Source organism: Jiella avicenniae (assembly GCF_021390325.1).
GTDB classification, from domain to species: Bacteria; Pseudomonadota; Alphaproteobacteria; order Rhizobiales; family Rhizobiaceae; genus Jiella; species Jiella avicenniae.
On sequence record NZ_JAJUWU010000020.1, the window covers coordinates 57,466 to 114,830 of the forward strand.

Sequence of the window (57,365 nt, forward strand, 5' to 3'; positions counted from 1 at the left end):
GGCCCGGCATCGTCTATGGCAGCAATTACAGCGCCTGGGCCGCGCCGCAGATCGAGGCGATCGCGCCGTTCGAAGCGTTCGAGCTGTTCGTCCCCGGTGAGCCGCCTTTGGACAAGATCGCGGCGATGACGCTGGCGCTCGCCGGGGATTTCGGTATCGCGGGGCACGGCCGCGCGGTGGTGGCCCGGGCGCGGGCGGAGCTTGCCGCCCGCCGAACGCAGCTTGCCGGGATCGACACCCGCGACGTCCTCCTCGTCGACGTCGGCGACGCCAGCCACGTTCGCGTCTACGGCGCCGATTCGCTGTTCGGCGAGACGCTGGCGCGGCTCGGCCTCGCCAACGCCTGGATCGGGGGCACCCGCTACAGCGCCACCGCCCCGGTCGGCATCGAGGCGCTGGCCGCCCATCCGCAGGCGTTTCTGATCGTCGTCGGCCCGGTGCCGCCGGATGCGCGAGCCGAAATGCGCCAGGGCGCGCTGTGGCGGGCGCTTCCCCCGGTGGCGGCGGGGCGCTTCGCCGTCGTCGATCCCTGCAACGCCTTCGGCGCCCTGCCGGCGGCGCTGCGCCTCGCCCGTCTGGTGACCGCCGCGCTCCTTTCCGCAAAAGGCCGTTCGCCCGCATGACGCGGTCGCCGAACGATGGGACTGCGGGCCGATTGACCGTCCGAGCGCCCGGAGCGGTCGCCGCCGGCCTCTGGCTGCTGCTGTTCCTGGCGGGGCTCGCGGTCTTCGCCTTCGCGGCCCGGCAGTCGCTGGTCGGCCTCGCTCCGAGCTTTGCAGGCGACTATCTCGCCTATGGTCTTTCGCCGCGCGCCGCCTTCGCGCTTCTCGGTGGTGCAGCGCTGGGGCTTGCCGGGGCGCTGCTGCAGCGGACTTTGCGCAATCCCGCCGCCGATGCCTCGACGCTCGGCGTCGGGGCCGGCGCGCAGCTCGCCCTCGGCGCCGCGACGCTCTTCGCCCCGTCGCTGATCGCCGAGGCACGCAGCCTCGTCGCCTTCGGCGGCGGCGGGGGTGCGCTCGCGCTCGTCCTCTACCTCGCCCGCAGCCGCAACTACGACCCGGTCACGATGATCCTGTGCGGCCTCGTCGTCTCGCTGGTCTGTGGGGCCCTGTCGGCGACGCTGATCCTCGCCGGCGGCGATTACATGCTGTCGCTCTATCTGTGGGGCGGCGGCACGCTCGCCCAGACCGGTTGGCGCAACGACGCCGTGCTGGCGAGCCTCCTGATCTCCGCCGGCCTCGCCGCCTTTCTGCTGCGCCGACCGCTGGCGCTGCTCGGCCTGTCCGACGAGACGGCGAAGAGCCTAGGCGTCTCGACCGCGGCGATCCGCCTGGCCGTGGTGCTCGTCGCGACGGTGCTTGCCACCACCGTCACGGCCTTTGCCGGCATCATCGGCTTCGTCGGGCTCATGGCCGCCAATCTCGCCCGGCTTTCCGGCGCCCGGACGCCCGGCGCCCAGCTCCTCGCCGCACCGCTCGTCGGCGCCGTGCTCCTGTTTGCGACCGATGCCGCCGTCCTGGCGATCGAAGCTGTCTTCGGCACGGGCGTCGCCACCGGCGCGGTGACGGCGCTCATCGGCGGCCCGCTGCTGCTCTGGCTGCTGCCGCGCCTGCCACAACGCGCCACGGCGCCCATGGCGACGGCGTTCCGGCGGCTCGCCGCGCCTCGGGCCGTGCTCCTCTGCCTGGCGGCTCTGACGGTCGTCGCCGCCCTCGTTTCGCTGTTGCTGAAGCCCGACGCCACCGGCTTTTTCCGGGAACAGGCCGACATCGCGGCGCTCCTGCCGCTGCGCTGGCCGCGGCTCCTCGCGGGAGCTTCGGCAAGCGCGATGCTCGCCGTCGCCGGCGTCGTCCTGCAGCGCTTCACCGCCAATCCGATCGCCAGCCCGGAAGTCCTCGGCATCAGCTCCGGTGCCGGGCTCGGCCTCGCGGCGCTGCTGCTTGTCGCGCCTTTCGCCGGCACCGGCGCCATGCTCGTCGCCACCGGTGCCGGATCGCTCGCCGCGCTCGCCGCGATCCTGATCTTCGCCCGCGCCGCGCGGCTCGGCCCGGAGCGGCTGCTCCTCGGCGGCATCGCCGTGGCATCGCTGGCCGGCGCCGGCGTCACGCTGGTGATGGCGCGGGGCGGGCCGGAAGCCTCGCGGCTGCTCGACTGGATGAGCGGCTCGACGCTGCGGGTGACGTCCGGCCTGGCCCTCGCCGAAGCCGTGCTGGCAGTCCTGCTCCTGCCGCTCGCTTGCCTCGCCCATCGCTGGCTCGCCGTCCTCGGTCTCGGGGCCGTCACCTCCCGCAGCCTCGGCCTTTCGCCGTCGCGGGCGGGCGGGCTCCTCGTCACGCTCGCCGCGATCCTGACGGCGGCTGCGACTCTCGCCGTCGGACCGCTGTCCTTCGTCGGGCTGATGGCGCCCCATCTCGCCCGCAGCATGGGCTTTGCCCGGCCGCGGGAGCAGCTCGTCGGCGCGGCGCTTCTCGGTGCGCTGATCATGATCGCGACGGATACGGCGGCGCGCAGCCTCGCCTTTCCCTATCAACTGCCGACCGGCCTCTTCGCCGCTCTCGTCGGCGGGCCCTATCTCGTGGCGATGCTGCTGCGCAGAGCCCGCTGAGCCGCGTCCATCCCCGCCGGCTCTTCTTTGAAGGGCCACCGGAGACTACTGATCGTCCCGTCCGATGCCGTTTTGTTGTGCGGCTGCAACGTCTGCGTCGAAATGCGGCAATTCGGCGCTTGCGGCAGGCCGCGGGATCGGCATGATCGGTTCGACCGGCCTCTTTGTCACAGGGCCGGTTAACGCGTCGTTAACCCTTGCGGCGCAGCATCGATCTGTCGCCTCCACTTGCCAGAGAGCCCGTCTCGCAAGTGCCGAGCGGACGGACCTAAGCGTCGGCCACTCGCCGGCCGCCGCTCTTCGAAGAGGTGTGCCGATGACGAGAAGAACCGCCGACGCTTCGTTCTGCCGCATGCTTGAGGGATACAGCCTCACGTCTGCAGAAGTGCTTTACCGCATGCCGGATCATCCGTCCCTGTTGCAGACGTTCTTGTGGCAGTTCGAGGATCTGGCGCCGGATTATCCGCGCCTCAAGCGGTTTCTCGACCATTGGGAGCGGGAGATCGAGGCGATCATCCACTCCGTCCGCGTCATGCATCAGGGCCTGATCACGCCGCGCGAGATCCGCCTCGTGAAGGACGGCGGGCAACTGCACTGACGACAGGCGGCGATGCAAGGCGCCGCCGCTGGCTCAGATCAGCCGCAGCCCCTTCAGGCTGGCATGGCCGTTCTTGCCGATAATGATGTGGTCGTGGACGGCGATGCCGAGGGGTTTCGCGGTGTCGACGATCGTCCGGGTCATTTCGATGTCGGCGCGCGACGGCGTCGGATCGCCGGACGGGTGGTTGTGGACGAGGATGATCGCCGTGGCGTTCAGCTCCAGCGCCCGGCGCACGACCTCGCGGGGATAGACCGGCGTATGGTCGACGGTGCCCGTTCCCTGCACTTCGTCGGCGATGAGGGTGTTCTTCTTGTCGAGGAACAGGATGCGGAACTGTTCGCGCGCCTCGTGGGCCATCGCGGCGCTGCAATAGTCGAGCACCGCGGTCCAGGAGGAGAGCACCTCGCGCTGGCGCACCGCCGAGCGCATCGCCCGGCGATTGAGGGCGGCGACGATCTTCAGGTCGAGGGCGACCGCGTCCTTGACGCCCGCGACCTCGGTCAGGCGCTTGGGCGGGGCGCCGAGCACCTCGGCCAGCGAACCGAAGCGGGCGATCAGCGCCTTGGCGATCGGTTTGACGTCCCTGCGCGGGATGGTCCGGAAGAGGATGAGTTCGAGCAGCTCGTAGTCCGCAAGCGCGTCCTCGCCGGCGGTGGAAAAGCGCTCGCGCAGCCGGTCGCGGTGGCCGTCATGATGGGAGGTGGTCTTCGCCGTGCCGCCGCCGGGGGAAATCCGCGGCGAAGCGCCCTGGCGCTCTTCGAGGCCGGCCAGACCGTCCTCGCCGGAACCGTAGAGCCCTTCGTCGTCGCTCCGCTCCCCCGCCGGTGCCATGGCCGGCTCTATTCGGCCGCGGCGGGTTCGCGCTCGAAGGCGATGCCCGGCGTATCGAGGCCGCCGGGAGAATGGGTGAAGACCTCGCAGCCCTCCTCGGTGACGCCGAGCGTGTGCTCGTACTGGGCGGAGAGGGTCCGGTCGCGGGTCACCGCCGTCCAGCCGTCGTTGAGGATCTTCACATGCGGGCGGCCGAGATTGATCATCGGCTCGATGGTGAAGATCATCCCCGGCTTCATCTCGGGGCCTTCGCCGCGGCGGCCGTAATGCAGGATGTTCGGCGCGTCGTGAAACAGCTTGCCGACGCCGTGGCCGCAGAAATCGCGCACCACCGAGCATCGCTCGCTCTCGGCATAGGACTGGATCGCTTCGCCGATGTCACCGATGTGGCCGCCGGGCCTGACTGCCTCGATGCCGAGGAGGAGGGAGCGATAGGTCACCTCGCAGAGCCGCTCGGCGGCGCGTTTCAGCTTGCCCACCGGATACATTCGCGAGGAATCGCCGTGCCACCCGTCGACGATCAGCGTCACGTCGATATTGACGATGTCGCCTTCCTTCAGCGGCTTGTCGTTCGGCACGCCGTGGCAGACCACGTGGTTGATCGAGGTGCAGACGCTCTTGGTATAGCCGCGATAGTTCAGCGTGGCGGGGACGGCGTCGTTGGCCAGCGCGAAATCATAGACGAAATCGTCCAGCGCCTGGGTCGTCACGCCGGGAACGACGAGTTCGGCGAGGCCGTCGAGGCAGCGGGCGGTCAGCCCGCAGGCGCGGCGCATGCCCTCGAAGGCCTCCGGCCCGTAGAGGCGGATGGCGCCGGTGTTGCGGATCGGGTTCGCCTCTGCCTCAAGATAGGTGGTCATGGTCGCTCGACGATCGGAATGGTGCAGGCGGGAGTGATGCCGTTTACCGTGATGTCGCACCGAACGGCGTAGGCTTCAACCCCATCCCGTCGTGCCGCGGCAAAGCCTTCTGCATAGGCCGGGTCGAGATCGGCGGCAAAGGCGAGACGGTCGCAGTCCGTCCGCTGCACCACATAGAGCATCACCGCGCGGGCGCCGGCGCGGATCTCGGCGGCGAGATCGAGGAGGTGCTTGGCGCCCCGCGTCGTCACGCAGTCGGGAAATTCGGCGAGCCCGGCCTGCCGCATCAGATGGACGTTCTTCACCTCGACATAGACCGGGCGCCCGTCCACATCCTCGTAGAGCAGATCCACCCGCGAGTTCGCCTGGTAGCGCACCTCGCGCCGCGCCGGCCCGAGCCCGGCAAGCGCAGGGACGAGCCCGGCGGCGACGGCTTCCTCGGCCAGCCGGTTGGGCAGGCCGGTATTGATGCCCACCAGCGTCTCGTCCGCCTCGACGATCTCCAGCGTCAGCGGCAGTTTCCGCTTGAGGTTCGCCGAGCGCGACAGGAAGACCCGCGAGCCCGGCGCCTTCAGCCCCATCATCGCACCCGGATTGGGACAGTGGACGGTGACCGGGGCATCCTCGCAGTCGATCGCGACGTCGGCGAGGAAACGCTTGTAGCGCTCGATCAGGCGGCCGGGGATCAGCGGAGCGGGGAACTGCATGGCCGGCGGGTAGCTTTTCGCCCCCGCCGGGTCAACTCGGTCATTTCCCGGCCTGGACGCTACCAGGCGAGTTCCACATGCGGCCGACCGTCCGAGGTCTTCTCGCGGCTGCGGCCGGTGTCGTCGACGACGCAGTTCACCCGGTGCCGAAAGGCCGAGAAACTGTCGAAGGTGACGACGTCGACCGGCTCGTCGAATTTGAGCGTCAGGCGGATGCGGGTCGGATCGTTCTCGAACACGCCCGCCGCGATCACCTCGCCGGCGAAGCGTTGGCCGAGATAGGTGCCGGCCACCCGCGCGCCGATCGTGTAGGGCGAAAGCCGCGGCCGGTTGCCGAGCCGGGCATGCAGCGTGTTCCAGTCGCGAAAGCCGTGTTGATGGGCAACGAGTTCGAGGGCCCGGCAGTGGGAGATCGGTTGGCCGATGGCCTCCAGCGAGGCGCGAAGGCGCCGCGCCTGATCCTTCAGGACGGGCAGGGAAGGGAGTGGGGTGTAAGATTGCGTCATGGCGGAAGCTCTTTCCGGCATCGCATGACGGCCAAGGGCGGGAGTCCGCATTGCCACCGGCCAGCGATGCCCGTTTCGAGCGTTCGACCCGTGTCGTTCCGGAAGCTTCACCACGGCCAAAGGCCTGCGGACGGCGGGTGCTCCGAACCCATGCCGCCGCCTATAGCGCCTCCGCGCGATCGGGGCAATCGAATCACGAGTCGATGAAGGCATTTGCGATTGTACCGATGAGTGGTACAAAGGAACGAGCAGGGAGTTTCTTCTTGATCGCTGGCTTCAGGGACGAGTGGCTCGGTGCGTTCTACATCGAGGATGTCCGCGCCAAGCAGATTCCCGCGGATATCGAGGATCGTCTGTTCCGCAAGCTGCAAATGGTCGACGACGCCACGAGCGAACGGGATCTCCGATCTCCACCGAGCAATCACTTCGAAAAATTGCGCGGCCGGTTGGCGGGCCGTCATTCGATCCGGGTCAACAAGCGGTGGCGGATCGTATTTCGCTGGAACGAAGCTTCGGGGGAGGCTTCTGATCTTTATCTGGACGATCATTCCTATCGATGAGGTGTCGGGTGCTGACGACGAAGCGCAAGCCGGCGACGGTCGGGGAGATTTTGACGGAAGAGTTCATGCAGCCTCTCGGCCTGACGCAGACGGCGCTGGCCGAAGCCATGGGTGTGCCGCGCAAGCATGTGAACGAACTCTGCAGAGACCGGCGTGGCGTGACCGCGGCGACCGCCCTGATCCTCGCGCGGGTCTTCGGCAACACGCCGGATTTCTGGCTGAACCTGCAGCGCCGAAACGACCTGTGGCTGGCCATGAACTCGCCGGAACAGCGGGCCCGCATCGAGCGAGCCAGACCCGTGTCCTCGGCTGCCTAAGTCGCGGCCCGACCGCTCCGGCTCCAACCGAAAGAAATCCGCTGTCATTGGGTGCGTATGAAGCGGTCGGTTCGTCGTTACGACTTCACCGTCACATACCGCCCCGGCGCATCCTCGATCGCCTTCAGCGTCTTGCCCCCGGGCTTTCGCGCCTCGACCCGTTCGCCGAGTTGCGGCGTCAGCCATTCCAGCCAGTGGCCCCACCAGGAGCCGGGCGTCTGGCTGGCGGCGAGCAGCCAGTCCTCGTAGGAGCCGACGTCCTTCGGGGCGGGGCCGGTCCAGAACTGGTACTTGTTCTTCGCCGGCGGATTGACGACGCCGGCGATGTGGCCCGAGCCGGTCAGGACGAAGTCGACCTTGGAGCCGAAGGCGCGGCAGCCGGTGAAGACCGAGCGCGCCGGGGCGATGTGATCCTCCTTGGTGGCGAGGTTGTAGATCGGCATCGTCACCTTGGAGAGGTCGAGCCGGATCCCGCCGATTTCCATGCGGCCGCGCGAAAGCCGGTTCTCGTGATAGCAGTTGCGCAGATAGAACAGGTGGTTGGCCTTCGGCATGCGGGTCGAATCGGCGTTCCAGTAGAGCAGGTCGAAGGGCAGGGGCTCCTTGCCGCGCAGGTAGTTGTTGACGAAATACGGCCAGATCAGATCGCCGGAGCGCAAAAGGTTGAAGGCCGTCGCCATCTGCGAGCCTTCGAGATACCCCTTCTGGTCCATCGCCTTTTCGAGCGACTTCAGCTGCGTCTCGTCGACGAAGACCTTCAGGTCGCCGGCATGGGTGAAGTCGATCTGGGTGGTGAGGAAGGTTGTCGACCTGATGCGCTCGTCGCCCTTGGCCTTCAGATAGGCGAGCGAGGCGCCGAGCAGCGTGCCGCCAACGCAATAGCCGACGGCATTGACCTCCTTCTCCCCGGTCGCCTTCTCGACGGTGTCGAGGCCGAAGCGGATCCCTTCTTCGATGTAGGACTGCCAGTCCTTGCCCGCGTGGCGTTCGTCCGGATTGACCCAGGAGACCACGAAGACCGTCACGCCCTGCTGCACCAGCCAGCCGATCAGCGATTTTTCCGGGTTGAGGTCGAGGATGTAGAACTTGTTGATCCAGGGCGGCACGATCATCAGCGGCCGCCGGAACACCGTCTCGGTCTGCGGCGCATACTGGATGATCTGGCAGAGTTCGTTCTCGGCGACGACCTTTCCCGGTGTCACCGCCATGTCGCGGCCGACCTGATATTTCGTGTAGTCGGCCTGGCGCAGTTTCAGATTGCCATGGCCGGCGGCCATGTCCTCGGCGAACATCCGCATGCCCTTCACGAGGTTCTCGCCGTTCGAGGCGACGGTCTCCCGGTAGAGTTCGGGATTGGTCATGACGAAGTTCGAGGGCGCCAGCGCATTGGAAATCTGCCGGACGTAGAAGGCCGCCTTCTGCCGCGTATGCGGATCGAGCCCCTCGGCCCGTTCGACGAGGTCGTCGGCCCAGCGGGTGGTCAGGAGATAGGTCTGCTTGACGAAGTCGAAGAACAGGTTCTCGTTCCAGTCCGCGTCGGCGAAGCGCTTGTCGCCCTTCGACGCCTCCACCGGGTGGTCGGGCATCTCTCCCGCCAGCCGGCGGATCGAGTTGTTCCAGATCGTCATGTAGCTGGCGAAGAGGTTCGTCTGGGCCTCCATCGCCCGCGCCGGGTCGGTCATCCAGTATTCCGAGACGCGCGACAGGGTCTGCACGACCTCGGAGATCTGTACCGGCCCACCGTCGACGAAATCGCCCTTTTCACGAGGCGCCACCCAGGCCGCGGCGGCCTTGCCGATCTGTTCCAGCATGCGGGCCATGTTGAGCCCGAAGGCTTCGGGATCCTTGACCACGAATTCGTCGGTCTTCGCCTCGAAGGGTCCGGTTCCCGGCTCTCCGGCTTTGCTGGCCATCGTCGTTTCTCCTCCCTCGGGTCCCCGGTCGGCGTGGCGTCGTTCTATGCGGCGCTGCGGCAGTCCGATCGCATCCGATTTAAGCGCTTTTCTTGCAACGGCGCCATGAAACCGGCGCCGTCTTCTTTGTAATTGACCGATCGGTGGGATATGACACACGCGTCGCGGATTTGAAGCGGGTCGTCCGGATGGCCGCTTCGTCGAGAGGGCATAACGGAATGATCGGTCAGAGGGCGATTCGGGCACTGGCGGCAGCGGCACTGGCTGCCTTCGTTTCCGGCTGCCAGTCGGCCGATGACGCGCCGATGTCGGCCCAGAACGTCGCCTATCGGCCGGTGGCGCCGGACGGCAGCTCCGGCCAGCGTCTGGGTGCCGACGGCTATCCGCTGCTCGGCGCCTATCCGAACGCCGCCGCGCCGCAGATCGACGATGCCTCCGTCGCCGCTCAGGAAGGGCGCGCCAGGGCGCTTGCGGCAAGGCGCAAGGGCGGCGTCTCGACGCGCGGCTACGAGGCCGAGATCGCCCGCATGAAGCGGATCAAGCGTCAGCAGGCGCAGGAGGTCGAGACGGCGCTCGCGAAGAGGCCGGAGCGGAACGCCGTCTCCGTCGGGACCGGCGTGAAGCCGAGCCGCTCGCCGGAGGACGTGCTGCGCGAGATCCAGTCGGCCGAATAGACGCCGCCGATAGTCTCGCACATTCTATTTTTCGTAGCCTGATTTCCCGGCATGGCGCCGGAGGACGAGAGACATGGAAGAATTTCACAAAGTCCGGCGTCTGCCGCCTTACGTCTTCGAGGAAGTCAATCGGCTGAAGGCGACCGCCCGGGCGCGCGGCGCCGACATCATCGATCTCGGCATGGGCAATCCCGATCTGCCGACGCCGCAATTCGTCGTCGACAAGATGTGCGAAGTCATCCAGGACCAGCGCACGCACCGCTATTCCGCCTCGAAGGGCATTGCCGGCCTCAGGCGCGCCCAGGCGGGCTATTACAAGCGCCGATTCGGGGTCACCCTCGATCCGGCGACCGAGGTGGTGGCGACGCTCGGCTCCAAGGAAGGCTTCGCCAACATGGCCCAGGCGATCACCGCGCCGGGCGACGTCGTCCTCTGCCCGAACCCGACCTATCCGATCCACGCTTTCGGCTTCCTGATGGCCGGCGGGACGATCCGCGCGATCCCGGCCAAGCCCGATCGGGACTTCTTTGCCGCCATCGACCGGGCGGTGCGCCACTCGATCCCGAAGCCGATCGCCATCATTCTGAATTATCCCTCCAATCCGACGGCCTATGTCGCCGATCTCGACTTCTACCGGGAGGTCGTCGACTTCGCGAAGAAGAACGAGATCATCGTTCTGTCAGACCTCGCCTATGCCGAGATCTATTTCGACGACGTGCCGCCGCCCTCGATCCTTCAGGTCGACGGCGCGATGGACGTCGCCGTCGAATTCACCTCGATGTCGAAGACCTTCTCGATGCCCGGCTGGCGCATCGGCTTTGCCGTCGGCAACAAGCGCCTCATCGCCGCGCTCGCAAGGGTGAAGTCCTATCTCGACTACGGCGCCTTCACGCCCATCCAGGTGGCGGCCACGGCGGCGTTGAACGGCGGCGATGCGGCAATCGAAGAGGTCCGCACGATCTATCGCCGGCGCCGCGACGTTCTGGTCGAATCCTTCGGCCGGGCGGGCTGGGACGTGCCGCCGCCGGCCTCGACCATGTTCGCCTGGGCGCCGATCCCGCCGGCCTATCGTCATCTCGGATCGCTGGAATTCTCCAAGCTCCTGATCGAAGAGGCGGAAGTCGCCGTTGCGCCGGGCATCGGCTTCGGCGAACATGGCGACGATCACGTGCGCATCGCGCTCGTCGAGAACGAGCATCGCATCCGCCAGGCCGCCCGCAACATCCGCCGGTTTCTTGCGTCGGGCGCCGAAGCCGGGCAGAACGTCGTCTCGCTGCGCGCCCGCTCGTAGCCGCCGTTTCGCGCGGGCGTCGGGCCAGGTCGTCCCGTCCGAAGGGCCGGCCGGGCACGCCAGCGATCGATACGCCGCATGACTGGCGTCCGGATCGTCCCTTGAGGGTCCGGACCAACCGCCTCGAGATGAGTTTGGCATGAAAAGCGAATTGCGGCTCGGCATCGCCGGGCTGGGCACCGTCGGCGCCAACGTGGCGCAACTGATCGAACGAAAGGCCGAGCTTCTCGCCGAGCGGGTCGGCCGGTCGATCCGTATCACCGCGATCTCGGCCCGCGACAGGAGCCGCTCGCGCGGCTTCGACGCCGACGGCATGGCCTGGTTCGACGATCCCGTCGAAATGGCCGAGACAGGCGAGATCGACGCCTTCGTCGAACTCGTCGGCGGATCGGACGGGGTTGCTCGGCAGGCTGTCGAGGCGGCGCTGCGGCGCGGCATCCCTGTGGTCACCGCCAACAAGGCGCTGCTCGCCCATCACGGGGTGGCGCTCGCCCGGCTCGCCGCGGAGAACGGCACCGAAATCCTCTTCGAAGCGGCCGTCGCCGGCGGCATTCCGGTCATCAAGACCATGCGCGAGGCGCTCTCGGCCAACGAGGTCTCCCGCGTCTACGGCATCCTCAACGGTACCTGCAACTACATCCTCACGCGGATGGAGAAGGAGGGCATCGGCTTCGACGCCTGCCTGAAGGACGCCCAGGCGCTCGGCTACGCGGAGGCCGACCCGACCTTCGACATCGGCGGCTTCGACGCGGCCCATAAGCTCGCGATCCTCACCTCGCTCGCCTTCGGAACGGAGATCTCGCTGGAGAGCATCTTCATCGAGGGCATTTCGAAGATCACTATCGCGGACATCGCCGCGGCCGCCGAACTCGGCTACCGGATCAAGCTGCTCGCCGTGGCGCTGAGGACTGACAGCGGCATCGAGCAGCGGGTTCATCCGGCGATGATCCCGGCGCGCTCGTCGCTGGCCCAGGTCGACGGCGTCACCAACGCGGTGGCGATCGATTCCGATCTTCTCGGCTCGATCCTGCTCGCCGGGCCCGGCGCCGGCGGCGCGGCGACGGCCTCGGCCGTCCTGTCCGACATCATGGACGTCGCCGGAGGCTTCGTGCCGCCGACGCTCGGCCTGCCGCCGTCGCGGCTACAGCCCTATCACCGGGCCCGCATGCGCGCCCATGAGGGCGGCTACTACATCCGCCTCGCCGTGTTCGACCGGGTCGGCGCCTTCGCCTCGATCGCCAGCCGCATGGCCGAGAACGGCATTTCGCTGGAATCGATCGTCCAGCGCAAGGCGGATCGTCAAGCCGGCGAAGGCACCGCCCCGGTGATCCTCGTCACCCACGATACCACCGAGGCGGCGATCAGAGCCGCGCTCGACGGCTTGTCGCGGGACGGGCACCTGTCTGGCGAGCCCCAGATGATCCGCATCGAGGACCTCGACTGAGAGGTCTCGGTCGAGAGATCCGAGTGCGGTCGGCGGTTGCGTCCGGATCGACGGCCCCGCTTGACGCAGCCGCTTGAGGCGCGGCCCGGCGATTGCGCTCGCGTGGCTCTCGTCGACCTCGACCGCGCCGCCGGACATACGTCTGATCGGCGCGGCGCCGCCGGCCCCCGATCGCTCGTCCCCGATGTCACGGTCGGCGGAACCCACCCCGAACCACCCGCCGTCGGCGACATCGCGCCGACACGCGACGGGCGCATATGAGCAGCCGCCTGCCAACCGTGGCGGGCAGTGCCACTTTCGGGCTATGCTCTGCAAATGGTCGGCTCGGCGACGAGATCGACGTCGTATCGCCCGAAGAGCCGGTGTAACTCGTGACGATGCCGCGCTGGAGCGGAGGGCGAATCAGATGATCGGAGCCATGGTGGAATTTGGCGGAGAATTGAACCGCGTCCTTTCCCTGGAACTGGCGCGCGTCACCGAACGGGCGGCCATCGCCGCGGCCCGATTGCGCGGACGCGGGGACGAGAAGGCCGCCGATCAGGCGGCAGTCGACGCGATGCGCCAGGCGCTCAACCAGATCGACATCGCCGGCACCGTGGTGATCGGCGAGGGCGAGCGCGACGAGGCGCCGATGCTCTACATCGGCGAGAAGGTGGGGCGAGGCGGCGTGGCCGTCGACATCGCCCTCGACCCGCTCGAGGGAACCACCGTCTGCGCCAAGAACCTGCCGAACTCGCTGGCCGTCGTCGCCATGGCCGAGAGCGGCAGTCTGTTGAACGCGCCCGACGTCTACATGGAAAAGATCGCCGTCGGACCGGGCTATCCGAAAGGCGTGGTGGATCTGTCCCGGTCGCCGGAGGAGAATCTCGAGGCCTTGGCCGAAGCCAAGGGCGTCCGCGTCGCCGATCTCACCGCCTGCATCCTCGACCGGCCGCGGCACGCCCAGCTCATCGCGGCGGTGCGCGAGGCGGGTGCCGCCATCCGGCTGATCGGGGATGGCGACGTGGCCGGGGTCATCCACACGACCGACCCGGAGGAAACCGGCATCGACATCTACATGGGCATCGGCGGCGCGCCAGAAGGCGTGCTGGCGGCGGCCGCTCTGCGCTGCACCGGCGGCCAGATGCAGGGCCGGCTGCAGCTCAACACCATCGAGAAGCGAGCCCGCGCCGAGCGGATGGGCGTCGGCGATCCGGCGAAGATCTACACGGCCGAGGAAATGGCGGCCGGAAACGTCATCTTCGCCGCGACCGGCGTGACCGACGGCAACCTCCTTGACGGCGTGCGCTTCTATCGCGACCGCGTCACCACCCACACGCTGCTGATGCGCTCTTTCACGCGCACCATCCGCGAGATTCGCGCCCACCATCACGTCAGCGACCTTGCGGAGGGCGTCACGCGTTCTCGCTGAACCGGAGGTGACGGCCGGCCGGACGGCATTCCCAGCAAGGGGCGGATTTGTCATAAGCGGGTGCGGACCCGCGACCGCACAAACCACACCGATGCCTCGAGACGAAATGCCTCCTGCGACTGCAAATTCTTTTCTCGGCGTCGAGAACTCCATCTCCGGGCGGCGCTGGGTCAGCGCCCTCGACGTCCGGAGCGAGGCGGCCGCTCTTGCCATGTCGCAAAAGCTCGGCCTGCCCGACGTCGTCGCCCGGGTTCTGGCGGCGCGGGGAGTCGAGACGGATCTTGCCGCGCGTTTCCTCGATCCGAAGCTGCGTCACGAGATGCCCGATCCCTCCGTCCTCACCGACATGGACGCGGCGGCCGCGCGTCTCGCGAGCGCCATCCTGCGGCGCGAACGGGTGGCGATCTTCGGCGATTACGATGTCGACGGCGCTGCCTCCTCGGCGCTGCTTTCGCGCTTCCTCCGTCATTACGGGCTGGATGCGATCGTGCGCATACCGGACCGTATCACCGAGGGGTACGGCCCGAACCGACCGGCGATCGACGAGCTCGCCGAGGCCGGCGCGACTCTCCTCGTCTCGGTCGACTGCGGCACGTCGAGCTTCGAGACCTTCGATCATGCCCGCAGCCAAGGTCTCGACGTCGTCGTCCTCGATCATCATCAGGCCGGCAGCGAAATTCCGCGCGTCGTCGCTTTGGTCAATCCGAACCGCCAGGACGATCTGTCGGGCCTCGGCTATCTCGCGGCGGCGGGCGTCGTCTTCATGACGATCGTCGCGACCCAGCGGCTGCTTCGGGGTCGGTCTTCGCAGGCCCCGCTCGATCTGATGGGGCTTCTCGATCTCGTTGCCCTCGCGACGGTCTGCGACGTCGTTCCGTTGAAGGGGCTGAACCGGGCGATCGTGGTGCAGGGCCTCACCGTCATGCGTCGCCAGGACAATCCCGGTTTGAAGGCGCTGTGCCGCATCGCCAGACTGTCCGGCCCGGTGCGTTCCGGACATTTGGGGTTCCTGCTCGGGCCGCGGATCAACGCCGGCGGCCGGATCGGCGACGCGGCCCTCGGCAGCCGGCTGCTGTGCCTCGACGACGAAGCCGCCGCCGATGCCATTGCCGAGCAGCTCGACCTGCTGAATCAGGAGCGGCAGACGATGGAGGCGCGGATGCTGGCGGAAGCGGATGCCGAAGTCGCCGCCGAGATCGGATCCGGCGAAGGGCCGCCGGTGGTCGTCGCAGCATCGAAGGACTGGCATCCCGGCATCGTCGGTCTGCTCGCCGCCCGCCTGAAGGAGCGCTACCGCCGCCCGGCATTCGCGATCGCCTTCGATCAGAACGGCAAGGGAGCCGGCTCCGGACGCTCGGTGGCGGGCGTCGACCTCGGCCGTATCGTCCGTCGGGCGGTGGACCGGGGGATCATCGAGAAGGGCGGCGGCCACGCGATGGCCGCAGGGCTGACGGTGCGGCGGGAGCGGCTCGGCGAGCTACGGGAATTCCTGGAAGCATCGGCGCAGGCGGACGTCGCGGCTGCGAGGGCGAGCGATGCGCTGCGAATCGACGGAGCGGTCAGTGCCGCCGGGCTGACCATGCCGCTCTACGAAATGCTGGAAAAGGCGGGGCCCTTCGGCTCGGGGCACGAGGCACCGCTCCTCGCCGTGCCGCGGCACAGGGTCGTCGACGCGCGGATCGTCGGGAACGGACACGTCGCGGTCCGCCTCAAGGGAGAAGATGGCGTCACGATGCGGGCGATCGCCTTCAAGGCGGCGGGCGGTGAACTCGGGGACCTCTTGATGTCGGGTCAGCCGATGCCCTTGCACGTGGCCGGCAGCCTGTCGGCGGATTCCTTCCGCGGCGAGCAGACGGTGGGCTTCAAAATCGGCGACGCGGCCGTCGCGAAGTTCGTGTGAAACGCGAGCCACCGTCTTCGACGCTCAGAAGGTCGGCGAAGCCCGTCCTGCTTCGCGACCGACCTTTCGATCGTCGGAGGTCGCCACCGTTCGCGGGCAAGCCCCGGGACGATGGAAGGCAAATGTCACTCGGTGGTTTCGGCCACCGGGTTGAGGGAAGCCAACAGGGCATCGAGAGCCCGGCGGGTCTCCGGCGAAAGAGCCTTCAGGTTCTTCAGCATCCGCAGATCGGCCTTCGACAGCGTCGGATACGCTTCGAAGGTCGGCATCTCCTCGAAGAACCAAGTGACCTCACGCCCCAAGGTGTCGGAGATCTCCCGCAGGCGACCTGCGGAAATTCGATTCAAACCCTTCTCGTATTTCTGGACTTGCTGGAATGTAATTCCGAGCGCTTCGGCCAGTTTTTCTTGAGACATACCCGTCTCCAGGCGCGCCAGCCGGATGCGGGCGGCGATTTGACGATCTATGTCGGAGGCAGCTTTTGAGTTACGCATAGTTTGACTGTCTTATCGGTTTCGCTGCATCGACTGTTGGGCAAGGATTTTGATTGCCAAAGTCACCGCAGCGGCAGCTTCTGGACGGTCATGCTCTAACTCAGGAATTGCATAAATCAAAGCATGCAGAATGGCATTTCGGTTAACGGATGCGGGAGGAAGAGTTCGCTCCGGTATCAGGAGGCGGTCGTCACACTCGTAGATGGCAGCTTCGACGGCGCGTGCGGCGGCAAGGGAGAGGCTCCGCACGGCGGATAGGCTGGAGATGAGAAAGTGTGCAGCTTCCTGAGCCTGCGACAACCGCATGGTGTCCTCGGATATCATTGCCGTTCCTCCACAGTTTAAGGCTTTTTCCCGTGCAGCCGAGGCACGACTTTCGTATTGGTTGTGGGCGAATTTGCCGCACCCCGGCCTGGTGCCGCAAATCCGAAAACGTGGTCGTTTTCGCCTGGAGCGGGATCGCTCCTTCGCCCCGATTCGGCATGGGGCGACGACGCGATCGTGCGGATCTGCCGTGGAGCGGGCGGAAACGGCCCGGTCGAAGCGGCTGGCCGGAGCAGTCTTCGGCCGAGACGACGAACCCCTGTCTGGCGGACGGCGGCATCATGACGACGGGCGCACGCCGCTTTCGCTGGTTCCTCCAGCCTCGAAACGGCGAACCCGCGAGGCGGCCGCCGGGCTCGGCAGCCCCGCGGATGCTGCCGGGATGCATCCACTCGCGATACGGATCGTCGGGTTCGGAAAGGTCCATTGCTGCCTGCCGCGCTTCGGCGTGTCGATTGAACACAACAATGAATCGAATTTTACGTCAACGCGTCACGTAACCGATTGCACTTCGCGCAACGGGTCGTTCGGCGAGTTTCGGCTTCTAGTCTTGCCTGCCGGGTGTCCGTTACCAACCCAACTTCAAGTAGATCGCGGATAAGCAGCGCATCCGCCTGCGCGCGGACGGTCGAATCCGAAGCGACTCGGTCTTTCAAGCTCGGGGGCGGTCGGTCATTGATTGTCGGCCCGGCTGGCATTGGAGAGAAAGACCATCGGGATCGACCGCGAGAGCGGACCGTCACGGCGTGTATTCGTATTGCCGAAGCGCGAGATCTCGATGATCTTGGTCTTGTCCGGCGACATAGCTGAAACGACGATCGGACGTCGGAGCGACTTTTTTTTTCGCGCCCCGGCCCGGCCTTCTGACGATCGTGCGGGGCGCCGGTGGGCGCCGCCGCTGCGAGTTTCGGGGCCTGCGCGATCAGAGTGCGGAGAGGAGATCCGGGGTCGGCCAGCCGTCGGCGGCAAGGCCCAGACGCAGTTGTTCCTGGCGGACGGCGGCGCGCGTGTTCTCGCCGACGATGCCGTCGACCCCGCCGACGTCGTAGCCCTTGTCGACGAGCTTCTGCTGCAGGACCTTGGTCTGGTCGACCGAGAGACCCGGCGCCGGATTGCCCATGTCGACGGGTTCGGCCCCGGCGAGGCGCGTGGCGAAATAGCCGGCGGTCAGCGAATAGACGAGCGACTTGTTCCAGGCGAGATAGATGTCGAAGTTCGCAAAGGCCAGGAAGGCGGGCCCGTTCCGCCCCATCGGCAGGATCAGCGCGGCCGCCATCTCGTCGTTTTCCAAGGGCGAGCCGTCGGCCTTGGTGACGCCGAGCGACGCGAAGTTCGCCCGGGACTCCTTGTTGACCAGCGCCGCACGGTCCCACGGAAAGTCGGACGGCACCTTCACTGCCTCAAGCCACGGCTCCCCACGGCGCCAGCCGAGCGAGGCGATGTACTTGCCGGTGGTCATCAGGACGTCGGCCGTGTCCTTGCGCAGGTCGACCCGGCCGTTCTCGTCCGCGTCGGTGCCGAAGGCGACGTATTCCTCGGGCAGAAGCTGGGTCTGGCCGATCTCGCCGGCCCAGGCACCGCGCATTTCCTCCGGCCGCAGATAGCCCTTGTCGACGATTTCGATCGCCGCGATGAGATGCGGACGGAACAGTTCCGGGCGGCGGCAGTCGTGGGCGAGCGTGGCGAGGGCGGGAAGCGTCTCGAAATCGCCGAGCACCGCCCCGTAGTCGGTCTCGAGGCCCCAGAAGCTGGTGATCACCGCGGCAGGGACGCCGGTCTCGGCTTCGACGTCCCGGAAGACGCCGGCATATTTCTGCATGTTCTGCCGGCCGAACTTCAGGCGATAGCCGCTGACCATGCGGGTCGCGAACTGCCGCCAGTCCTGGGCGAACACGCCCTGCGCGCGGTCCCTGGTGAGGACCTTCGGCTCGAGCCGCATGTCCGCCACCGCCGCGTCGACGGCGCTCTGCGAAAAGCCTTTCGCCAGGGCTTCCTGCTTCACGCCCTCAAGGAAGGCGGGAAAATCGCCCCCGCATTGCTGCGCGTTGGCGCCGACCGTTCCGGCAGCGAGCAGACAAGTGGCGACGGCCAGACGCGGCAGAATCGGCATGAAGTTCGGCTCCGGTCAAAAAAATCTTGCATCGCCGCGCCGTTAGCGCGTCTTGATGGCAGATTGAAGAACTTTATTTCGCCAGATTGACCTTAAGCCATTTTATCCAGTCGTCGCGCGTACCGGCAAAGGCGTTGCGGTCGACGTTCCCCCTGATGCCGGGAACGCTGCCCGTGGCCGTATACTGCCAGAAGCGGAATTTGCGGTCCTCGTAGACGTTGTCGGGATGGTCGGCGACGGCGCGCAACCAGAATTCGTGGTTGGGAAAGGCGCCGACCAGCCGGTCGCGGTGGACGTCGATCGGAATGTAGAGGATCGGGCGCTGGCCGTAATGTCTTTCGAGGATCGCCGACATCTTGCCGACCTCGCGTAGCATTTCCGCCCGCGGCGGGCGGATGGTGCAGGTCGGCGAAAACGGCGTCCATTCGACGTCGATCACCGGCGGCAGGGCTCCGCGCTGCTTCGGCACGTTTTCGATGAACCATGCGGCCTGCTCGTCGCCGGGCCGGCAGTGATACCAGAAATGATAGCCGCCGCGGGGGATGCGCGCTGCGGCGGCCCCTGCCCAGTACTCCTTGAAACGGTCGTCGAGGCGGTCGCCGCCTTCCGTCGCCTTCATCCAGACGAAGGAGACGCCGCCGTCGCGGGCCGCCTCCCAGTCGATGCCGCCCTGGTATTTTGCGACGTCGATGCCATGCACCGGATACTGATGGGCGGCCTCCGCCGAGAAATCCGACAGGCCGAGACCTTCGACGCTCATCGTCGTCGAACGGCAGCCGGCAAGACCGGCGGCACCGAGGAGGCCCGCCAGCATCGTCCGCCGCGACAGGGTGCCTCGGCGGTCGGACCCCGAGGGTGCGATCCTTCCGGCCTTCGCGTCGTTCCAGTCGTCCATCGCCGACCAATCTCCGAGATCTGCCAAGCCAATCATCCTTGCAAAGAGGAGCGGGCGGAGGCGTGCGAGTCGACGCCCCGATGCCGGCGCCTGGAAAGGCCCCGCAACTGTGCTACCTCGGGCAAGTCAACACGGGCAACTTGACCGGGCCTTGCAGAGGGGCGATAGCGAAATCGTGTGTGCGCTTCGCCCGAGGACCGGCGCAGGCGCGGTCATCGGGTTCGGCGTTTCCGACGGCCGGAACGGCGCTAATTTCGATCGAGAGCCTTTTCGAAGCCCGGCGCGTGGCCGAGCCCTGGAACCGACCCAGACGCGAAGCGGACGGATCAAAGCCGATGGCGATCTTCTCCACCTTCAGCACCCTTCTGCAGTCGGTATCGGATGGCGGCCGGGCGACGCTCGGGGCGATTCTGGAGGCGATCCGGTCACTGTTCGCCGGTGATCCCGCGACCCGGCAGAGGGTCGCCTTTTCCGTCGCGATCATCGCGCTTTCCGCCAAGATGGCAAAGGCCGACGGCATCGTCTCGGCCTCGGAGATCTCCGCCTTCCGGCAGATCCTCGAGATCCCGCCGGAGGAGATGCGCAACGTCTTCCGGCTGTACGACATCGCCACCCAGGACATCGCCGGCTTCGAAGTCTACGCCACCCGCCTGCGGTCGCTCTGCGAGGACGAAAGCGGCAATTGCCAGCTCCTCGGCGACGTGCTCGACGCGCTCTTCCACATCGCCAAGGCCGACGGGCTCGTCCACGAGCGCGAACTCGCATTCATCGAGGAGATCGCGACGATCTTCGGCCTCGACGAGGCGGCCTTCACACGACTGCGCGAGCGCCACATCGCCGGCCCGGACAATCCCTATGCCGTGCTCGGTCTCGAAGCCGACGCGACGCCCGGCGAGGCACGGCGGCGGTATCTCACGCTCGTCAAGGAAAACCATCCCGACCGTCTGGTCGCCCGGGGCGTGCCCGACGAGTTCATGTTCATCGCCTCGGAGCGGATGAAGGCGATCAACGAAGCCTATTCGAAGATCGCCAAGCGAGACGCGGCTTGACCGGCGACAGCATGCTCGTCGACGAGCTCAGGCCCTCGCCGAACTTCAACGCCCGTCGCTGCCTCGCCCGGCCGAGCGTCCTCCTCCTGCACTATACGGGCATGGGGAGCGGCGAAGGGGCCGTGCGCTGGCTCGAGAATCCGGCGAGCGAGGTCTCCTGCCACTACGTCGTCCACGAGGACGGCCGGATCGTCCAGATGGTGCGCGAGTGCGACCGTGCGTGGCACGCGGGGCAGGGCAGTTGGCAGGGGGTCTCCGACGTCAATTCGCTGTCGCTCGGCATCGAGATCGTCAATCCCGGCCATGCGGGCGGCTCGCCGGATTATCCGGACCGGCAGATCGAGGCGGTGATCCGGCTCTGTACCGACATCCTCGGCCGCCATCCGATTGCGCCCGCGCGGGTGCTCGGCCATTCCGACGTCGCGCCGGCCCGCAAGCAGGATCCCGGCGAGAAATTCCCCTGGGCGCGACTGCACCGGGCCGGCATCGGTCATTTCGTTCCCCCGGCCGAAATCTGCGATGGCCCCGCCCTTTGCGAGGGCGACGCGGGGCCGGACGTGCTCGCCTGGCAGCGAGGGCTTTCCGCCTATGGCTACGAGGTGGCGCCGACGGGATGTTTCGACGCGCAGACGGCGCTCGCCACGGCGGCGTTCCAGCGCCATTTCCGGCCGGCCCGCGTCGACGGGATCGCCGACCTCTCGACCGCCCGGACCCTGGATGCCCTGATTGCCGCCCTTCCGTATGCGGGCGCCGCGGCGACGGCATGACGCTCCCTCGCGCGCATCACGGCGATTGACAAGCGCCGCCCCGTGGCCGAGTGAGGGCCGTCAGCCGGCCGGGCGGCCGCTCCCGTCACATGCCGAAAGGCGGCGGGGGAGGAAAGTCCGGGCTCCACGGAGAGACGGTGCCGGATAACGTCCGGCGGGGGCGACCCTAGGGAAAGTGCCACAGAAACCAGACCGCCCCGCCTACAGTACGGCTCGGCTTCCATCGCGGCGGATGCGCGAAGCGCGACCGAGCCGCACTGTTGGCGGGGTAAGGGTGAAAAGGTGGGGTAAGAGCCCACCGCGGCGCTGGTAACAGCGGCGGCATGGTAAACCCCACCGGGAGCAAGACCGAATAGGGACGACGTGGCGTGGGATTTCGTCCCACTGCCGGCCTCTCTCCGGGTCAGTCGTCCGGGTGGGTTGCTAGAGGCGGTCCGCGAGGACCGTCCCAGAGGAATGGTCGCCGGGCGGCTCTGCCGCTCACAGAACCCGGCTTACAGGCCGGCTGACACCGCCACCTTCACCCATCGATCCGAGGCGCCTTTCGAAGGTCGCGGTGCTGGCGCAGGTCGGGGCGCGGGAGGAGGGAGAGCGGCTTCCCGGCGCCGCGACGATCGTCGGCGCCTACTCGCCGCTGGTCCGACCCGTGCCCACGTTTGACCATGTCGCTAGCCGGCAATGGAATTTCGCTCCCGACCGGTTCCGACGGCTCGAACATGCTGGGGAGCAGCGCCTCGGCCTTATGCCGCAGGCATTCCGGACCTTGGGTCAGCTTTCATAGCCAAATCGGAAGCATTCATGACCAAGTCGGAATTCATTAATGTTAGTGGGGCGTTAACGGGTCTCGCGTAAGCTGGCGACTTCCAGGAACGAACGGCGCGACAGGTCGCTTCCCATTGACGCCCACGGACGCCCATGCTATCCCAAAACCCATGTCGAAAGGGCCGTTTCGGGCCCCCATTCAAGCAAAGCGTATCGTGCTTCCGTCCGTCGGAAGAAGCGGGCCGGGCTTCGTCGCAAGCCCCGGCCGGAGGGTGGTGTCGTGCCTTCCGTCCGACGGGCGCGGAGGTCGGAGTGGGTGTTGCGAAGGCGCGAATGCCGGGCGAGGTGGGTCGTTTAGTTGTCGATGGACCGCTTTCTTTCGAGCTACGTCCACAACGTCGACTCCAAGGGTCGGGTGTCCGTTCCCTCGCAGTTTCGGCAGGTGATCGAGCGGCGCGGCATTCGCGAGCTGTTCGCCATGCGGGCGCTTTCGCAGCCGGCGATCAACGTCGGCGGGCCGGAAATGATGGAGCATTTCGAGAAGCAGATGGAGGCGCTCGATCCGTTCAGCGATCTCTATCAGGAGATGGCGCTCTACGCCTATGGCGACGGGGCCTATCTGAAGACCGACACGGAGGGGCGTATCCTGATGACCGATTTCATTCGGTCCCATACGGGGATCACGGACCGCGTCACCTTCGTCGGTGTGAAGGATACGTTTCAGCTCTGGGAGCCGGAGCGTTTCGATGCGGTGCGCGGGGCGCTGCGCGACCGGTTGAGGGAAAAACTCACGGGGGGTCGGGGGGCTTCGGTCTCCACCGAGACACCGGAATAATGGCGGGCGACGAAGGGACCGAGGATCCCGGCGTTGGCGGACCAGTTCGTCATGTTCCGGTGCTTTTGGACGAAGTGGTCGGCGCGCTCGCGCCGGCCACCGGCGACGTCGTCGTCGACGGCACCTTCGGTGCAGGCGGCTACAGCCGGGCGATCCTCGGACGTGGCGCGAACGTCGTCGCGATCGACCGCGATCCGACCGCCGTCGCTGCGGGGCAAGCGCTGCTGCGCGAGCACGGTGGTCGTCTCGTCCTCGTCGAGGGTCGCTTCTCCGAACTCGACCTCGTCGCTGCCGCGCAGGCACCTGCCGGCGTCGACGGTGTGGTTCTCGACATCGGCGTGTCGTCCATGCAGATCGATCAGGCCGAGCGTGGCTTCTCGTTCCAGAAGGACGGGCCGCTCGACATGCGCATGGGCAACCATGGAGCAACGGCTGCAGATGTCGTCAATACGCTGAAGGCCGGCGATCTCGCCCGCGTCCTCGGCTTTCTCGGCGAGGAGCGGCAGGCCGGACGGATCGCCCGGGCGATCGTCGCCCGGCGGGGCGAGCGGCCGTTCGAGCGCACGCTCGATCTCGCTCAGGTCATCGCCGGCGTGGTGGGGCGCTCGCCCAAGGACAAGATCGATCCGGCCACCCGCAGCTTTCAGGCGCTGCGCATCTTCGTCAACGACGAGCTCGGCGAACTGGCGCGGGCGCTCGTCGCCGCCGAGCGGGTGCTGAAGCCCGGCGGACGGCTCGTCGTCGTCACCTTCCACTCGCTGGAGGACAGGATCGTCAAGCGCTTCCTCAAGGATCGCTCGACGCAGCCGTCCGGCTCGCGGCATCTGCCGAATGTCGGCCACCACGCGATCACCTTTTCCGCCGGCAACAAGGCGTTGGCGGCGAGCGAGGCCGAGGCGGACCGAAACCCGCGTGCGCGCTCGGCCAAACTCCGGACCGGAATCCGGACCGCGCAAGCGCCGCGCGACGCCGCGGACGCCCTCGCATTCGCCGGGCTGCCGAGCCTTGCCGACCTGCCCGAGACGGGAGCTTAAGCCGTGCTGAAGACACTGAACACCTTGCTGATCGCGGCGATGCTGGGGGCTGCGGCCTATACTTACGGCATCAAGCACGAAGCCGAACTGCTCGAGGCGGAAGTCTCCAAGGTCGATCGCAAGATCGCTCTCGAGAAGGAGACGATCTCGCTCCTGGAAGCGGACTGGACGCTTCTGGAGCAGCCCGGCCGTCTGCAGCGGCTGGTCGACATCTATGCCGACGAGCTTCAGCTGAAGCCGATCCGCCCCGAGCAGATCGTCGAGCCCGACGAACTGCCCGCACCGCGAGCCGTGCCGCTTCCGGCGCCCATCCCCGAGGAAGGGCGCCTTGCCTACAACACCGGGACGAGCCACCCATGAAGCGCTTCATCTCCGCCTTGAAACGCAGCGTCCGTCCGGTCGAACCGACCGCCGGAGAGGCCGGGCCCGGCCGGGCGCCCCGCGCCCCGGGTCGCCGGCGTCCCGGCCTTGACGGGCCGAAGAGTTCCGGCCGTTTCGCGCTGGCCATCGGGCTCTTCGCCGCAGTCTATCTCGTCATCGGTGCGCGGCTCGTCGAATGGGGTGCTGCCCCCGGCGAGACGGCCACCTATTTCCGCTCCAACCAGATCATGAGCGCGCGGCCGCAGATCATCGACCGTGACGGCCGGGTGCTGGCGACCGACATCACCACCTTCTCGCTGTTCGCCGAGCCGCGCCGGATCATCGATGCCGACGAGGCGAGCGAGCTTCTGCTCACCGTGATGCCGGATCTCGATCCGAAATGGCTCTACAAGCGGTTGTCCGGCGACCAGGGCTTCGTCTGGCTGCGCCGGGAACTCACGCCCGGGCAGAAGCAGGCGATCCTCGATCTCGGCATCCCCGGCATCGGCTTCCGTTCGGAAAAGAGCCGCTTCTATCCCGGCCGCAGCAGCGCCGCCTACATCGTCGGCCACGTCAACGTCGACAATCAGGGCACGGCGGGGATGGAGAAGTGGATCGACGATCAGGGCTACAGGGCCCTGCAGAACTCCGGTCTCGCCACCGAAGCCGACCTGACTCCCGTCAAGCTCTCGATGGACCTCAGGGTCCAGCACATCGTCCAGGACGAGATCGAGCAGGGCATGGAGCGATATCAGGCGCTGGCCGCCGGCGGCGTCGTGCTCGACGTCGAGACCGGCGAGATCATCGCCATGACGTCGGTGCCCGACTACGATCCGAACGTTCCGTCCCAGGCCCTCGACAAGAACCGGCTGAACCGCATGTCGGCGGGCCTCTACGAAATGGGCTCGACCTTCAAGACCTTCACCACGGCGATGGCGCTCGATTCCGGGAAGGTCAAGCTGACCGATTCCTTCGACGCCTCGAAGCCGATCCGCATCGGCGGCTTCTCGATCAGCGACTTCCACGGCAAGCGCCGCGTCCTGTCGGTGCCGGAGATCTTCATCTACTCCTCCAACATCGGCACGGCGCAGGAGGCCGAGAAGGTCGGCATCGAGGCGCATCAGGCGTTCCTGACCAAGCTCGGCCTGCTCAGCAAGTGGAAGACCGAGTTGCCGGAGGTCGCGACGCCGACCCAGCCGAAGGTCTGGAAGCTGATCAACTCGATCACGATTTCCTTCGGCCACGGCGTCTCTACGACGCCCCTCAACACGGCCGTCGCGGCCGCCGCCCTGATGAACGGCGGCAAGCTCATCCCGCCGACCTTCCTGCCGCGCAGCAAGGAGGAGGCCGATGCGATCGCGGAACGCGTCGTGTCCGAGAAGACCAGCGACGAGATGCGCTATCTGTTCCGCCTCAACGTCGCCGACCAGCGCGGCTCGGGCAACAACGCCGACATCAAGGGCTACCGCGTCGGCGGCAAGACCGGCACGGCCAACAAGGTCGTCCACGGCCGCTACTCCGACACCAAGAAGTTCAACGCCTTCCTGGCGTCCTTCCCGATCGACCATCCGCGTTACATCGTCCTGACCGTCATCGACGAGCCGAAGGCGGAAAAGGGCAAGTACTACGCGACCGCCGGCATGAACGCGGCAGTCATGGCCGGCAACATCATCCGACGGTCGGCGACCTTCCTCGGTGTCCATCCCGAATTCGGGGAGACCGGAAAGTCCTTGCTCGTCTCATATTAGGCTCTAGAAGACGGGTCATCCCGTCGGCCACATGCCGGCGTCCGACCGAGCAAGGACAAGTTCGATGCAGCTCTCCCTTCTGGCACGGGGGCTCGGCGCCATCGAGGGTGGCGCCGACCCCGACGTCACGTCCTTGACCGCCGATTCGCGCAAGGTGCAGTCCGGTGCGCTGTTCGCGGCGCTGCCGGGGACGAAGGTCGACGGCACGGCCTTCGTCGCCGACGCCGAGGCGAAAGGCGCGGCAGCGCTCCTCTGCGCGGAGGGGGCGAGCATCGCCTCTTCGCTTCCGTTGGTCCGCAGCGCCGATCCGCGCCATGCCCTCGCCGTCATGGCTGCGCGGTTCTACGGGGCCCAGCCCGAATGTCTCGTCGCCGTGACCGGCACCGCGGGCAAGACCTCCATCGCCACCTTCACCCGGCAGATCTGGGAGAAGAGCGGCTACGCCGCCGCCTCGATCGGCACCACCGGCGTCGTCGCGCCGAACCGCACGATCGACGGCACGCTGACGACACCCGATCCGATCGAACTCGCCGAACTGCTTTCCAGCCTCGCGGCCGACGGCGTCACCCATGCGGCCATGGAAGCGTCGAGCCACGGCCTCGACCAGCGCCGGCTCGACGGCGTGCGCCTCGGCGCCGCGGCCTTCACCAATCTCGGCCACGATCATCTCGACTACCACCCCGATGCCGAGAGCTATTTCCAGGCGAAGATGCGGCTCTTCACGGCCCTTCTGCCGACGGGCGGTGCGGCCGTCGTCAATGCCGACGACGCCTGGTCCGGCCGGGCGATCGAGGTCGCGACCGGCGCCTCCGCGCGGGTCATGACCGTCGGCCGAAAGGGCGACTTCCTGAAACTGAAGCGGCTCGAGCACGAACGCTCCCGGCAGATCGCCGAGATCGAGGCGGAGGGGCGCATCCACCGCATCGTCCTGCCGCTCGCCGGCAGCTTCCAGATGGCCAACGCGCTCGTCGCGGCGGGGCTGGCGATCGCGACGGGCGTTCCCGTCGCCGACGCCCTGGCGGCGCTCGAAGGGCTGAAGGGCGCCAGCGGGCGGCTCGAACTCGCCGGCACCACGACGGCTGGCGTCCCGGTCTTCGTTGACTACGCCCACAAGCCCGAGGCGCTGGAGAACGTCGTCAGCTCCGTCCGCCCCTTCACCACCGGCCGCATCGTCGTCGTCTTCGGCTGCGGCGGCGACCGGGACCGGGCCAAGCGCCCGATGATGGGCGAGATCGCGACGCGTCTCGCCGACGTCGTCATCGTCACCGACGACAACCCCCGCTCGGAGGACCCGGCGAAGATCCGCGCTGCGATCATGGCCGCCGCCCCGGGCGCGCGGGAGGTGGCCGACCGCCGTCTGGCGATCCGCGAGGCGATCGCCGGCTCCCGGGCGGGGGATACGGTGATCATCGCCGGCAAGGGACACGAAACCGGCCAGAAGATCGGCGAGGTGACGCATCCTTTCAGTGACCACGCGGAAGTGCGGGCGGCGATCGCGGAGCTTCATGGATGACGGAACTGCTTTGGGAGACGGGCGTCCTCATCGACGCGATGCAGGCGCGGCCGATGGGCGATCTGCCCGAAGGGGTGACCGGCATCTCCATCGACACCCGCAGCATCGAGGCCGGGGAAGCGTTCTTCGCCATCAGGGGCGATCGGTTCGACGGCCATGACTTCCTGTCGACCGCGCAACGCGCCGGCGCCGGCATTGCCGTCGTCGCCGAGCAGAAGTTGCCGGCGCTCGGCCGGGTGCAGATTCCGATGCTGGTCGTCGACGACGTCCTCAAGGCGTTGTCCCGGCTCGCCGAGGCGGCCCGGGCGCGGTCCAGGGCGAAGATCGTCGCGGTGACCGGCAGCGTCGGCAAGACCACCACCAAGGAAGCGTTGCGCCACGGGCTTTCCGCCGTCGGCACCGTCCATGCGAGCGCGGCGTCCTTCAACAACCATTGGGGCGTTCCCCTGTCGCTCGCCCGGCTTCCTGCCGAGACGAGCTATGCCGTCTTCGAGATCGGCATGAACCATCCGAGAGAGATCCGCCCGCTGGTCTCTCTCGTCCGCCCCGACGTCGCCATCGTCACCCTGATCGCGCCGGCCCATCTCGGCCATTTCCGCGATCTCGACGAGATCGCCGAGGCAAAGGCGGAGATCTTCGAGGGAGTGGTGCCGGGCGGCGCCGCGATCCTCAATGCCGACGATCCGAAATGCGGTCTCCTCGCCGATTACGCCCGCAAGGTCGGCGTCGCCGACATCGTGACCTTCGGTGAGGGCTCCGGCGCCGATTTCCGACTGATCGCCTTTGAGGCGACGCCCGAGGGCGCCAATGTCGACGCGGAGATTGCCGGCGAGCCGCTGCGCTTTTCGCTGTCGACCCCCGGCCGACACATGGCTCAAAACGTTCTCGCCGTCCTCGGCGCGGCTCATCGCATCGGCGCCGACGTCGAGAGGGTCGCCGCGGCGCTGGCGGGGTGGCGTGCGGTGAAAGGCAGGGGCGCCCGCCATCGCCTGAGCGTTCCCGGCGGCGGCGTCACGCTGATCGACGACAGCTACAACGCCAATCCCGCCTCGATGCGTGCCGCGCTGGACGTTCTCTCCCGCGCCGAGCCCGGCAAGGACGCCCGGCGCATCGCCGTTCTCGGCGACATGCTCGAACTCGGCACGTCTTCGGCCGAACTGCACGCCGGGCTGAAGGAACACGTCCTTGCGGCGAAGGTCGATATGGTATTTCTCGCCGGCGAAGAGATGAAGGCGCTCGACGAGGCGCTGGCGGGCAGCCTCGCCTGCCGGTGGCACGAGACCAACGACGAGCTCCTCGCCGATCTCGAAAGCACCATGGAGGGCGGCGACGTCGTTCTGGTGAAGGCCTCGAAGAGTATTGGATTTTCCCGATTGGTCGAAACTCTGCTGTCACGCCACGAAGATGCGACGGAGGCGAAAGCGGCTTCCGGCGAGACCGGGTCCGCGATGGCGGACGAGACCCCGGGAGAGGCCCGATGATCGCCTATCTGGCCGAATTCGCCGATACCTTCCCGCTCTTCAACGTCTTTCGTTACATCACCTTCCGCACCGGCGCGGCGATGATCACCGGTTTCATCGTCGTCTTCCTGTTCGGGCCGGCGATCATCGCCGTCTTGAGGTTGCGCCAGGGGCGGGGCCAGCCGATTCGTGCGGACGGGCCGCAAACCCATTTCAAGAAGGCGGGCACGCCGACCATGGGCGGGCTGATGATCCTGTCCGGCGTCCTCGTCTCGACGCTGCTGTGGGCGGATCTGCGCAACATCTACGTCTGGACGGTGCTGCTGGTCACTGTCGGCTTCGGCGCCATCGGCTTTTACGACGACTATCTGAAGGTGACGAAGCAGAGCCATCTCGGCTTTTCCGGCCGGGCGCGTCTGGCGATCGAATTCGTCATCGCCGGACTGACGGTCGGGGCGATCGTCTATGCCGGCACCGGCAGTTTCGCCACCTCGCTCGCCTTGCCCTTCATCAAGGAAGTTCTGCTCAATCTCGGCCTGTTCTACGTCGTCTTCGGCGCGTTCGTGATCGTCGGGGCGGCCAATGCCGTCAACCTGACGGACGGGCTCGACGGCCTCGCGATCGTGCCGATCATGATCGCCGCCGCCGCCTTCGGCCTGATCGCCTACATTTCCGGCAACGTGAATTTCTCCAACTACCTGCAGATCCACTATGTCGCAGGCACCGGCGAACTCTCGCCGCTCTGCGGTGCGGTGATCGGCGCCGGGCTCGGCTTTCTCTGGTTCAATGCGCCGCCGGCAGCGATCTTCATGGGAGACACCGGTTCGCTGGCGCTGGGCGGCATGACGGGCGCGATCGCCGTCGCCACCAAGCACGAGATCGTCCTCGCCATCATCGGCGGTCTTTTCGTCATCGAGGCGATGTCGGTGATCATCCAGGTCGCCTCCTTCAAGCTCACCGGCAAGCGCGTCTTCCTGATGGCCCCGATCCATCACCATTTCGAGAAGCTGGGCTGGACGGAGAGTCAAGTAGTGGTACGCTTCTGGATCATCGCCTTCATGTTGGCCTTCGTGGGTCTGTCCACCCTGAAACTGAGATGAGCCAGACGAGATGATCCCCGTCACCAGTCTCGCCGGTGAACGTGTCGCCCTTTTCGGCCTCGGCGGGTCGGGTCTTGCCACGGCCGAGGCTCTCGTCGCCGGCGGGGCCGATGTTCTCGCCTTCGACGACAATCCGGCCAGCGTCGCAAAGGCGGCCGAGGCCGGCATCGTGACGGGAGACCTCAGAAACGCCGACTGGACGCGCCTGTCCGCGCTGGTCCTGTCGCCGGGCGTGCCGCTCACCCATCCGAGACCGCACTGGAGCGTCGACCTCGCCCGTGTCCATCAGGTGCCCGTCGTCGGCGACATCGAACTCTTCACGCGCGAACGGCGGATCCGCGCGCCCTCGGCACCCTTCGTCGCGATTACCGGAACCAACGGCAAGTCGACGACGACGGCGCTGATCGCCCACTGCCTGAAGGTCGCCGGCAAGGATACCCAGCTCGGCGGCAACATCGGCGTCGCCGTCCTCACCCTCGATCCGCCGACGCCCGAGCGTCATTACGTCGTCGAGTGTTCGTCCTACCAGATCGATCTCGCGCCATCGATCGAGCCGACCGTCGGGCTCCTTCTCAACCTGTCGCCCGACCATCTCGACCGCCACGGCAGCATGGGCAATTACGCCGCGATCAAGGCCCGGCTCGTCGCCAATGCCGAGATGGCTGTGATCGGCATCGACACCGAGCCCTGCCGCCATATAGCCGAGGGCCTCGCCTCCGACGGCAGGGACGTGACGCGGATCTCGCAATCCGCCGCTCTCGACGGCGGCGTCGGCTTCGACGGCAAGAGCCTCGTCCGACGGATGAGGGGCTTTGCCGAGGCGCGGTTCGATCTGTCCGCCATCGGCTCGCTGCGCGGGCGCCACAATGCCCAGAACGCCGCCGCCGCCGTCGCCGCGCTCACCCGTCTCGGTGTCGACGACGAGACCATCGCGCGGGGCCTGACGAGTTTTCCCGGCCTCGCCCATCGGATGGAACAGGTCGGCCGCTCCGGTCCCGTCCTCTTCGTCAACGATTCCAAGGCCACCAACGCCGATGCCGCGGCTCCGGCGCTCGCCGCCTTCCAGCGCATCTACTGGATTGCCGGCGGCCTCCCGAAAGAAGGCGGCATCGCGTCGCTCAAACCGTTCTTTCCGCGCATCGCCAAGGCTTATCTGATCGGCGAGGCGGCCCCCGCCTTCGCCGCCACTCTTGGTGAACGAATTCCTTACGAAATCTCTGGCACACTGTCCGTCGCCGTCGAACATGCGGCGGCCGATGCGAAGGCGGCCGGAGAGGAAGCCGTGGTTCTCCTGTCTCCGGCCTGTGCGAGCTTCGACCAGTTTCGGAATTTCGAGGTCAGGGGCGATGCCTTCCGCGCGGTGGTGGCAGGCCTGCCGGACGTCGAGGAGATCCGCGGAGAGACCGGATGATGAGTGCATTGACGGGACGGGAGACGGCGACGCTCCTGACGGACTGGTGGCGGAGCGTCGACAAGTGGCTGCTCGCGGCCTTCCTGATCCTGCTGGTCGCCGGCTTCATGCTGTCCTTTGCGGCGAGTCCGCCGGTCGCCGAGCGCATCGGCCTCGAGCCGTTCCATTTCGTCAAGCGGCACGCGCTCTTCCTCGTCCCCTCCGTGCTGGTGATGATGGCGACCTCGATGCTGTCGCCGCGCGGCGTGCGCCGGGCCTCGTTCCTCATCCTCATCGGGGCGATCGTCCTGATGATCGCGGCGCTGTTCTTTGGAACGGAGATCAAGGGCGCACGGCGCTGGATCGACTTCGGCCCGCTCAACATCCAGCCGTCTGAGTTCATGAAGCCCTGCTTCATCGTCATCTGCGCATGGCTGCTCGCCGAAAAGGTCAAGCGGGCGGATGTTCCGGGCAATCTCTATGCGATGATCCTGCTCCTCATCGTCACCGCGCTGCTCGTCGCCCAGCCCGATCTCGGCCAGACCATGCTGGTCGCCGGCGCCTGGGGCGGCCTCGTCTTCATGGCCGGCCTCTCCTGGCTGTGGATCGTGCTCCTCGGCGGCGTCGGCCTTGCCGGCGCGGCGGGCGCCTATTTCATGTTCGACCACGTGGCGAGCCGCATCAACCGGTTCTGGACCGGCGAGGGCGACACCTTCCAGACCGACCGGGCGCGCGAAGCGATCCTCAACGGCGGCTGGCTCGGCCAGGGGCCGGGCGAGGGGACGGTGAAGCGGCTTCTGCCGGACAGCCACACCGACTTCGCCTTCTCGGTGCTGGCCGAGGAATTCGGCATCGTCGCCTGCATGGTTCTGGCGACGCTCTTCGCCTTCGTCGTCCTGCGCGGCCTCTCGACGGCGCTGAAGCAGCGCGATCCGTTCGTGCGCCTGTCGATCTGCGGCCTCGTCTTCATCTTCGGCCTGCAGTCGATCATCAACATGGCGGTGAACCTGCAGCTGATGCCGGCCAAGGGCATGACGCTGCCCTTCATCTCCTATGGCGGGTCCTCGATGCTGGCAATCGCCATGTCCGCCGGTTTCATCCTCGCTCTCACCCGCAAGCGGGCCGAGAACCGTTCCTTCACCGACAAGCTCGTCCACAGGACCTGGGTGCTGCACGGGGCGACGTGATCGGTGGCAGGCGATGACGGGACAGACGATGGCGAGGACCGGCAGCCGGAGCAAAACACGGCGGTCGGTCCGTCCCCGCGGGACAAGACCGAAGGCGAGCGCGAGCAGATCAAGCTGCAGGCCGGCTACATGAACGGGATCGCGGTCGGCGTCTTCATCGTCGGCGGCTTCACGATCCCGACGTCGATCATTCTCAGTTCCGGCGACCTGGTCTTTGCCGCAATTTTCGCGCCGTTTTGCTTCCTCCTCAGTTTCGGACTACATAAAGTCGCGAAAAGCTCGCTGAAGGAGCTGGACCGATGAGCGTAGTCGAGACAATCTTATTGGCCTCGCTGCTGCCGATAGGCGCAGTCGCGATCGCTGCACTGGTGTTGCGTGATTCTCGGAAGATCACGGCGCAGGCCCATGCTCGAGCCAAGGCTCGGCAAGAACTCCACTAGGGATCACTAGACACTCACCGTTTTCACGCTGCTGCCTGGGTGCGCCCCTGACGCAATGCGTTGCTACGAGATCGCGCTGCCACGTCGTGCTCTCGTGCGTCGTTGCGATCCAGCCTTGTCAGGAGCTCGAACCTTCGTGCCGCGTCGTCGGATAGAGGTCTCGCCCAACGCAGCCCTTTTGTCCCGTTTGTCGTCTCGATCCGGTAACTGATGCCAGAACCTTCCCGATCCGCCCGTTCACGAGCTTCCATGACCACGATCCTTCTCGCCGCCGGCGGCACCGGCGGCCATCTGTTTCCCGCCGAAGCCCTCGCACACGAGCTGATCGCCCGCGGCTACACGGTCGAACTCGTCACCGACGAGCGGGCCGGCCGTTTCGCCGAGCGCTTTCCGGTGAAGGAGGTCCACCGGGTCCGCTCGGCGACCTTCGCTTCGAAGAACCCTTTCTCCGTGATGAAGTCGATGTGGACGCTGTGGCGCGGCTTTCGCGAGTCCGGTGCATTGGTCCGCAAGCTGCGCCCGGCCGTGGTCGTCGGCTTCGGCGGCTATCCGACGGTGCCCCCGCTGATGGCGGCGATCCGAGCCGGCCGCCCGACGGTGATTCACGAACAGAACGCGGTGATGGGCCGGGCCAACAGGTTCCTCGCGCCGCGGGTCGACAGGATCGCTGCCGGCATTCCCCAGGAAAAGGCGTCGGACCAGATCGCGGCAAAGATCGCCGTCACCGGCAATCCGGTCCGCCCGGCCGTGCTCGAGGCGGCGAAGACGGTCTACGAGCCGGCGGGACCCGACCAGACCTTCGATCTGGTGGTCTTCGGCGGCAGCCAGGGCGCGGCGTTCTTCTCCGATGCCATCCCGAAGGCCGTCGCCCTCCTGCCGGACGAGGTTCGGTCGCGGCTGAAGGTGACCCAGCAGGCGAGGGCGGAAGACGAGGCTCGGGTGCGCGCCTTCTATGCCGAGCGGGGCATCCCGGCCGAGGTCTCGCCGTTCTTTGCCGACATGGCGGCGCGAATCGGCTCGGCCCATCTCGTCGTCAGCCGCTCGGGCGCCTCGACCGTCTCGGAGATCGCCGTGATCGGCCGACCCGCAATTCTGGTGCCGTTCCCCTACGCCCTCGATCACGACCAGGCGGCCAATGCCGCCAAGATCGAGGCTGCCGGCGGAGCGATCGTCGCGGCCCAGGCCGAGCTGACGCCGGAGCGTCTGGCCGGCCTCATCCAGAGCATCGCCGAGGATCGCCAGCGCGCCGCCGCAATGGCCGATGCCGCGCGGGCGACGGGCCTGCCGAATGCCGCCGCCTTGCTCGCCGACCTCGTTGCCTCTATGCCCGGCGTGAGCGAAAATCGTTGAAACGCCAACGCGATTGAGGGAACTGCCATGAAGATGCCGCCGAATATCGGGCCGGTCCATTTCATCGGGATCGGCGGCATCGGCATGAGCGGGATTGCCGAGGTGCTGGTCAATCTCGGCTATACGGTCCAGGGCTCCGACCAGAGCGAGAATGCCAACGTCCAGCGGCTGCGGGAAAAGGGCGTCACCGTCCAAATCGGTCATTCGGCGGAAAATCTCGGCACCGCCGAGGTGGTGGTCGTCTCGACCGCCATCCGGCGCAGCAATCCGGAGCTGTCGGCGGCGCGCGAGCGGCTGCTGCCGATCGTCCGGCGGGCGGAGATGCTCGCCGAGCTGATGCGCTTCCGCCAGGCGATCGCCATCGGCGGCACCCACGGCAAGACCACCACCACCTCGATGGTGGCGACGCTGCTCGACGCCGGCGGCATGGATCCGACCGTCGTCAACGGCGGCATCATCAACGCCTACGGCACCAATGCCCGGATGGGCGGCGGCGACTGGATGGTGGTTGAGGCCGACGAGAGCGACGGCACCTTCCTCAAGCTGCCGGCCGACGTGGCGGTGGTGACCAACATCGATCCCGAACATCTCGATCACTACGGCACCTTCGACGCCGTGCGCGCCGCCTTCCGCGCCTTCGTCGAAAACGTGCCGTTCTACGGCTTCGCCGTGATGTGTCTCGACCACCCGGAGGTGCAGACGCTCGTCGGCGAGATCGAGGACCGTCGCGTCATCACCTATGGCGAGAACCTGCAGGCCGACGTGCGGTTCGAAAATCTCCGTTTCGAGCCGGGAAAGTCGGTCTTCGACGTCACTCTGCGTGACCGGGTGACCGGAAAGACCGAGCGGATCGCCGACCTGGAGCTGCCGATGCCAGGCCGCCACAACGTCTCCAACGCCACGGCGGCGATCGCCGTCGCCCATCGTCTCGGCATTTCCGCCGACGCCATCCGGTCCGGTCTCGCCGGCTTCGGCGGCGTCAAGCGTCGCTTCACGCTGACCGGCGTGGTGGGGGGCATTTCCGTCTACGACGACTACGGCCACCACCCGGTCGAAATTCGCGCGGTGCTCGCCGCTGCCCGCGCCTCGGCGACGGGGCGAGTGGTCGCCATCGTGCAGCCGCATCGCTATTCGCGGCTGCAGTCGCTGTTTTCCGATTTCGCCTCCTGCTTCAACGACGCCGATACGGTGGTCATCGCGCCGGTCTATGCGGCCGGTGAGGAGCCGATCCCCTTCGTCAGCTCCGATCTCCTGGTCGAGCGCCTGAAACTCGGCGGTCATCGCGATGCCCGTCTGATCGACGGCCCGGAGGAGATCGCACCCCTCGTCAAGCAGATCGCCGAGGCTGGGGACATGATCGTCTTCCTCGGAGCGGGCTCGATCACCGGCTGGGCCTATGCGTTGCCGAAGGAGCTCGAGAAGCTCGGGCTCGGCGAGCCGAGTCGCTCGGTATGACGTGCCCCGAGCGCCTCGGCGACGGCCGTCCGGGTGGCGCGCCGGGCTGATTGCCGGACGCCGAAGTGTCCGTCCTCGGCCAACATCCAGCACGGTTCTACTCGCCCTCCAAGAAGACCTGGCGATCGACCGACCGAACTCTGTCCGGTTGAGGGTCGCCGGGGGCCGGGCCGTCCGCCCGACTCCAACGGTCGAAGCTCCAACTGGACAGTGACGTTGACGTAATCGTCAGGCAAGACGTTTTTGATGTTTGGTTGCGGGTTGATAGAGAATACTCGACGCACTGCCGTTGACGTATTCGTAAGCCCCGAATTCTGTCACATTTCCGCCACGCCGCGCGCGGAATTGCATCCCGCAAGCCCCGTCCCGCCGCGTCCCGTTACGCTGCGACCACCGCGCCGGAAATAACGCGTCCATTGAAAACTTTCAAATGCCGAGTATAAAACTCCGATAATAACGTTAGATTTGGAGTGGAGAAGAAGAGCGAAGTTAAGTTCGCCCTCTGTTGCATATGTGCAGTCGGACAGTTTTGCACTAGGCTGGATGGATTGGATGACGCCATGCAAAGCCGAAAGCGGCCGGGCGTCGGAAGAGTGGGGGGGGAACCAATGCCAATTCATCGCAAAAACATGTCGATCGCGCTCGTCCTCGTGGCAGCGTCCAGCACTTCGGCGCTCGCCGGCGGGTTCCAGCGCGGCACCGCCGATACCGACATTCTCTTCGAGCCCGGCACTGTGAACACGCGCGCCAGCCTGACTTACATCGATCCGCGGCGCGGCTTCACGTCGATCGACGGGCAAGACGGCGACTTCGATAATTATACCGGCGATTATCTGATCCCCAACTATGCGATCTCCCTCGGCAATGACGTGTTCGGCTGCGCTGCGACCGCGACCGAATCCTTTGCCGCCGAGGCCGACTATTCCGGCGCACCGGGCGGCGCGCTGCCGATGCAGGTCAGTTCCACGCAGAGCACGTCGACGGCCGATCGAACGAATTTCACGACGGCGTCATCGGTCTCCCGGACCCAGCGGCTGGCGTTCGACTCGCAGGAACTCGGACTTACCTGCCGCGTCAGCTATCAGGCCGAGTCGGGCCGCTACAGCCTCCTCGGTGGCGTCTTCGTCGAGGACTTCCACTTCGAGGGAACGAGCCTCGGTACGACTTATATCGCTCCGGGTGTGCCTTTTCCCGTCGTCAACAGCCGCATCGACGTCGAGAGCGACGGTGGCTACAAGGCCGGCTTCCGCATCGGCGCCGCCTACGAAATCCCGGAATACGCCCTGCGGATTCAGGCGATGTACCGATCCGAGGTGAAGCACGACGAGATCGAGGGGGATGGCACGGTCACCATTCTCAATTCACTCGTCCAGACGCTGCCGGCCGGCACCGTGATCCCGGTGGATTCTTACTTCAGCGAGGCGACGAGCCCGCAATTCGTCGACATCAAGGCCCAGACCGGCATCGCCCCCGGCTGGCTGCTGCTCGGCTCGTTCCGCTGGACCGATTGGTCGACCAACGAGGTGAGCGTCAGCTCGATTTCGAACGCTGCGGCGGGAATATCCTCTTCCTCCTTCGCGCCATATCACTGGCGCGACGGCTACACCGCCCAGATCGGCGTCGGCCACGCCTTCAACGACCAGATCTCCGCGGCCGTGGCGGTCGGCTTCGACAGCGGCGTCTCCACGGGCGCGGAAACCACCTACACCGATCTCTACACGCTCTCCGGCGGCGTCTCGTTCAAGGCCAACAAGATGGCCGAGCTGCGCTTCGGTGGTGTCGTCGGCTACTGGACGAACGGCGACCAGTCGACGTCGCAGGACAGCTACTACGATGCGACGGTCGGCGACGACATGGTTTACGGCGTCAACGCGTCGTTCAGACTGACCTTCTGAACCGAGGCGCGCATCCCGCACCGGCCGGGTCTGATCCCCGTCGATGTGGCGGGTCTGCCACACATGCAAGGCGCGCCGTCCCGGCGCGTCTTTTTTCGTTGTAGAGCAAAAGGTTCCGGCGGTTTTTCGCGAAAATTCCCGTGTGCTTTGGGTGCAACACTATTGCAACGCTGCACCGGCTATAGTCGGGGAGACGGCTTTGGCGCCCCGTTGCCGCCACAAAACGCCGTCACCCGATGCTGGCCGACGTCTCGCCGGAGGAATCGGCTGAAAGACGAGGGGGAAGACATGGACGTCAAATCGATCGACAAATCGCGGCTGCCGAGCCGCCATGTGACCGAAGGGCCGGAGCGCGCGCCGCATCGCTCCTACCTCTACGCCATGGGTCTGACGGACAAGCAAATTCACCAGCCGCTGGTCGGCGTCGCGACGGCCTGGAACGAGGCCGCGCCGTGCAACATCTCGCTGCAGCGCCAGGCCCAGGCGGTCAAGAAGGGCGTCGCCGCCAATCGCGGCACGCCGCGCGAATTCGCCACCATCACCGTCACCGACGGCATCGCCATGGGCCATGCCGGCATGAAGTCCTCCCTCGCCAGCCGCGACGTCATCGCCGATTCGGTCGAGCTGACGATGCGTGGCCATTCCTATGACGCGATGGTGGCCATGGCCGGCTGCGACAAGAGCCTGCCGGGCATGATGATGTCGATGATCCGGCTGAACGTGCCGTCGATCTTCATCTATGGCGGCTCCATCCTGCCGGGCCGCTACAAGGGGCGCGACATCGTCGTCCAGGACCTCTTCGAGGCCGTCGGCCTGCATTCGGTCGGCAAGATGGACGACGTGACGCTGGACGAGATGGAGCGCGTCGCCTGTCCGTCGGCGGGCTCCTGCGGCGGCCAGTACACCGCCAACACCATGGCGATGGTCGCCGAGGCGATCGGCCTCGCGCTGCCCTACAGCTGCGGGGCGCCGGCACCCTACGAGATCCGCGACGCCTTCTGCTCCATGGCCGGCGAGCAGGTGATGGTTCTGTTGGAACAGAACCTCCGCCCGCGCGACATCGTCACCCGCAAGGCCTTCGAAAACGCCGCGATGACGGTCGCCGCGACCGGCGGCTCGACCAATGCGGCGCTGCATCTGCCGGCGATGGCGCACGAGGCCGGCATCGAGTTCGATCTGTTCGACGTCGGCGAGATCTTCCGCAAGACGCCCTATATCGGCGACCTGAAGCCCGGCGGCAAATACGTTGCCAAGGACCTGTTCGAGGCTGGCGGCATTCCGCTGGTGATGAAGGCGCTGCTCGAAGGGGGCTTCCTGCATGGCGACTGCATGACCGTCACCGGCAAGACCGTCGCCGAAAACCTCGCCAACGTGAAATGGAACGAGGAGCAGGACGTGGTGCGTCCGACCTCCAACCCCATTTCGCCGACCGGCGGCGTGGTTTCCCTCCGCGGCAATCTCGCGCCCGACGGTGCCATCGTGAAGGTCGCGGGTCTGAAGAACCTGCGCTTCGTCGGCCCGGCCCGCGTCTTCGACGACGAGGAAGAATGCTTCCGCTGCGTCGACAAGCGCGAATACCGGGAAGGCGAGGTGCTGGTGATCCGCTACGAAGGGCCGAAGGGCGGCCCCGGCATGCGCGAGATGCTCTCGACCACCGCGGCGCTCTATGGCCAGGGCATGGGCGACAAGGTCGCGCTGATCACCGATGGCCGGTTTTCTGGCGCCACCCGCGGCTTCTGCATCGGCCATGTCGGCCCCGAAGCGGCGGTGGGCGGCCCGATCGCCCTGGTCCGGGACGGTGACATGATCACCCTCGATGCCACCACGGGCGAGATTTCGGTCGACGTCAGCGCCGAGGAGTTCGAGCGGCGCAGGGCCGACTGGGCACCGCGCGAGACCGAGTATCCCACGGGCGCCATCTGGAAATATGCGCAGCAGGTCGGCACGGCCCGCAAGGGTGCGGTGACCCATCCGGGCGGCACTGCGGAAAAGCACTGCTATGCAGACATTTAAGGGACGTCTTCTGGCTCTCGCCCTGGCCTCGGCAGCGCTGCTGTCCGTCGGCCAGGGCGCCCTGGCGCTCGATCCGGACGCCCAGGTCAATCCCGATGCCGGGCCGCTGGAGCTGTTCTCCTTCGGCTTCAAGGCCTATCAGCGCGGCGAAAAGCTCGAGGCCTTCGAGGCCCTGCGCTACGCCGCCGACAAGGGGCATCCGGGGGCCCGCTGGAAGCTCGGCAAGATGTATGCCGAGGGCGACGGCGTGCCCGAGAACGACTACGAGGCGTTCAAGATCTTCGAGCAGATCGTTCGCGATCAGGACGACGAGACCGGCAACTATTCCAACGCCGCCTATGTCGCCAGCGCCGTCGTCGCGCTGGCCGATTATCTGCGGCTCGGCATCGCCAACAGTCCCGTCACCGTCGACCTGCCGCGGGCGCGGCAGTTCTATTTCCACGCCGCTTCGTTCTTCGGCGACGCCAAGGCGCAGTTCGAACTCGGGCGGATGCTGCTCAACGGCGAGGGAGGCCGCGCCAATCCCCGTCAGGCGGCGAGATGGCTGAACCTTGCGGCGGAAAAGGGCCATGTCGGCGCCGAGGCGCTGCTCGGCTATCTGCTCTTCGACGGCAAGACGATCTCGCTCCGGCCCGAGCCGGTGCGCGGCCTCGCCATGCTGACGATGGCGCTGAAGGACGCCGGCGCGAGCGACCAGCAATGGATCCGCCCGCTGCAGGAAGAGACGTTCTCCGTCGCCAGCGAGGACGTGCGGCGTCAGGCCCAGGCCTATGTCGACCAGCAGGTCCTGCCGGCGGCCGGGGCGGTGGTCAGCGCCAAGAACTGAGGGTGCTCCCTCAGGCTTGGAGCTCCATCACCACCGGGACGTGGTCCGACGGCTTTTCCCAGCCGCGGACGTGCTTCTCGATGCCGACCGAGACCAGCCGGTCCTGCACTTCGGGCGAGATCATGAGGTGGTCGATGCGGATGCCGTTGTTCTTCTGCCAGGCGCCGGCTTGATAGTCCCAGAACGTATAGGTCTTCGGCTCGTCCGTCGTCAGCCGCACGGCGTCGGCGAGGCCGAGATTGACCAGCCGGCGGAGCGCCCCGCGGCTCTCCGGCTGAAACAGCGCATCGCCGAGCCAGGCCTGCGGATTCGCGACGTCGATGGGCATCGGGATGACGTTGTAGTCGCCGGCGAGGACGAGATCGTCTTCTTCGGCGAGCAGCGCCGCCGCATGGGCGATCAGCCGCTCCATCCAGGCGAGCTTGTAGGCGAACTTCTCGGTGCCCAGCGGATTGCCGTTCGGCAGATAGATGGAAGCGACGCGCAGGCGCCTGCCGCCGATCTCCCAGAGCCCTTCGATGTAGCGCGCATGATCGTCGGCATCGTTGCCGGGAAGGCCGCGGAGGACGGAGGTGGGCTTGCTCCTGGAGAGTAGCGCGACGCCGTTGAAGCCCTTCTGGCCGTGGGTCTCGACGTGGTAGCCGAGCGCCTCGATCGCCGCCCGCGGAAAGGTCTCGTCGACGCTCTTGATCTCCTGGAGACCGACGATGTCCGGCGAGGCGGCTTCGAGCCAGGCGAGAAGGGCGTCGAGGCGGGCCTTGACGCCGTTGATGTTCCAGGTGGCGATCAGCATCCGGGCGCGGTCAGATCGAGAAGGACGTGCCGCAGCCGCAGGAGGCGACGGCGTTCGGATTGCGGATCTGGAAGGACTGGCCCATCAGGTCGTCGACGAAATCGACCACCGAGCCTTCCAGATAGACCAGCGACACCGGATCGACGACGACGCGCGCGCCGTCCCGTTCGATCGTCAGATCGTCGGCCTCGCGCTCGCCGGTCAGATCGTATTTGTAGGAAAAGCCCGAGCAGCCGCCGCCTTCGACGGAGATGCGCAGGCTCTGATCGCCTCCGGTCTTCGACAGGATCGCGGATATGCGCCGGACCGCACTGTCGGAGAGGGTGACCGGCTGGGAGAGTGTCTCGCTCATCTGATCGACGACGCCGCGCTTCCGCCTTGCGCCGCTCCTTGTTTGCTTCAGACCCATTAGTTATGGATGCCGGCATGGCCGGTCAATCGCCAAGACGGGGCAGGGAGGCGAACCAGGGTCATGACGGAGCGTTCGATCATCGGGCCGGCGGTGCCGCTCGGCCGCGCGATCTTCGGGGAGGATCCGGCGGCCTCGCGCGGGCGCCTCGTCGCCGAATCGGCGAGCCCGACCCGGACGCCCTTCCAGCGCGACCGCGACCGCATCGTCCATTCCGCCGCCTTTCGCCGGCTGAAGCACAAGACCCAGGTCTTCGTGCCCTATGAGGGCGACACCTACCGCACCCGCCTGACCCACACGATCGAGGTCTCGCAGATCGCCCGGGCCCTGGCGCGGGCGTTCGGGCTCGACGAGGACCTGACGGAAGCCGTCGCTCTCGTCCACGACTTCGGCCACACGCCCTTCGGCCACGCCGGCGAGCGGGCGCTCGACCGCAAGATGAAGGCCTTCGGCGGCTTCGATCACAATGCCCAGTCGCTGCGGATCGTCACGACGCTGGAGCGTCGCTATGCCGATTTCGACGGCTTGAATCTCGCCTTCGAGACCCTCGAGGGGCTGGTCAAGCACAACGGGCCGCTGACCGGCCCGCATGCGGCGACTTCTCGTCCCGTTCCCCGGCCGATCCTCGATTTCGACGCGCTTCTGCCGCTCGGGCTCGACCGTTTTGCCGATCTCGAGGCCCAGGCGGCGGCGATCGCCGACGACGTCGCCTACAACACCCACGACCTCGACGACGGCCTGAGGGCCGGGCTGATCGAACTCGCCGACGTCGAAGGCCTCGATCTGGCCGGATCGATCCTGCGCGAGGTGCGCAGGAAATACCCGGATCTCGACCCGTCCCGGACGATCCACGAGATCATGCGCCGCCATGTCACCCGCCTCGTCGAGGACGTGATTTCGCAGACGGCGAAGGGCCTGGCCGAGATCGAGCCCCGGAGCGCCGACGACGTCCGCGATGCCGGGCGGCAGATCGTCCGGTTCTCGCCCGCCATGGAAGTCGCCGTCGACCAGACGCGGCGCTTTCTGTTCGAGCGGGTCTATCGCTGCGAAAGCGTCATGCGGGTGATGCGCGAGGCCGAGGCGGTCGTCGAGGCGCTGTTCGACCGGTTTCGCGAACGGCCGGACCTGATGCCGCGGGACTGGGCGACGGGCGTCGAGGCGCTGTCCGACGAGCGGCTGACCCGGCGCATCGCCGACTATCTCTCCGGCATGACCGACACCTACGCGATCGACGAGTATAAGCGCCTGTTTGACGCGGTGCCGCAATTGCGCTAGCCGCCGGGCCTCGGCAGGTCGGCGGATAAACGGAGACTGGCCCTCGGCATGCGAGGGTCGGCGCGGCGCGACGGCCCGTCGAGCGCTGCGGCCGGTCGCGTCGACGACACCGGGATCTTTCCTCTCGCCGTGTCTCGCCACCCGAACGCTTCCGCCGGCCGCCCCATGGAGAATCGATCGATGAACATCTTTGCCGACTTTGAAGACCGGGTGAAGAATGCGGTGAAACCGCTTGTTCCCGCTGGCGAAGATCTCGATCTGTCGAAGCTTGCGGTCGAGCCGCCGCGCGATGCCGCCCATGGCGATCTCGCCACCAATGCGGCGATGGTGCTGGCCAAGGGGCTCGGCATGAAGCCGCGCGACCTCGCCGAAAAGATCGCCGAGGGTCTGCGCGGGGATCCGGACGTCGACAGCGTCGCCATCGCCGGCCCCGGCTTCATCAACATGACGCTAAAGCCGGCCTTCTGGACGGCCCATCTGAAACTGCTGCTCGAGGCGGGGCAGGACTATGGCCGCGGCGCCGCCACCGGCCGCAAGGTCAATGTCGAATACGTCTCCGCCAATCCGACGGGTCCGATGCATGTCGGCCATTGCCGCGGCGCCGTCGTCGGCGACGTGATCGCCCGGCTGCTCGATTTCGCCGGCGACGCGGTGACCAAGGAATACTACATCAACGACGCCGGCGAGCAGGTCTCCGTCCTCGCCCGGTCCGCCTTCCTGCGGTACCGCGAGGCGCTGGGCGAAGAGATCGGCGAGATCCCCGCCGGGCTCTATCCCGGCGACTATCTCGTACCCGTCGGACGGGCGCTTGCGGAGGAGTTCGGCGATCGGCTCGCGACGATGGAGGAAGCCGAGTGGCTGCCGATCGTCCGCGACCGGGCGATCGACGCGATGATGGCGATGATCCGGGCCGACCTGAAGCTCCTCGGCGTCGAGCACGACGTCTTCTTCTCCGAGCGGACGCTGCATGAAGGCGATGGCGGCAAGATCGCCGCGACGATCGCCGATCTCCGGTCCAAGGGCTTCGTCTACCAGGGCACGCTGCCACCCCCGAAGGGCCAGCTTCCCGAGGACTGGGAAGACCGCGAGCAGACGCTCCTGCGTTCCACCGAAGTCGGCGACGATCAGGACCGGCCGCTGGTGAAGTCGAGCGGCGCCTACACCTATTTCGCCGCCGACGTTGCCTATTTCCGCGACAAGTTCGAGCGCGGCTTTTCCGAGATGATCTATGTCCTCGGCGCGGACCACGGCGGCTACGTCAAGCGGCTGGAGGCGGTCGCCCGGGCGATCTCCGGCGGCTCGGCCATCGCCGACTGCGTGCTGTGCCAGCTGGTGAAGCTCTATCGCGACGGCGAGCCGGTGAAGATGTCGAAGCGCTCCGGCGACTTCGTCACCCTGGCCGAGGTGGTCGAGGAGGTCGGGCGTGATCCCGTCCGCTTCATGATGCTCTATCGCAAGAGCGACGCGCCGCTCGATTTCGATTTCAAGAAAGTCACCGAACAGTCGAAAGACAATCCGGTTTTCTACGTTCAATACGCCCATGCCCGCACGGCGGCGATCTTTCGCCAGGCGAAGGAGAGCGGCATCGCGATTCCCGCCTGGCCCGAGGTCGACGTCGCCACGCTGGACGGCCTCACCGACGTCGGGGAGATCGGCCTTCTGCGCAAGCTCGCCGAGTTTCCCCGCCTCGTCCGCCAGGCGGCCGACGCCAAGGAGCCGCATCGGCTGGCCTTCTATCTCAATGACCTCGCGGCGGCGTTCCACGCCCAGTACAACCGTGGAAAGGATATGCCCGAGTTACGGTTTGTTAACCAGAATGAGCAAGAACTGTCGGTAGCGAGGCTTGGACTCGTCAAAGCGGTTGCGACCGTTCTGTCCGTCGGTCTCGATCTGATCGGCGCCGATGCGCCGAACGAAATGCGCTAGCTCATCACGCTTTGGCCAATTTCCTCGCCTAGCCATCGAATCCGTGGGGGTAGGGACCTCCACGAGGGGAAGAGCGGGGATATACATGTCGCTGGGGGACCACAACGGTTCCGCCCGTCAGGGCGGGCAGTCGTTCGACGCCGAACTCGACGACCCGTTCGAAGAGTTGGCGCGCATTCTCGAAGGCTCGGGTCCGACCTCGGGCGGAGCGCCCCATGATCGCGTCGAGCCGACCGTCGTCGAGCCGGCTCAGATGCAGCCCCAGCCCGTCGCGTCGAATGGCCCGGCTACGCCTGTCTCCCCTTCGGTCCCGGACGTGACCGCCGATGGTGCTCGCCCCGTTCAGTCCTCTGACGATTTCGACGCCTTCGACGAAAACGCCCTGAATGCGGCGCTGTCGCAGGAATTGTCGGACGCGCTCGATCTCGCCGCATCCGACATTGGGTCTTCACCTTCGGGAGGCCATGCCGCGACGGCACCCGTCGCGAAGCCGGCAGTCGCGCAGCAGCCTGCCGCGCCGAAGCCCGCGCCGGCAGCGCCTGTCGCCGCGAAACCTGCGCCGGCGGCTGCCCCTGCCGTAAAGCCTGCGGCTCAGCCGACTCCCGTTCAGATCGCCGAAAAGGTAGCCGCGCCTGCCGCTCAGCCGGCGGTCCCGCAGCATCCGGCCGCGCCGAAGCCTGCGCCGGCCGCGCCTGTCGCCGCGAAACCCGCGCCGACGCCGACCCCTGCCGCGAAGCCTGCGGTCGATCAAAACGCCGAAAAGGCCGCCGCACCTGCCGATCAGCCGGCGGTCCCGCAGCAGCCTGCCGCGCCGAGGCCTGCGCCGGCAGCGCCCGTCGCCGCGAAGCCTGCGCCGGCGGTTGCCCCTGCCGCGAAGCCCGCCGCTCAACCGGCCCCGGTGCAAAACGCCGAAATAGTCGCGGCTCCTGCCGTGCAGCCGGCCGCGCCTGAGCCTGCGCCGGCCGCCGCCCCTGTCGCTGCCCAGCCGAATGCTGCGATGCCCGCCCCCGCAAAGACGGCCGCTGCTCCAGCAGTCCCGGCTGCCGCCGCTGCGCCGAAGACGGGCCAGCCGGCTGGCGATTTCGATCGGGAGTTCGAGCAGGCCCTGCTCGGCCTGTCGGAGCCTGCCAACCCTCGGCAGGCGACGTTCCATCACGCCGAAGCCTTCGCGCCGGCTCGCGAGCCGGCGGTCGCCGACGACGGTGCGGATGCGCGGATCTTCGACGATTTCGACGAACTCATCGCCAGCGAGCTGGCCGCCATCAAGCAGGATGCACCGCGCGAAGCCGCCTTCTCCCAGGCAGTCGATACCGACGCTCCTTTAGAATCGCCGGAATGGCCTGCGGCATTCGAGGCGCCGACCCGTGCGGCCAAAGATCCCGAAGCCGACGATTCTTTTGACGAAGAGGACATGCGGGCGACGCGGCGGATGGCCGCCGTCGCCGGGCGTGGATCGGCGGCGCGCAGCAGCTTCGTCGGGGCCGGCATCGGCGCCATCGCCCTCATGCTCGCGGCGGGCGGCGCGTATTATTTCCTCGGTGGAAGCCAGGGGACGACGGGCGACGGTTCGGTGCTGATCGTTCGCGCCGATCAGGATCCGGTCAAGGTCAAGCCCGAAAATCCCGGCGGGCGCGAGATCCCGAACCAGAACAAGATGGTCTACAGCCGCGTCGAAGACGGCGATGCGATCGTGACGCCCCAGCAGAAGCAGCTCGTCAGCGCCGAGGAAACGCCGATCGACCTGCCGCGCGAGGAGGCCCCCATCTCCGACCTTCCCGGTGTCGAGATCGGCGTCGGCGCGGCCAATGCGGCGGAACCGATGCAAAGTGCGGACGCCTCGGGGCAGAGCGCGGACACCTACAGCGAAGCCTCGGCCATCTCGGTGCTTTCTCCGCGTCGCGCCAAGACGTATTCGGTGCGTCCGGATGGAACGCTGGTCGTCGGCGAGGCCGTCGAGGACGATCGCGGCCCGCTGATCCAGGCGGCTGCCCGCCCGCTCGACGCCGCGCGGGAGATCGGCACCTCGCCGGCTGGCCAGGGCGTCGCCAACGAAACGGTGAGCGCGATTGCCGCCGCCGGTGAAGACACGATGGCGGGCGCGGCCGAGCAGGGCGCGGATGCGGCGATCGCCACGACTGCCACGACCGACGAGCCGGGCGTTCCGGCGCCGAACGTGCCGGTGCCGACCCTGCGGCCGAGAGCCGACGGTGAAACGTCGCGGGTGGCGGCAACTGCGCCTGCTCCCGCCGACCCCGCTCAGCCGGCGGCAGCGACGCCGCAACCGGAGCCGGTGCAGACCGCATCGCTGCAGCCCGAGCCGGCGGCGCCGAGCGTTTCGGCCGCGCCTTCTCACGACGGCTACTACGTGCAGATCTCGTCGCAGCCCTCGCAGGATGCGGCGCAGGCCTCTTCGCGCAATCTCAGCCAGCGCTACAGCAGCGTGATTGCCGGCCGCAACGTCGTCATCCAGTCGGCCGACATCCCGGGCAAGGGGACCTATTACCGTGTCCGGGTCCCGGTCGATTCCAAGTCCGAAGGCGTATCGCTTTGCGGCGACCTGAAATCCGCCGGCGGCAGCTGCTTCGTCTCGCGCTAGGCGCCGGCGCAGGTCTCGGCGGGGCGGCGCTTCTCGCCCGCTTCGTCGCAGACGATCCTGCTTCCCTCACACCCGATGACGGGGCGGACGCCGGGGACGGCTCCGTCCCGACCGCCGATTCCCTCAGGACGAGACCGAGGATGACTGGTTCGAAAGCCTATATCGCCGCACCGTTGGGCCAGACGCTTTCCGCCGAGGAAAAGCGATTCTTCGAGGCGGAGCGGCCCTGGGGCTTCATCCTCTTTGCCCGCAACATCGGCTCGAAGGGCCAGCTTGCGGATCTCGTCGCCGGGCTGAAAGAGGTCGGCGGGCGGAGCACCACGCCGATCTTCATCGATCAGGAGGGCGGCCGGATCAACCGGCTCCGTCCGCCGCTGGCGCCGGCCTATCCGACGCCGGCCGAGATCGGGCGGCTGTTCTCCGTCGATCCGAAGGCGGGCGAGCGCGCGGCCTGGCTGCAGGGGCGACTTCTGGCCGCCGACGTCATGGCCTACGGCATCAATGCCGACTGCGTGCCCTGTCTCGACGTTCCGGTGCCGGGTGCCCATTCGGTGATCGGCGACCGCGCTTACGGTCATGATCCCGAGACCGTCGCGACGCTCGGTCGCGCGGTTGCCGACGGGGCGATGGCCGGCGGTGTCCTGCCGGTGATGAAGCACGTGCCCGGCCACGGTCGCGGCAATGCCGACAGCCATCTCGAACTGCCCCGCGTCGCGACGCCCCGCAACGAGCTGGCGGAGACGGATTTCGTGCCGTTCCGGGCGCTCGGCACGCTGCCGGCCGCGATGACGGCACACATTCTCTACACCGACATCGACCCGACCTTTCCGGCGACGCTGTCGCGGATCGTCATCGATTCGGTCATCCGCACGGAAATCGGCTTCGACGGCCTGCTGATGAGCGACGACATGTCGATGAAGGCGCTTTCGGGGGACCTCTACGATCTCTCGGCGGCAGCGCTGATGGCCGGCTGCGACGTCGTCCTCCACTGCAACGGCGAGATGGAGGAGATGCGCCGGGTCGCCCGCGCCGCCCAGCCGCTCGCCGGTGATGCCAAGCGCAGGGCCGATGCCTGCGAGGCGGTCATCGCGAAAGGGGCCGGGACCGCCGACCTCGACGGGCTTCGCGGCGAATACGCATCGCTCATGGCCGAGATCGGCTAGCACGGTCCGGCTTGCGCCGGCTCGGCCGAGCCGCTAGGCAGCAGGAAGGGGATCTGACGCACGAAGACCCGGCCGGCGCAACGCCGGCTTCGCTCTTCGTCGTCTTGCCACGGTGCATCGGGCCGCCGCGCGGATTCCCGCAGCCAGTTTTCCAGGGGCCGGTGGACGAGACGTGGGCGCAGAAACCTTTCCCGAGGCACAGACCGGCGATCATGCGCGGCGCCGCACCAGCGCCGGCGTCAGCTTCGCCGCGAGCCTCGCCTTCGAAAATGTCAGCCATCGCTTCGGCTCGGCCGAAATCCTCTCCGGCATCAGCCTCGCGGCGAAGCCGGGAGAGGTGCTCTGCCTTCTCGGACCGTCAGGCTCCGGCAAGACCACGATGCTGCGGATCGCCGCCGGCATCGAGCGCCAGATGGCCGGCAGGCTGCTCCTCAACGGACGCGAGATCGCCGGCCCGAACACCTTCGTGACGCCGGAAAAGCGGGGCGTCGGCCTGATGTTCCAGGACTTCGCCCTGTTTCCGCACATGACCATCCTCGACAACGTCCGCTTCGGCCTCAACGCGCTTTCCGTCGCGGCGGCCAGGCGTGAGGCGATGACGGCGCTGGAACGGGTCGGGCTCGATCATGCGGCGCATAACTATCCCCACATGCTGTCCGGCGGCGAGCAGCAGCGCGTCGCCCTTGCGCGGGCCCTGACGCCGCGGCCGTCGGTGCTCTTGATGGACGAGCCCTTCTCCGGGCTCGACAGCCGGCTGAAGGACGTCGTGCGGACCGACACGCTGCAGATCCTGAGAGAGAGCCGCGCCACGGCGATCATCGTCACCCACGATGCCGAAGAGGCGATGCGGCTCGGCGATCGCATCGCGCTGATCAAGGACGGCCGCCTGGTGCAGATCGGCACCGCCGCGGAGCTCTACGGCCAGCCAGCCAATCTCTTCGCCGCCGGATTCTTTTCCGAGCTGAACGTCCTCGACGGCGAGGTCCGATCCGGGCGGGTCGTCACGCCGATCGGTCCCGTCGCCGATTCGCCATCATCTGACGGTACTTCGGTCACCGTGGCCCTGAGGCTGACGGGTCTGCGGCTCGACGAAAGCGACCGAGGGGTCCAGGGCCGGGTCGTCGCGCGGCGGTTTCTCGGTGGCGTGGAGCTGTTCACCGTCGCCGTCGAAGGGCTCGACCAGCCGCTGCGCTCGCGAATGCGCGCGGGGCTCGTTCCGGAAAATCGGCGCGACGTCGTCGTTTCCATTGATCCCCGGGACGTTATCGTGTTTGAAAAGACACCCGAGGATCGCTAGCTACGAAGAACTGCGATCAACGCGTTCGAGGGAGATAAGAGTATGGGTAGCTTCAGCATTTGGCACTGGCTGATCGTTCTGGCCGTCGTGCTGCTCCTGTTCGGGCGCGGCAAGATCCCGGAGCTGATGGGCGACGTCGCGAAGGGCATCAAGAGCTTCAAGAAGGGCATGTCCGACGAGGACACCGAGCCCAAGACGGTCGAGCGCCGGACGCTCGACCAGCGCGAGGGCGACGTCGTCTCGCGCGACGTGAACACCGAAAAGACGGCGAGCTGATCCGGCTCCGCGCGGGTTGCGCCGGGATCTATAGGACCCGGCGGGTCTTTCCTCGAAGTCGTGGCGGCCGCGCCGTCGCGACGTCCCAGGCAGTTCAGTAGTGCTGTTCGATCTCGGCTGGTCCGAAATTCTGGTAATCGCGGTGGTCCTCGTGGTCGTCGTCGGCCCCAAAGACCTGCCGGGAATGTTGCGCACCTTCGGTCGCGTGATGAAGCAGTTCCGGTCGATGGCCGGCGACTTTCGCCGTCAGTTCGACGATGCCTTGAAGGAAGCCGAGCTCGACGACGTCCGCAAGGGCATCGACGACGTCCGCTCGCTCGATCCGCGTCGCTCGATCCGCGAGGCGATGAATCCGATGAAGGCGATCGGCGACGACATCCGCTCCTCGCTCAACAGCGCGACTGCCGCGCCGGAGCCGAAGGTCCCGAGCCCGTCCGACACGCCGAAACCGGAGGGCGAGCCGATCAAGAACGGCGCCGCCGAAGCCGAGGCGCAGCCGGCAGGGAGTGGCGGGTCCGAGAGTTCCAGCGCCGAACAGCGCGGTGACACCGCGTCCGATGCCAAGGCCGAAGCTGCCGAAAAGGCGAGGGACGTCGCGTGAGCACCCGGGACGACAGCGAGATCGAGGCGTCTTCGGCGCCGCTCATCGATCATCTCATCGAATTGCGAAAGCGGCTGATCTGGTCGATCGCCGGCTTTTTCGTCGCCTTCCTGATCTGCTTCTACTTCGCCAAGCCGATCTTCAACTTTCTGGTCATTCCCTATCAGACCGCCACGGACTGGGCCGGCCTCAGCGGCGAGCAGGTGCGGCTGATCTACACGGCCCCGCAGGAATTCTTCTTCACTCAGGTGAAGATCGCGGCCTTCGGCGGCTTCTTCCTGGCGTTCCCGGTCATCGCCACGCAGATCTACCGCTTCGTCGCGCCGGGCCTCTATCGCAACGAGCGGGGCGCGTTCCTGCCCTATCTGGTGGCGACGCCGCTCCTCTTCCTGATGGGTGCGGCGCTGGTCTACTACTTCTTCACCCCGATGGTGATGTGGTTCTTCCTGTCGATGCAGCAGTCCGGCGGCGGCGGCGAGGCGACGATCGAACTCCTGCCGCGGGTGTCGGAATATCTCTCGCTGATCATGACGCTGATCTTCGCCTTCGGCCTGGTCTTCCAGCTCCCCGTCGTCGCGACGCTGCTGGTGAGGGCGGGGATGACCTCGTCCGCGGGGCTGGCATCGAAGCGGAAATACGCGATCGTGCTGGCGTTCATCGCGGCTGCGGTGCTGACCCCGCCCGATCCGATGTCCCAGATCGGCCTTGCCCTGCCGACGATCATTCTCTACGAGATTTCCATTCTGGCGGCGCGGATGATCGAGAAGAAGCGGGCGGAACAGTCGTCCGAGAGCGAGGCCACGACGCAGGCCTGAGCGGGTTTGTCGGTCGCTCTCCCTCGCCGCCTTTGACGAGGGAAACATGCTCGATATCAAGTGGATCAGGGACAATCCGGCCAAGCTGGACGAAGCGCTCGCCAAGCGCGGAGCGCCGCCGGCGGCGATCGACCTCATCAAGCTCGACGAACGCCGCCGCGATCACCTGAAGGTCCTCCAGGATCTGCAGGGTCGCCGCAACGAAGCCTCGAAGGAAATCGGTAAGGCCAAGGGGTCCGGCGACAACGCCAGGGCCGAGGCGCTGATCGAGGAGGTCGGCAAGCTCAAGGCCGAGATCCAGGACGGCGAGGAGACCGAGCGGCGCATCGATGCCGATCTCGAAGACGTCCTGGCGCGCATTCCCAACCTTCCCCTCGACGACGTTCCCGTCGGCCGCGACGAGGCCGACAACGTCGAGATCCGCCGGGTCGACGAGCCGCCGCGCTTCGCCTTCGAGGCCAAGGAGCATTTCGAGCTCGGCGAAGCCCTCGGCATGATGGAATTCGAGCAGGCGGCGAAGATCTCCGGCTCGCGCTTCACCATTCTCAAGGGCCAACTGGCGAGGCTCGAGCGGGCGCTCGGCCAGTTCATGCTCGACCTTCATACCACCGAGCACGGTTATGCCGAGACGGCGGTGCCGCTCTTGGTGCGCGACGAGGCGCTGTTCGGCACCAACCAGCTGCCGAAATTCGCCGAGGACCTCTTCCACACCACCGAGGGGCGCTGGCTGATCCCGACCGCCGAGGTGCCGCTCACCAATCTGGTGCGCGAGCGCACCCTCGACGCGGCCGAGCTGCCGATCCGCGTCACCGCGCTGACGCCCTGTTTCCGCTCGGAAGCCGGGGCCGCGGGCCGCGACCAGCGCGGCATGCTGCGCCAGCACCAGTTCTACAAGGTCGAGCTCGTGTCGATCACCGACGAGGAGACCTCCATCGAGGAGCACGAGCGGATGACCGCCTGCGCCGAGGAGGTTCTGAAACGCCTCGGTCTCACTTATCGGGTCGTCACTCTGTGCACCGGCGACATGGGCTTCGGCGCCCGCAAGACCTACGACATCGAGGTCTGGTTGCCCGGGCAGGGCACCTATCGCGAGATTTCCAGCTGTTCGGTCTGCGGCGACTTCCAGGCCCGGCGGATGAACGCTCGCTATAAACTCGCCGGCGAGAAAGCGCAGCGCTTCGTCCATACGCTGAACGGCTCGGGCGTCGCCGTCGGCCGCGCTCTCATCGCGGTGATGGAGAACTATCAGAACGAGGACGGCTCGATCACCGTGCCGGAAGCGCTCAGGCCCTATATGGGCGGTCTCGAAAAGCTCGCGGTGGCCTGAGACATGCGGATCCTCCTGACCAATGACGACGGCATCGACGCCGAGGGCCTCGCCGTTCTGGAACGCGTCGCCCACAGCCTGTCGGACGACGTCTGGACGGTCGCCCCCGAGACCGACCAGAGCGGCCTGTCGCATTCGCTGACTTTGTCCTCGCCGCTGCGGCTGCGCAAGGTCGGCGAGAAGCGCTTCGCCGTGCGCGGCACGCCCACCGACTGCGTCATCATGGCGGTGCGCAAGGTGATGGACGGGCTGCCCGATCTCGTCCTGTCCGGCATTAACGCCGGACAGAACATCTGCGAGGACGTCAGCTATTCGGGCACCGTCGCCGGCGCGATGGAGGGCATGATGCTCGGCATCCGCTCCATCGCCCTCAGCCAGGCGTTTGCTCCCGGCGCCGGACGCGACGCGCTGTGGAACACGGCGGAGACCCATGCGGCCCGGGTCATCGACAGGCTCGCCGCCTTCGATCTGCCGGCGGGCCATCTCCTCAACGTCAACTTCCCGGCCGTCCCGGCCGACGCCGTCGAGGGCATCGCCGTGACGCGTCAGGGCAAGCTGGACTATTCGCTCGGCATCGAAGAGCGGAAGGACGGCCGGGGCTTTCCGTATTTCTGGCTGAAGTTCGGCCGCCAGGCGGGCCCTGACGTCGCCGAATCGGACATCGCCGCCCTCAGTGCCGGGATGATCTCGGTCACGCCGCTGCAGCTCGACCTCACGGCCGAGGCACTGCGCGCCAGCCTGGTCGAAGCGCTGCGATGACGTCGGCGGAGGGGCAGGATCGCGAGAGGCTCGCCGAATTCCTGGTGCGTCTCAGGGGCGAGCCGGGCGTTTCGCCGGCGATTCTGAAGGCGGTCGAGACCGTTCCCCGGCGGCTGTTCCTGCCGTCCGGCATCGACAATCCCTTCGAGGACCGCACGGCGCCGATCGCCTGCGGCGAGACCATGCCGGGCGCCCTGGCCGCGGTGCGAATCGCCGCCGCGCTGGAGCCGGAGGCGGAGCAGCGCATCCTGGAGGTCGGCACCGGCAGCGGCTACGTCACGGCGCTGCTGGCGCGGATCGTCGGTCACGTCACCACCTTCGAGCGCTATCGGCGGCTGCTCAAGGCCGCCTCGCAACGCTTCCGCGACATCGGCATCGCCAACGTCACGCCGATCTTCGAGGACGGGCGCGACGGCTTCGCCAGCGGCAGCCCGTATCACCGCGTCGTCATCCACAGCGCCTTTCCGGCCCCGCCCAAGCAGTTTCTCGACCAGCTCGCGCCGCACGGGGCGCTGATCTGCGCGATCGGTCCCGGCGACGGCGAACAGATGCTGGTGCGGCTCAGGAAGATCGGCAGCCGCTTCGAGCGGCAGGACATCGGCCCGGTGCGCTATCAGGCGATCGCCTTCGGCAAGGCCGACGTGCTGTGATCGGGGCGCCTCGATGGGCGGCCGGTCCTGGAAATTTCACCTTTTGGTCAACGCACTTAACCGGGCAGTAAGATTAACGCGCTTCAATAGTCCTCGAGAAATACGCTTTCGATAAAGGGACTGTGATGCGCTTACCTGTGTTGAGTCGTTCGCGCCGACGCATGTTCGGTTCCGTTGCCGCCGTTGCGATGGCCGGCCTGTTCGCTGGCTGCAGCGGAGACGTCGTGCGCTTCGACGACGGCTTCTATACCGGTTCCGTTCCCACGTCCGTTCCGCCGCAGCAGGTTCCGGCGTCGCAGCCCTATCCGGGGCAGATCGACGGCATGGCGACCGGCGCCATCGCTCCGGCTTCGCCCGGCGGCGGCTACGTCTCGAGCCCGCAGCCCTCGGCCTATCCCGCCGGCAATTCTTCGATGCAGCGCAGCCAGTTGCCGCCGCCGCCCGAGCCGTCCTACCGCAGCCAGCCGGAGCCGGTCCGCAGCGAGCCGAGCTACGCCGTCAGCGCGCCGCAGCCGGTCCGCTCGGCTCAGGCGAGCGCCGGCCGCATGGAGCCCGCCGCGGCCTCCTCGCAGGTCCCCGCGAGCCGCGGAGCGCCGCCGACGACCCTCCAGCAGCAGGCGAAGAGCCTCGCCACGCCCCAGCCGCGCCCGATGAACGAGAGCCGCAGCGCGGCCGCCACGCGCAGCGACAGGTCGCCTGCCGCCGCCGCCGGCACGGTCACGGTCGCCTCCGGTGACACGCTCAACGGCATCGCGCGCCGGTCCGGCGTTTCGGCCGACGCGATCCGCCGTGCCAACAATCTCGACTCCGACGTGATTCGCCTCGGCCAGACCCTGATGATTCCGGCGGGCGGCAAGATGCCCGAGGCGAAGAAGCAGGAGGTCGCCGCTGCGAAGCCTTCGCCGGCTGCTGCCGCGAAGCCGAGCGAGACGACGAAGATCGCAGAAGTCCCAGCGGAGCCGAAGCCGGCAGTCGCGGAAAAGAGCGGCCGCATCGCGTCGGCGTCTCAGAGCGTCGATCCGGCGCCGACCGGTTCCGTCCAGAAGGCGGCCGAACGCGAAGTCGCGGCGGTTGCGCCAAACTCCACCGGCATCTCGCAGTTCCGCTGGCCGGTGCAGGGGCGCGTCATCAATCGCTACGGCGAGAAGGTCGACGGTCGCCGCAACGACGGCGTCAACATCTCCGTGCCGCGCGGGACGCCGATCAAGGCTGCCGAGAACGGCGTCGTCATCTACGCCGGCGACGGGCTCAAGGAGTTCGGCAACACCGTTCTGGTCAAGCACGACAACGGCCTCATCACCGTCTACGGCCATGCCGATGCGCTGAAGGTCAAGAAGGGCGAAGACGTCAGACGCGGCGAAGTCATCGCCCAGTCCGGCATGAGCGGCGATGCCGACGTGCCGATGCTGCACTTCGAAGTGCGCAAGAATTCCTCGCCGGTCGACCCGACCAAATATCTGCAGTAGGCGCTGCGCCTTCCGGCGGCGACGGATCGCCGCCGGACCTCATCGCTTCCCGGATGCCCACGTCCGACCAAGCGTCGCTCGCCGACCTCCAGGCGTGACGGAACCCGATCGCGAGAGAAAATCTCGCGGTCGGGTTGCTCGTTCCGGCACTCGTCTCTCGCGACGCCGCGTCCGCGGCCTCGCCGCGAGTGTAGGCGATGGCGCGTCGTGCGTCCCGCCGACCCTCGAGCGATCACCCAGGGGTCCTGGAACTCCCGGCCGGGGCGAACGCTCGAAGGCATGTGCCAGCGGCGACGCTTCGATCTCCCCCCTTGCGGGGGAGATGGGTGGCAACCCAGAGGGGGTCGACGCGGCATCGTCGAGCAGTCCGGCGCGAGGTCACCCCCTCTGCCTGCCGGCATCTCCCCCGCAAGGGGGGAGATCACGCCAATCGCCAGCCCGGCCACAGTTTCGAGCGATCGCCCTGGGCCCCCCGCACCCGCGCTTGCGTTCACCGCAGCCTGGAAAGGGCCGGGGACAGCCGCGCCAGGCTGAGCAGTTCGAACAGCATCTGCGCGCCGGCATGGGCGGTGTTGGTCGTCGCGTCGTATTGCGGGGCGACCTCGACGACGTCGCCGCCGATCAGATTCACCCCGGCGAGGCAGCGCAGGATCGCCTGCGCCTCACGGCTGGTCAGCCCGCCGATCTCGGGTGTGCCGGTGCCGGGTGCGAAGGCCGGGTCGAGGCTGTCGATGTCGAAGGAGAGATACACCGGCCCGTCGCCCGCGACGGCCTTGGCCCTTTCGACGATGGCCGCGACGCCGAGATCGGAAATCTCCTCGGCATGGATCACCGTCATCCCGGTTTCGTAGGAGAATTCCCAGAGATATTCCGACGAGCCCCGGATGCCGATCTGGATGGTGCGCTCGGGATCGAGCACGCCGTCGAGGACGGCCTGACGGAACGGGCCGCCATGGTGGAACTTGCAGCCGTCGAACGGGCCCGACGTGTCGCAATGGGCGTCGATGTGGATCATTCCCACTGGCCGTTCGGCGCCGAGCGCCCGCAGGATCGGCAGCGTGATCGAGTGGTCGCCTCCGACGAACAGCGGCAGGACGCCGGCTCCGGCGATCGCCGCTGCCGCCTTTTCGATGTCCTCGTGCGAAGTCGCGAGATCGAACCGGGAGCGGAACGGCACGTCGCCGATGTCGGCGACGGCGATCTCGTGGGTCGGCATGGTCTTGAGGACGTGGTTGTAGGGGCCGACCCGTTCGATCGTCCGAAGCGCCCGCGGCCCGAAGCGCGAGCCGTTGCGGTTGGTCACGCCGAGATCCATCGGCACGCCGATCATCGCCACGGCGAGATCGCCGAAGTCCGGCGCGTTCCAGTCGACAGCCCGGTAGGGG

At 67.2% G+C, this 57,365-nt stretch carries 51 protein-coding genes and 1 other RNA gene (2 of these 52 only partly in view); 40 read left to right on the plus strand and 12 right to left on the minus strand.

What is annotated here, in order from left to right; translation table 11 throughout:
• The 3 genes from LZD57_RS18755 to LZD57_RS18765 form a co-directional block, all read left to right on the plus strand.
• Window positions 1-623 carry the 3' portion of an ABC transporter substrate-binding protein gene (locus LZD57_RS18755; RefSeq protein WP_233721089.1) on the plus strand. The gene continues 277 nt to the left of window position 1, outside the view, so 623 of the gene's 900 nt are visible here — the last part of the coding sequence; the start codon falls outside the window, past its left edge; its stop codon occupies window positions 621-623.
• Between the two features lie 32 nt (window positions 624-655).
• A complete protein-coding gene (fhuB, locus tag LZD57_RS18760) occupies window positions 656-2,605 on the plus strand; it encodes a Fe(3+)-hydroxamate ABC transporter permease FhuB (protein WP_233721090.1) in 1,950 nt (649 codons plus the stop codon).
• 316 nt (window positions 2,606-2,921) lie between these two features.
• Window positions 2,922-3,203: an usg protein gene (locus LZD57_RS18765; protein WP_233721092.1), complete on the plus strand. Its 282-nt coding sequence runs from the start codon at window positions 2,922-2,924 to the stop codon at window positions 3,201-3,203.
• Between the two features lie 33 nt (window positions 3,204-3,236).
• Here the strand turns inward: LZD57_RS18765 and radC are convergent, their stop codons facing one another.
• From radC to LZD57_RS18785, 4 genes are read right to left on the minus strand one after another with little or no spacing between them, the layout of a single operon-like run.
• The gene (radC, locus tag LZD57_RS18770) at window positions 3,237-4,037 is read right to left on the minus strand and encodes a RadC family protein (protein WP_338034720.1); all 801 of its coding nucleotides are present in this window, start codon (window positions 4,035-4,037) and stop codon (window positions 3,237-3,239) included.
• 8 nt (window positions 4,038-4,045) lie between these two features.
• Complete coding sequence (gene map / locus LZD57_RS18775; protein WP_233721094.1) at window positions 4,046-4,897, minus strand: type I methionyl aminopeptidase; 852 nt, start codon at window positions 4,895-4,897, stop codon at window positions 4,046-4,048.
• Window positions 4,894-5,604, minus strand: a complete 711-nt coding sequence (sfsA, locus tag LZD57_RS18780; protein ID WP_233721095.1) for a DNA/RNA nuclease SfsA — start codon at window positions 5,602-5,604, stop codon at window positions 4,894-4,896. Before sfsA ends, map begins: the two co-directional genes overlap by 4 nt.
• Before the next feature lie 59 nt (window positions 5,605-5,663).
• Entirely contained in the window at window positions 5,664-6,110 is a 447-nt protein-coding gene (locus LZD57_RS18785; RefSeq protein WP_233721097.1) for a glyoxalase superfamily protein, read from the minus strand.
• Window positions 6,111-6,373: 263 nt separating this feature from the next.
• On the opposite strand from LZD57_RS18785, the gene LZD57_RS18790 reads away from it, so the two are divergent.
• Both LZD57_RS18790 and LZD57_RS18795 read left to right on the plus strand, forming a co-directional pair.
• Complete coding sequence (locus tag LZD57_RS18790) at window positions 6,374-6,670, plus strand: type II toxin-antitoxin system RelE/ParE family toxin (RefSeq protein ID WP_233721099.1); 297 nt, start codon at window positions 6,374-6,376, stop codon at window positions 6,668-6,670.
• Window positions 6,671-6,678: 8 nt separating this feature from the next.
• On the plus strand, window positions 6,679-6,987 hold the full coding sequence (locus LZD57_RS18795; RefSeq protein WP_233721100.1) for a HigA family addiction module antitoxin: 309 nt from the start codon (window positions 6,679-6,681) through the stop codon (window positions 6,985-6,987).
• 77 nt (window positions 6,988-7,064) lie between these two features.
• Here LZD57_RS18795 and phaC read toward each other — a convergent pair whose 3' ends face one another.
• The gene (phaC, locus tag LZD57_RS18800) at window positions 7,065-8,900 is read right to left on the minus strand and encodes a class I poly(R)-hydroxyalkanoic acid synthase (RefSeq protein ID WP_233721102.1); all 1,836 of its coding nucleotides are present in this window, start codon (window positions 8,898-8,900) and stop codon (window positions 7,065-7,067) included.
• Between the two features lie 218 nt (window positions 8,901-9,118).
• Here phaC and LZD57_RS18805 point away from each other — a divergent pair, with 218 nt between their 5' ends.
• From LZD57_RS18805 to recJ, 5 genes are all read left to right on the plus strand, one after another.
• On the plus strand, window positions 9,119-9,574 hold the full coding sequence (locus LZD57_RS18805) for a hypothetical protein (protein ID WP_233721103.1): 456 nt from the start codon (window positions 9,119-9,121) through the stop codon (window positions 9,572-9,574).
• 73 nt (window positions 9,575-9,647) lie between these two features.
• A complete protein-coding gene (locus LZD57_RS18810) occupies window positions 9,648-10,865 on the plus strand; it encodes an LL-diaminopimelate aminotransferase (protein WP_233721105.1) in 1,218 nt (405 codons plus the stop codon).
• Window positions 10,866-11,004: 139 nt separating this feature from the next.
• On the plus strand, window positions 11,005-12,309 hold the full coding sequence (locus LZD57_RS18815; RefSeq protein WP_233721107.1) for a homoserine dehydrogenase: 1,305 nt from the start codon (window positions 11,005-11,007) through the stop codon (window positions 12,307-12,309).
• A gap of 406 nt (window positions 12,310-12,715) precedes the next feature.
• Complete coding sequence (gene glpX, locus LZD57_RS18820) at window positions 12,716-13,720, plus strand: class II fructose-bisphosphatase (protein ID WP_233721109.1); 1,005 nt, start codon at window positions 12,716-12,718, stop codon at window positions 13,718-13,720.
• Between the two features lie 106 nt (window positions 13,721-13,826).
• Window positions 13,827-15,620 carry a single-stranded-DNA-specific exonuclease RecJ gene (recJ, locus tag LZD57_RS18825; protein WP_233721111.1) on the plus strand — a complete coding sequence of 598 codons (1,794 nt, stop codon included), beginning with the start codon at window positions 13,827-13,829 and terminating at the stop codon, window positions 15,618-15,620.
• A 125-nt stretch (window positions 15,621-15,745) separates the two neighbouring features.
• On the opposite strand, the gene LZD57_RS18830 is transcribed toward recJ, so the two are convergent.
• The 4 genes from LZD57_RS18830 to LZD57_RS18845 all read right to left on the minus strand — a co-directional run bounded on the left by LZD57_RS18830 (window position 15,746) and on the right by LZD57_RS18845 (window position 19,362).
• On the minus strand, window positions 15,746-16,114 hold the full coding sequence (locus LZD57_RS18830; protein ID WP_233721112.1) for a helix-turn-helix domain-containing protein: 369 nt from the start codon (window positions 16,112-16,114) through the stop codon (window positions 15,746-15,748).
• Window positions 16,115-16,126: 12 nt separating this feature from the next.
• Window positions 16,127-16,438: a hypothetical protein gene (locus LZD57_RS18835; protein ID WP_233721114.1), complete on the minus strand. Its 312-nt coding sequence runs from the start codon at window positions 16,436-16,438 to the stop codon at window positions 16,127-16,129.
• 922 nt (window positions 16,439-17,360) lie between these two features.
• Window positions 17,361-18,548 carry a lytic murein transglycosylase gene (locus tag LZD57_RS18840; RefSeq protein WP_233721116.1) on the minus strand — a complete coding sequence of 396 codons (1,188 nt, stop codon included), beginning with the start codon at window positions 18,546-18,548 and terminating at the stop codon, window positions 17,361-17,363.
• Between the two features lie 73 nt (window positions 18,549-18,621).
• Window positions 18,622-19,362 (minus strand): glycoside hydrolase family 25 protein, encoded by a 741-nt coding sequence (locus LZD57_RS18845; protein ID WP_420844833.1) that lies wholly within the window; start codon window positions 19,360-19,362, stop codon window positions 18,622-18,624.
• Between the two features lie 416 nt (window positions 19,363-19,778).
• Here LZD57_RS18845 and LZD57_RS18850 point away from each other — a divergent pair, with 416 nt between their 5' ends.
• From LZD57_RS18850 to LZD57_RS18935, 18 genes are all read left to right on the plus strand, one after another.
• Window positions 19,779-20,492, plus strand: coding sequence for a J domain-containing protein (locus tag LZD57_RS18850; protein WP_233721120.1), 714 nt, complete (start codon window positions 19,779-19,781; stop codon window positions 20,490-20,492).
• Window positions 20,493-20,503: 11 nt separating this feature from the next.
• Window positions 20,504-21,259, plus strand: coding sequence for an N-acetylmuramoyl-L-alanine amidase (locus LZD57_RS18855; protein ID WP_233721199.1), 756 nt, complete (start codon window positions 20,504-20,506; stop codon window positions 21,257-21,259).
• Window positions 21,260-21,319: 60 nt separating this feature from the next.
• Window positions 21,320-21,772, plus strand: an RNA gene (rnpB, locus tag LZD57_RS18860) — RNase P RNA component class A.
• 613 nt (window positions 21,773-22,385) lie between these two features.
• A complete protein-coding gene (mraZ, locus tag LZD57_RS18865) occupies window positions 22,386-22,856 on the plus strand; it encodes a division/cell wall cluster transcriptional repressor MraZ (RefSeq protein ID WP_233721122.1) in 471 nt (156 codons plus the stop codon).
• Window positions 22,856-23,890 (plus strand): 16S rRNA (cytosine(1402)-N(4))-methyltransferase RsmH, encoded by a 1,035-nt coding sequence (gene rsmH, locus LZD57_RS18870; RefSeq protein WP_233721124.1) that lies wholly within the window; start codon window positions 22,856-22,858, stop codon window positions 23,888-23,890. The genes mraZ and rsmH overlap by 1 nt, the downstream gene beginning before the upstream one ends.
• Window positions 23,891-23,893: 3 nt before the next feature.
• The gene (ftsL, locus tag LZD57_RS18875) at window positions 23,894-24,250 is read left to right on the plus strand and encodes a cell division protein FtsL (protein WP_233721126.1); all 357 of its coding nucleotides are present in this window, start codon (window positions 23,894-23,896) and stop codon (window positions 24,248-24,250) included.
• Entirely contained in the window at window positions 24,247-25,998 is a 1,752-nt protein-coding gene (locus LZD57_RS18880) for a peptidoglycan D,D-transpeptidase FtsI family protein (protein WP_233721127.1), read from the plus strand. The genes ftsL and LZD57_RS18880 overlap by 4 nt, the downstream gene beginning before the upstream one ends.
• A gap of 64 nt (window positions 25,999-26,062) precedes the next feature.
• Window positions 26,063-27,511: a UDP-N-acetylmuramoyl-L-alanyl-D-glutamate--2,6-diaminopimelate ligase gene (locus LZD57_RS18885; RefSeq protein WP_233721129.1), complete on the plus strand. Its 1,449-nt coding sequence runs from the start codon at window positions 26,063-26,065 to the stop codon at window positions 27,509-27,511.
• The gene (locus LZD57_RS18890; protein WP_233721131.1) at window positions 27,508-28,992 is read left to right on the plus strand and encodes a UDP-N-acetylmuramoylalanyl-D-glutamyl-2,6-diaminopimelate--D-alanyl-D-alanine ligase; all 1,485 of its coding nucleotides are present in this window, start codon (window positions 27,508-27,510) and stop codon (window positions 28,990-28,992) included. The genes LZD57_RS18885 and LZD57_RS18890 overlap by 4 nt, the downstream gene beginning before the upstream one ends.
• Complete coding sequence (gene mraY, locus LZD57_RS18895; RefSeq protein WP_233721133.1) at window positions 28,989-30,071, plus strand: phospho-N-acetylmuramoyl-pentapeptide-transferase; 1,083 nt, start codon at window positions 28,989-28,991, stop codon at window positions 30,069-30,071. Before LZD57_RS18890 ends, mraY begins: the two co-directional genes overlap by 4 nt.
• 10 nt (window positions 30,072-30,081) lie before the next feature.
• Complete coding sequence (gene murD / locus LZD57_RS18900; protein WP_233721135.1) at window positions 30,082-31,482, plus strand: UDP-N-acetylmuramoyl-L-alanine--D-glutamate ligase; 1,401 nt, start codon at window positions 30,082-30,084, stop codon at window positions 31,480-31,482.
• A gap of 8 nt (window positions 31,483-31,490) precedes the next feature.
• On the plus strand, window positions 31,491-32,648 hold the full coding sequence (gene ftsW / locus LZD57_RS18905; protein WP_420844834.1) for a putative lipid II flippase FtsW: 1,158 nt from the start codon (window positions 31,491-31,493) through the stop codon (window positions 32,646-32,648).
• A gap of 3 nt (window positions 32,649-32,651) precedes the next feature.
• Window positions 32,652-32,951 (plus strand): hypothetical protein, encoded by a 300-nt coding sequence (locus LZD57_RS18910; RefSeq protein WP_233721137.1) that lies wholly within the window; start codon window positions 32,652-32,654, stop codon window positions 32,949-32,951.
• A 386-nt stretch (window positions 32,952-33,337) separates the two neighbouring features.
• On the plus strand, window positions 33,338-34,438 hold the full coding sequence (murG, locus tag LZD57_RS18915; protein WP_233721139.1) for an undecaprenyldiphospho-muramoylpentapeptide beta-N-acetylglucosaminyltransferase: 1,101 nt from the start codon (window positions 33,338-33,340) through the stop codon (window positions 34,436-34,438).
• Window positions 34,439-34,465: 27 nt separating this feature from the next.
• On the plus strand, window positions 34,466-35,893 hold the full coding sequence (murC, locus tag LZD57_RS18920; protein WP_233721140.1) for a UDP-N-acetylmuramate--L-alanine ligase: 1,428 nt from the start codon (window positions 34,466-34,468) through the stop codon (window positions 35,891-35,893).
• Between the two features lie 470 nt (window positions 35,894-36,363).
• Window positions 36,364-37,788 (plus strand): long-chain fatty acid transporter, encoded by a 1,425-nt coding sequence (locus LZD57_RS18925; protein ID WP_233721141.1) that lies wholly within the window; start codon window positions 36,364-36,366, stop codon window positions 37,786-37,788.
• Between the two features lie 288 nt (window positions 37,789-38,076).
• Window positions 38,077-39,801, plus strand: a complete 1,725-nt coding sequence (gene ilvD / locus LZD57_RS18930) for a dihydroxy-acid dehydratase (RefSeq protein ID WP_233721142.1) — start codon at window positions 38,077-38,079, stop codon at window positions 39,799-39,801.
• A complete protein-coding gene (locus LZD57_RS18935) occupies window positions 39,788-40,627 on the plus strand; it encodes a tetratricopeptide repeat protein (RefSeq protein WP_233721143.1) in 840 nt (279 codons plus the stop codon). Before ilvD ends, LZD57_RS18935 begins: the two co-directional genes overlap by 14 nt.
• Before the next feature lie 10 nt (window positions 40,628-40,637).
• Here LZD57_RS18935 and xth read toward each other — a convergent pair whose 3' ends face one another.
• Together xth and erpA are read right to left on the minus strand one after the other, a co-directional pair.
• Window positions 40,638-41,420, minus strand: coding sequence for an exodeoxyribonuclease III (gene xth / locus LZD57_RS18940; protein WP_233721144.1), 783 nt, complete (start codon window positions 41,418-41,420; stop codon window positions 40,638-40,640).
• Between the two features lie 10 nt (window positions 41,421-41,430).
• Window positions 41,431-41,772, minus strand: coding sequence for an iron-sulfur cluster insertion protein ErpA (gene erpA, locus LZD57_RS18945; protein WP_233721145.1), 342 nt, complete (start codon window positions 41,770-41,772; stop codon window positions 41,431-41,433).
• Between the two features lie 120 nt (window positions 41,773-41,892).
• Between erpA and LZD57_RS18950 the strand changes: the two genes are divergently transcribed.
• The 12 genes from LZD57_RS18950 (at window position 41,893) to LZD57_RS19005 (ending at window position 55,980) form a co-directional block, all read left to right on the plus strand.
• Window positions 41,893-43,104 carry a deoxyguanosinetriphosphate triphosphohydrolase gene (locus LZD57_RS18950; protein WP_233721146.1) on the plus strand — a complete coding sequence of 404 codons (1,212 nt, stop codon included), beginning with the start codon at window positions 41,893-41,895 and terminating at the stop codon, window positions 43,102-43,104.
• A gap of 180 nt (window positions 43,105-43,284) precedes the next feature.
• Entirely contained in the window at window positions 43,285-45,030 is a 1,746-nt protein-coding gene (gene argS / locus LZD57_RS18955; RefSeq protein ID WP_233721147.1) for an arginine--tRNA ligase, read from the plus strand.
• A gap of 997 nt (window positions 45,031-46,027) precedes the next feature.
• Window positions 46,028-47,626, plus strand: coding sequence for an SPOR domain-containing protein (locus LZD57_RS18960; protein ID WP_233721148.1), 1,599 nt, complete (start codon window positions 46,028-46,030; stop codon window positions 47,624-47,626).
• Between the two features lie 140 nt (window positions 47,627-47,766).
• The gene (gene nagZ, locus LZD57_RS18965) at window positions 47,767-48,789 is read left to right on the plus strand and encodes a beta-N-acetylhexosaminidase (RefSeq protein WP_233721149.1); all 1,023 of its coding nucleotides are present in this window, start codon (window positions 47,767-47,769) and stop codon (window positions 48,787-48,789) included.
• A gap of 172 nt (window positions 48,790-48,961) precedes the next feature.
• The gene (locus tag LZD57_RS18970; RefSeq protein WP_233721150.1) at window positions 48,962-50,086 is read left to right on the plus strand and encodes an ABC transporter ATP-binding protein; all 1,125 of its coding nucleotides are present in this window, start codon (window positions 48,962-48,964) and stop codon (window positions 50,084-50,086) included.
• 42 nt (window positions 50,087-50,128) lie between these two features.
• Window positions 50,129-50,362 (plus strand): twin-arginine translocase TatA/TatE family subunit, encoded by a 234-nt coding sequence (locus tag LZD57_RS18975; protein WP_233721151.1) that lies wholly within the window; start codon window positions 50,129-50,131, stop codon window positions 50,360-50,362.
• Window positions 50,363-50,462: 100 nt separating this feature from the next.
• Window positions 50,463-50,963, plus strand: coding sequence for a Sec-independent protein translocase protein TatB (gene tatB / locus LZD57_RS18980; RefSeq protein WP_233721152.1), 501 nt, complete (start codon window positions 50,463-50,465; stop codon window positions 50,961-50,963).
• Window positions 50,960-51,778, plus strand: coding sequence for a twin-arginine translocase subunit TatC (gene tatC / locus LZD57_RS18985; RefSeq protein WP_233721153.1), 819 nt, complete (start codon window positions 50,960-50,962; stop codon window positions 51,776-51,778). Before tatB ends, tatC begins: the two co-directional genes overlap by 4 nt.
• A 46-nt stretch (window positions 51,779-51,824) precedes the next feature.
• Entirely contained in the window at window positions 51,825-53,105 is a 1,281-nt protein-coding gene (gene serS, locus LZD57_RS18990) for a serine--tRNA ligase (protein ID WP_233721154.1), read from the plus strand.
• Between the two features lie 3 nt (window positions 53,106-53,108).
• Window positions 53,109-53,864 (plus strand): 5'/3'-nucleotidase SurE, encoded by a 756-nt coding sequence (surE, locus tag LZD57_RS18995; RefSeq protein WP_233721155.1) that lies wholly within the window; start codon window positions 53,109-53,111, stop codon window positions 53,862-53,864.
• On the plus strand, window positions 53,861-54,514 hold the full coding sequence (locus LZD57_RS19000) for an rRNA adenine N-6-methyltransferase family protein (RefSeq protein WP_233721156.1): 654 nt from the start codon (window positions 53,861-53,863) through the stop codon (window positions 54,512-54,514). Before surE ends, LZD57_RS19000 begins: the two co-directional genes overlap by 4 nt.
• 161 nt (window positions 54,515-54,675) lie before the next feature.
• Window positions 54,676-55,980, plus strand: coding sequence for a M23 family metallopeptidase (locus LZD57_RS19005; RefSeq protein ID WP_233721157.1), 1,305 nt, complete (start codon window positions 54,676-54,678; stop codon window positions 55,978-55,980).
• A gap of 490 nt (window positions 55,981-56,470) precedes the next feature.
• On the opposite strand, the gene speB is transcribed toward LZD57_RS19005, so the two are convergent.
• Window positions 56,471-57,365 carry the 3' portion of an agmatinase gene (gene speB / locus LZD57_RS19010; protein WP_233721158.1) on the minus strand. 158 nt of this gene lie beyond the right edge of the window, so the window shows 895 of its 1,053 coding nt (coding positions 159-1,053); its start codon lies off the right edge, out of view — the gene reads right to left on this strand; the stop codon is at window positions 56,471-56,473.

Coding starts and splice junctions, on each gene's coding strand:
- LZD57_RS18765 (WP_233721092.1), top strand. CDS start 2,922: ATGACGAGAAGAACCGCCGACGCTTCGTTCTGCCGCATGCTTGAGGGA.
- radC (WP_338034720.1), bottom strand. CDS start 4,037: ATGGCACCGGCGGGGGAGCGGAGCGACGACGAAGGGCTCTACGGTTCC.
- map (WP_233721094.1), bottom strand. CDS start 4,897: ATGACCACCTATCTTGAGGCAGAGGCGAACCCGATCCGCAACACCGGC.
- sfsA (WP_233721095.1), bottom strand. CDS start 5,604: ATGCAGTTCCCCGCTCCGCTGATCCCCGGCCGCCTGATCGAGCGCTAC.
- LZD57_RS18785 (WP_233721097.1), bottom strand. CDS start 6,110: ATGACGCAATCTTACACCCCACTCCCTTCCCTGCCCGTCCTGAAGGAT.
- phaC (WP_233721102.1), bottom strand. CDS start 8,900: ATGGCCAGCAAAGCCGGAGAGCCGGGAACCGGACCCTTCGAGGCGAAG.
- LZD57_RS18805 (WP_233721103.1), top strand. CDS start 9,119: ATGATCGGTCAGAGGGCGATTCGGGCACTGGCGGCAGCGGCACTGGCT.
- LZD57_RS18810 (WP_233721105.1), top strand. CDS start 9,648: ATGGAAGAATTTCACAAAGTCCGGCGTCTGCCGCCTTACGTCTTCGAG.
- LZD57_RS18815 (WP_233721107.1), top strand. CDS start 11,005: ATGAAAAGCGAATTGCGGCTCGGCATCGCCGGGCTGGGCACCGTCGGC.
- glpX (WP_233721109.1), top strand. CDS start 12,716: ATGATCGGAGCCATGGTGGAATTTGGCGGAGAATTGAACCGCGTCCTT.
- recJ (WP_233721111.1), top strand. CDS start 13,827: ATGCCTCCTGCGACTGCAAATTCTTTTCTCGGCGTCGAGAACTCCATC.
- LZD57_RS18830 (WP_233721112.1), bottom strand. CDS start 16,114: ATGCGTAACTCAAAAGCTGCCTCCGACATAGATCGTCAAATCGCCGCC.
- LZD57_RS18835 (WP_233721114.1), bottom strand. CDS start 16,438: ATGATATCCGAGGACACCATGCGGTTGTCGCAGGCTCAGGAAGCTGCA.
- LZD57_RS18840 (WP_233721116.1), bottom strand. CDS start 18,548: ATGCCGATTCTGCCGCGTCTGGCCGTCGCCACTTGTCTGCTCGCTGCC.
- LZD57_RS18845 (WP_420844833.1), bottom strand. CDS start 19,362: ATGCTGGCGGGCCTCCTCGGTGCCGCCGGTCTTGCCGGCTGCCGTTCG.
- LZD57_RS18850 (WP_233721120.1), top strand. CDS start 19,779: ATGGCGATCTTCTCCACCTTCAGCACCCTTCTGCAGTCGGTATCGGAT.
- LZD57_RS18855 (WP_233721199.1), top strand. CDS start 20,504: ATGCTCGTCGACGAGCTCAGGCCCTCGCCGAACTTCAACGCCCGTCGC.
- mraZ (WP_233721122.1), top strand. CDS start 22,386: ATGGACCGCTTTCTTTCGAGCTACGTCCACAACGTCGACTCCAAGGGT.
- rsmH (WP_233721124.1), top strand. CDS start 22,856: ATGGCGGGCGACGAAGGGACCGAGGATCCCGGCGTTGGCGGACCAGTT.
- LZD57_RS18880 (WP_233721127.1), top strand. CDS start 24,247: ATGAAGCGCTTCATCTCCGCCTTGAAACGCAGCGTCCGTCCGGTCGAA.
- LZD57_RS18885 (WP_233721129.1), top strand. CDS start 26,063: ATGCAGCTCTCCCTTCTGGCACGGGGGCTCGGCGCCATCGAGGGTGGC.
- LZD57_RS18890 (WP_233721131.1), top strand. CDS start 27,508: ATGACGGAACTGCTTTGGGAGACGGGCGTCCTCATCGACGCGATGCAG.
- mraY (WP_233721133.1), top strand. CDS start 28,989: ATGATCGCCTATCTGGCCGAATTCGCCGATACCTTCCCGCTCTTCAAC.
- murD (WP_233721135.1), top strand. CDS start 30,082: ATGATCCCCGTCACCAGTCTCGCCGGTGAACGTGTCGCCCTTTTCGGC.
- murG (WP_233721139.1), top strand. CDS start 33,338: ATGACCACGATCCTTCTCGCCGCCGGCGGCACCGGCGGCCATCTGTTT.
- murC (WP_233721140.1), top strand. CDS start 34,466: ATGAAGATGCCGCCGAATATCGGGCCGGTCCATTTCATCGGGATCGGC.
- ilvD (WP_233721142.1), top strand. CDS start 38,077: ATGGACGTCAAATCGATCGACAAATCGCGGCTGCCGAGCCGCCATGTG.
- LZD57_RS18935 (WP_233721143.1), top strand. CDS start 39,788: ATGCAGACATTTAAGGGACGTCTTCTGGCTCTCGCCCTGGCCTCGGCA.
- xth (WP_233721144.1), bottom strand. CDS start 41,420: ATGCTGATCGCCACCTGGAACATCAACGGCGTCAAGGCCCGCCTCGAC.
- erpA (WP_233721145.1), bottom strand. CDS start 41,772: ATGAGCGAGACACTCTCCCAGCCGGTCACCCTCTCCGACAGTGCGGTC.
- LZD57_RS18950 (WP_233721146.1), top strand. CDS start 41,893: ATGACGGAGCGTTCGATCATCGGGCCGGCGGTGCCGCTCGGCCGCGCG.
- argS (WP_233721147.1), top strand. CDS start 43,285: ATGAACATCTTTGCCGACTTTGAAGACCGGGTGAAGAATGCGGTGAAA.
- LZD57_RS18960 (WP_233721148.1), top strand. CDS start 46,028: ATGCCCGCCCCCGCAAAGACGGCCGCTGCTCCAGCAGTCCCGGCTGCC.
- nagZ (WP_233721149.1), top strand. CDS start 47,767: ATGACTGGTTCGAAAGCCTATATCGCCGCACCGTTGGGCCAGACGCTT.
- LZD57_RS18975 (WP_233721151.1), top strand. CDS start 50,129: ATGGGTAGCTTCAGCATTTGGCACTGGCTGATCGTTCTGGCCGTCGTG.
- serS (WP_233721154.1), top strand. CDS start 51,825: ATGCTCGATATCAAGTGGATCAGGGACAATCCGGCCAAGCTGGACGAA.
- surE (WP_233721155.1), top strand. CDS start 53,109: ATGCGGATCCTCCTGACCAATGACGACGGCATCGACGCCGAGGGCCTC.
- LZD57_RS19000 (WP_233721156.1), top strand. CDS start 53,861: ATGACGTCGGCGGAGGGGCAGGATCGCGAGAGGCTCGCCGAATTCCTG.
- LZD57_RS19005 (WP_233721157.1), top strand. CDS start 54,676: ATGTTCGGTTCCGTTGCCGCCGTTGCGATGGCCGGCCTGTTCGCTGGC.